Below are 57,671 nucleotides of genomic sequence, written 5' to 3' on the forward strand. Positions count from 1 at the left end.
TCTTGTCGTTGCCAGGGATGAAGGGGCTCCAGGGCTGGGCGCGCAGCGGGCCTTCGGTCTGCCAGACCACCGAGAACTGACCATCCTCCTGGATCTCGCCGATCATCACCGGCTTGTGCAGGTGGTGGTTGGTCGCGTCCATGGTCAGGGTGTAGCCGGACGGCGCGGCGAAGCTCTGGCCGGCCAGGGCTTCGCGGACCTTGTCCACATCCGTGGTGCCGGCCTTCTCCACGGCCTGGGCCCACATGTGGATGCCGACGTAGGTGGCCTCCATCGGGTCGTTGGTCACCGCGGTCTGGTAGTTGGGCAGGTTCCTGGCCTTGGCGTAGGCCTTCCACTGCTCGACGAACTTGCCGTTGACCGGGTTATCCACCGATTCGAAGTAGTTCCAGGCGGCCAGGTGACCCACCAGCGGCTTGGTGTCGATGCCGCGCAGTTCCTCCTCGCCCACCGAGAAGGCCACCACCGGTACGTCGGTGGCTTCCAGGCCCTGGTTGGCCAGTTCCTTGTAGAAGGGCACGTTGGAATCGCCGTTGACGGTGGAGATCACCGCGGTCTTGCCGCCGGCGGAGAACTTCTTGATGTTGGCGACTATGGTCTGGTAGTCGCTGTGGCCGAAGGGGGTGTAGACCTCTTCGATGTCCTTGTCGGCCACGCCCTTGCTGTGCAGGAAGCTGCGCAGGATCTTGTTGGTGGTGCGCGGGTAGACGTAGTCGGTGCCGAGCAGGAAGAAACGCTTGGCGCTGCCGCCGTCTTCGCTCATCAGGTATTCCACCGCCGGGATGGCCTGCTGGTTCGGCGCGGCGCCGGTGTAGAAGACGTTCGGGGAAAGCTCCTCGCCCTCGTACTGCACCGGGTAGAAGAGCAGGCCGTTGAGTTCCTCGAACACCGGCAGCACGGACTTGCGCGACACCGAGGTCCAGCAGCCGAAGACCACGTCCACCTTGTCCTTGGTCAGCAGCTGGCGGGCCTTTTCGGCGAACAGCGGCCAGTTCGAGGCGGGGTCCACCACCACCGGTTCCAGCTGCTTGCCGTTGACCCCGCCCTTGGCGTTGATCTCGTCGATGGTCATCAGCGCCATGTCCTTCAGCGAGGTCTCGGAGATCGCCATGGTGCCGGAGAGCGAATGCAGGATGCCGACCTTGATGGTCTCGGCGGCCTGGAGGGTCCAGGACATGCCCATGGCGGCGATGGATGCGGAAAGGGTGAAGGCCTTGATCAGGCTGCGACGTTGCATGGGGCGGTCTCCATTCTCACAAGTATTTGAAGTCACTGCGTTTATTGGTCTGTATTCCGGGCAGTTTTCAAAAGGTCTTCCTCGTCACCCTTGGACCGGCTGCGGCCTGGGCCGAGCGCTGTGCAACATGTGCAGGGTGATCTTGCGTACTTCAGCCTTGCTGACTTCGATGTGGCTCCTCAGCAGCAGCTGTGCCTCTTCGCAACGACGCGACAGGATCGCGCCGAGAATGCGTGCGTGTTCCTCGTAGGTGATCTCCACCCGTGGAACCTTGGTGAAATCCAGGCGGCGGATGATGCGGATCTTCTCGCTGACTTCGGCGTGCAGCCGGGCCATCTCGCGGTTGCCGGCGGCTACCAGCAACTGGCCGTGGAAGGCTTCGTCCAGCTGCGAGACGGCGCGGCCGTCCTGCAGGCGTTCGCCGGGCGGCACCAGCCAGATGCGCTGGAGCTGCGCCAGGGATTCCGGCAGCTCGCCGTCCGCCCGCGCGCAGAGGCGGCGGACCGCTTCCAGCTCGAGGAGGATGCGCACCTCGTAGAGCTCTTCGAAGTGGGTGAAATCGAACGGTCGCACCTGCCAGCCGCTGCGGAAATACACCTCCAGGTAGCCCTCGCGCTCCAGGCGATAGAGCGCCTGGCGCACCGGGGTGCGGCTGGCCGCCATGCGCGCGGCGATCTCGCCTTCGGAAAAGCGGTCGCCGGGCAGCAGGCGGAACTCGAAGATGTCGTCCTTGAGCTGGGCGTAGATGCGCTCGGCGAGGTTCTCCGGGCGTTCCTTGCCGCGCTTGTCCGGGTCCACCAGCTGCATCTCAGGCAGCCTCGCCGGTGTCGAGCAGCAGCAGGGCGTCGCCCGGCGTCACCGCCTTGCCCGGCTGGCAGCGCACGGCCTTGACCGTGCCGGCCACCGGCGCGGTGACCGCCAGCTCCATCTTCATCGCTTCCACCACCAGCAGCGGAGTGCCGGCCTCGACGCGCTGGCCGGGCTCCACCAGCACCTTCCACACGCTGCCGCAGACATCGGCGCTGACCAGGTGGCCGTCGAGTTCGCAATCGTCGTCCGGGGCGCTGGCCGGCGGCGCGGCCGCCGCCGGGTCGTCGTCGCGCCAGAGCTGCACTTCCGCGTCGAAGGCGGCCTTCTGCCGGGCCTGGAAGGCGGCGATGTCCTCGGCGTTGGCTGTGATGAAGCGGGTGTATTCGGCGAAGTCGAACTCGGTTTCCTCGATCCGCACCTGGGCACGGCCTTCGCGGAAGGCTTCGCGGAACTCGTCGAGCTCGGCCTCGCTGACCGGGTAGAAGCGCACCTGGTCGAAGAAGCGCAGCAGCCAGGGCTGGCCATTCTCGAACTGGGCGTTCTTCACGAACCTGTTCCAGATCGGCAGGGTGCGGCCCACCAGCTGGTAGCCGCCGGGGGAATCCATGCCGTAGATGCACATGTACATGCCGCCGATGCCCACCGTGCCTTCGGCGGTGTAGGTGCGCGCCGGGTTGTACTTGGAGCTGAGCAGGCGGTGGCGCGGGTCCAGCGGCACGGCGCAGGGCGCGTCGAGGTAGACGTCGCCGAGGCCGAGGACCAGGTAGCTGGCGTCGAACAGGATGTCCTTCACCTGGTCGCGGCTGGCCAGGCCGTTGATGCGCTGGAGGAAGTCGACGTTGTTCGGCAGCCAGGGCGCGTCCGCCCGCACCGTTTCGCGGTAGCGGGTGACGGCGCCGAGGGTGGCGCTGTCCTCGAAGGCCATGGGCAGGTGGATGATGCGCGTCGGCACCTTGAGCCCGGCCACGTCGCCGAGGCGCTGTTCCAGGCGCTGCAGGTGGCCGAGCAGGGTGTTCTGGTGCAGCACGCGGCTGTCGTAGCGCAGTTGCAGCGAGCGCACGCCCGGCGCCAGTTCCTCGAGGCCGCGCAGCGGCTTGGCCTTGAGCGCTTCCATCAACAGGTGCACGCGCAGGCGCAGGGCCAGGTCGAGGACGTTGTCGCCGTACTCCAGCAGGATGTAGGCGTCGCCGGCCTGGCGGTACACCACCCGTGGCCGCGCGCCGTCGGCGGGCAGCTCGGCGAGCACGGTGGCGGAGGAGGTGGCGGCGGGCTGCAGGCTGGGGGCCGGCAGGGTCACCGCGCTGATCGCCGCCAGCGCTTCGAGGCTGCCCAGCTGCGCCTGCTCCAGGCTCTGCGCCTGCTGGAAACCGATGGGGTGGAAGCGCAGCCTGTCGCCGGGTTTCACCTGGCCGATCTTCCACAGCTCGGCCTTGGCGATGGTCACCGGGCAGACGAAGCCGCCGAGGCTGGGGCCGTCCTTGGTGAGGATCACCGGGAAGTCGCCGGTGAAGTTGATCGAGCCGATGGCGTATTCGCAGTCGTGCACGTTGGACGGGTGCAGACCGGCTTCGCCGCCGTCGGCGCGGGTCCAGCTCGGCTTCGGCCCGGACAGGCGCACGCCGAGGCGGTTGGAGTTGTAGTGCACTTCCCACTCGGCGGCGAAGAATTCCTCGATGGCCTCTGGCGTGAAGAAGTCCGGTGCACCATGCGGGCCGTAGAGCACGCCGATGTTCCAGGTGGTGCCGTAGCTGGGGATCAGGCTCGGGTGCGCGGCCTGCGGCGGCGCCACCGGGGCCGGCGTGGTGCAGGCCGGCAGGTCCGGCTGGGAGATGGCCAGCATGTCGGCCGGGCGCAGGGTGCGGCCGGCGTGGCCGCCGAACTGGCCGAGGGCGAAGGTGGAGCGGCTGCCCAGGTAGAGCGGCACGTCGAGGCCGTTGCGCACCGCCAGGTAGGTGCGGCAGCCGCTGCGGGCGCGGCCGAGCCTGAGCACCTGGCCGGCCCTGACCGCCAGCGGCGCCCAGTAGGGCACGGCTTCGCCATCCAGCTCGGCCGGGCAGTCGGCGCCGGTGAGGGCGATCAGCGCAGCGCAATGGAAGCGCAGGGTCGGCCCCTGCAGGGTGAATTCCAGGCCGGCGGCGCTGGGGTGGTTGCCGACGATGCGGTTGGCCAGGCGGAAGGCGAAATCGTCCATGGGCCCGGACGGCGGCACGCCGATGTCCCAGTAGCCGAGGCGGCCGGGATAATCCTGCACGCTGGAATAGGTGCCGGGTTCCAGCACTTCGATGATGCTGGCCTTGAACGCGAAGTCGTCGAGCAGGCGGGTCCAGACCTCGCCGCTGGCGAAGCGCGGGTCGGCCACCACCTGGCGCAGGTAGTCGAGGTTGCTGGCGATGCCGTGCAGGCGGGTTTCGCCCAGGGCCTTGCGCAGCTTGGCGAGCGCCTCGGCGCGGTCGGCGCCGTGGACGATCAGCTTGGCGATCATCGGGTCGTAGAAGGCCGAGACTTCGCTGCCGGTGCCGACCCAGCCATCCACGCGCACGCCTTCGGGGAAGTGCACTTCGGTGAGCACGCCGGGGCTGGGCTGGAAGTTCTTCAGCGGGTCCTCGGCGTAGAGGCGCACCTCGATGGCGGCGCCTTGCGGGGCGCGTTGCAGCGCCGGCCAGTCCAGCGCGTCGCCGGCCGCCACGCGCAGCATGCATTCGATGAGGTCGAGGCCGGTGACCATCTCGGTGACCGGGTGCTCCACCTGCAGGCGGGTGTTCACTTCGAGGAAGTAGAGGTCGTCGCGGGCGGCGTCGTAGATGAATTCCACGGTGCCGGCGCTGCGGTAGCCCACCGAGGCGCCGAGCTGGACGGCGGCGGCGTGCAGGCGTTCGCGGGTGGCCTGGGGCAGGTTGGGCGCGGGGGTTTCCTCCACCACCTTCTGGTTGCGCCGCTGCAGCGAGCAGTCGCGCTCGCCGAGGGCGACCACGCGGCCCTGGCCGTCGCCGAAGATCTGCACCTCGACGTGGCGGGCCTGGTCGACGAAGCGTTCGAGGAACACGCCGGCATCGCTGAAGAACTGCTCGCCCATGCGCTTGACGCTTGCATAGGCGCTTTGCAGCGCCTCGGCGTCGGCGCAGCGGGTCAGGCCGATGCCGCCCCCGCCGGCGGTGGTCTTGAGCATCACCGGATAGCCGATGCCCTCGGCTGCCGCCAGGGCCTCGTCCAGGCTGTGCAGCAGGCCGGTGCCCGGCGCCATCGGCACCTGGGCCTCGGCCGCCAGTTCACGAGCGCGGTGCTTGAGGCCGAACTCGCGGATCTGCCGCGCGGTGGGGCCGACGAAGGCAATGCCGGCGGCCTCGCAGGCCTCGGCGAATTCGGCGCTTTCGGAGAGGAAGCCGTAGCCCGGGTAGATCGCCTGGGCGCCGCTTTCCCTGGCCGCGGCGAGGATCTTGTCGATGCGCAGGTAGCTGTCGGCCGGCTTGTCGCCGCCCAGGGCGATGGCGACATCGGCATCGCGCACGTGGGGCGCGTTGCGGTCGGCGTCGGAGTACACGGCGACGCTCTTCACCCCGAGGCGCTCGAGGGTGCGGATGGCGCGGACGGCGATCTCGCCACGGTTGGCGATCAGTACGGTGTGGAACATCTGTTGCGGCCTCCTGGCTGGTGCGACGGGCTGTCTGGCTGGCGCTGTTCTTGTCCCCTCTCCCCTCGGGGAGAGGGGAGCTATTTCTGCTGGCTGGCGATAAAGGCGCGCCAGCCGCCGAAGCCGGTGATGTCGCGGGCGCCGTCCAGGGCATAGGGCTCGCAGATGAAGCCCTTCACCCAGCGGCCGTCTTCCAGCTGCAGGTTGCCGATGCCCAGCGGCGGCGGGATTTCCGCGACGAACTCGCCGAAGCGCGCCAGGGGGATGTCCCACAGCTCGACGATCAGCGGCGCGCCGTCCTGGCTGCGGGCCAGGCCCGGCTTGGGCGGCACGCTGCCGGGCAGGGCGAACAGGCGGTAATCGCTGGCGGTGCGGGTTTGCTCCACCAGCACCGCGTCGCGGCTGGTGAGCTGGAAATTCAGCGGCATGCCGGTGAGGTGCGCGCCGACCACGGCGACGCGCACGCAGCCGGGGGCCTGGCTCGCCGGCGCCTGGGGCGGCAGCGGACGGCCGGTGGCGCCGAGGGGTAGCGCGAGGCTGGCCTGCCAGCGTTTGCCCAGGCTGGCCAGGGCGGCGTCGTGCCAGGCCGGGGCGAGCAGGGTGATGCCGGCGGGCAGGCCGTCGGCGCGGAATCCGGCGGGCAGAGCCAGGGCGCAGAGGTCGGAGAAATTGGTGAAGTTGGTGTAGGTGCCGAACTGGGCGTTGTAGCGCACCGGTTCCTCGGCCATCTCGGCGATGCGGCGGATGGTCGGTGAGGTGGGCACCAGCAGGGCGTCGAAGCCGGCCAGGGCTTGGTTGATGCGCCGCGCCAGCTCGGCGCGTAGGTACTCGGCGCGGTAGGCGTCGCAGGCGCTGTAGGCGAGGCCGTTGTCGAGGATGCCGCGCACCACCGGCTCCATGGCTTCCGGCTGCTCGCTGAAGATGGTCCCGGCGGCGACGGTGCGTTCGGCCACCCAGGGGCCCTGGTAGAGCTGCTCGGCCAGTTGGCGGAAGGGGCTGAAGTCGATGGGGGTGATCTCGGCGCCGAGGGCGCGGAACTGCGCCAGCGCCGCTTCGAAGACGGCCTGGGTCTGCGTGTCGCCGAAGAATTCCAGAGTATCTGGCACCGCCAGCTTCGGCTTGGCGCCTATGCCCACCGGCGCGCTGTGGGGGTTCTGCCGGGAGTAGGGATCGCGGGCGTCGAAGCCGCCGCCGATGCGCGCCACGGTTTCGGCGTCGGCCACGCTCAGGGCGAACACCGAGATGCAGTCGATGGTGCGGCAGGCCGGCACCAGGCCGCTGTTGGACAGCCAGCCCTTGGTGGGTTTCAGGCCGACGATGTTGTTGAACCCGGCCGGCACGCGGCCGGAGCCGGCGGTATCGGTGCCGAGGGCGAAGGGCACCAGGCCGCGCGCCACCACCGAGGCCGAACCGGAGCTGGAGCCGCCGCTGACATAGGCCGGGTCGAAGGCGTTGGCCACCGCGCCATAGGGGGAGCGGGTGCCCACCAGGCCGGTGGCGAACTGGTCGAGATTGGTCTTGCCGATGAGGATGGCGCCGGCGGCGCGCAGGCGGGCGACCACCGTGGCGTCCTCGCAGGCTTCGTAGGCGAAGGCCGGGCAAGCGGCGGTGGTGGCCCAGCCGGCGGCGTCGATGTTGTCCTTGATGGCGAAGGGCACGCCATAGAGCGGCAGGCGTTCCTTCTCGCCCCCGGCGGCGTCGAGCAGGGCCGCCAGTCCGGCGAGCTGGGCATCCAGCTGTTCGGCGCTGGCCAGGGCGATCCAGGCGTTGTCGTCCTCATCGAGGCGCTGGCGCAGGGCGTGCAGCAGGTCGGCGGGTTGCAGCTGGTCGCGGTAGGCCTGCTGCCAGTCGGCGAGGGTGAAGGCGAGAGGGGCGTCGGACATGCTCTGGAGTTCCATCTTGTATCCAAGTTGGAGTTCTCCAGAGCAAGGGCGGTGCCAGAACCGCGAAAGGCCCGTGGTTTCTGGGGCCTGGGCCTGTTGGTGGTGTTCTCCATGCACCTCGTTCCGCACCGTGGCGGGGCGAATGGGGTGGTGCCGGTCGCAGGTTGGTGCGTGTCCGTAGGGTGGATAGCGCTTTTCTATCCACCACGGCGGTGGCAATCCCACAGGTGGATTTCCACCCTGCGGCATGCCCGCGTCAGGGAACGAGGTAGTTCTTCACCCCGGTGAAGATGATCTGCGCGGCCAGGGCGCAGACGAACAGGCCCATCAGCCGGCTGACGATCTGCAGGCCCTGGTCGCCGAGGATGCGTTCGATGCGGTCGGACAGGTAGAGGATGGCGCCCACGGTGGCGCTGGCGATGGCGATGGCCAGCAGCGCGGTGAGCTTGTCGTCCCAGTGCACGTGGCCGGCGCCCATCACCAGCATGGCGCCGATGGTGCCGGGGCCGACGGTGAGCGGGATGGTCAGCGGCACTATGGTGACGTCCTGCTGCACGTTGTCCGCCTGCATCGCCGACTTGCCCTGGGCCATGCCGAGGGCGGAGATGAACAGCACGGTGCCGGCGCCGATGCGGAAGGCGTCGATGGTGATGCCGAAGACGTTGAAGATGGCCTGGCCGAAGAGGTAGAGCAGGGCGCTGGCCACCAGGGTGCCGAGGGCGACTTTCCAGGCGAGTTTCTTGCGCTCCTTCACCGTGTAGCCACGGGTCAGGCCGATGAAGCAGGAGAGCACGAAGAAGGGGCTATAGAGCACCAGCATCTTCAGGTACAGGCTGGAAAGGCTTTCGAGCATGGTGGGGGCGTCCGTTCGTCACTACCGGGGGCGATGCCTGCAAAGTGTAGAGGCTGCCCTGCCATTGGGCGCACAACTATAACCGCGCAGCCGGCCTCGGCTATACCTACCCCCACCGGGGCGTTTCGCCGCGCAGGGGGCCGTGCATGGCGCATATCAGTTTCACTACCAACCTGCAGCGTCATCTCGATGTCCCCGAACTGGATGTCGTGGCTGCCACCGTGGCCGAGGCGCTGAATGCGGCTTTCGTCGCCAACCCGCGCCTGCGCAGCTACCTGCTGGATGACCAGGGGCGCCTGCGTCGGCATGTGGCGATCTTCGTCGATGCCCAGCAGGTCAGCGACCGCCGCCGGCTCAGCGATCCGCTGGGACCGGCCAGTGACATCTTCGTCGTCCAGGCGTTGTCCGGCGGCTGAGCCTGCACAAGGAGAAGGACCATGAGTCGATGCATCCATGTGGCGACCCGCAAGGGCCTGCTGCGTTTCGAGCCCGAGGGCGATGGCTGGCGCCTGGCGCGCCAGGATTTTCTCGGCGAGCCGGTGAGCATGCTATTGGACGATCCGCGCGATGGGCGCCTCTACGCGGCGCTGCACCTCGGCCACTTCGGCCCCAAGCTGTGGCGCTCGGCCGATGAGGGGCAGAGCTGGGAGGAGATCGCCGCCCCGGCCTTCGCGCCGGTCGCCGAAGGCGAGGAGGGGCCCTCGGTGGAAATGATCTGGTGCCTGGAACCCGGTGGCCCGGACCAGCCGGGCACCCTGTGGGCCGGCACCATTCCCGGCGGGCTGTTCCGCTCCCGCGACCATGGCGGCTCCTGGGAATTGGTGGACAGCCTCTGGCAGCGTCCGGAGCGGGCCAACTGGTTCGGCGGCGGCTATGACCAGCCGGGCATCCATTCCATCTGCGTCGACCCGCGCGACAGCCGGCACCTGACCCTGGCGGTGTCCTGCGGCGGCGTCTGGCACAGCGAGGACGAAGGCGGGAGCTGGAATTACCGCACCCGTGGCATGCGCGCCGCCTACATGCCGCCCGAACGTGCCGAGGAACCGGATATCCAGGACCCGCACCGCATGGTGGCTTGCCCGGCCGACCCGGAGCGGCTCTGGGTGCAGCACCACAACGGTATCTTCGTCAGCGCCGACCGTGGGCTGAACTGGCGGGAGATCCCCCAGGCCGGCCCCTCGACCTTTGGCTTCGCCGTGGCGGTGCACCCGTCCGACCCGGACTGCGCCTGGTTCGTGCCGGCGGTGAAGGACGAATGCCGGGTGCCCGCCGACCAGCGCCTGCGAGTGACCCGCACCCGCAACGGCGGCAAGAGCTTCGCTGTCCTGGAACGGGGCCTTCCGCAACAACTGTGCTACGACCTGGTGTACCGCCATGGGCTGGATGTGGATGACAGCGGGCGGCGCCTGGCGATGGGCTCCACCACGGGGCATCTGTGGGTATCGGAGGATCAGGGGGACAGCTGGGGCCTGGTGGCGGGGCACCTGCCGCCGATCTTTGCGGTGAGGTGGGGGTAGGCGGCCGGCGGCCCATCTTCGCGCATGAATTCGCTACAGGAGAAGGCGGGTCTGGTCGAGCACGGATAGCCCCCTCTCCCTCTGGGAGAGGGCTGGGGTGAGGGATGCTGGCTACCGCTGGGAGTCGGTGGACAGAAGAGCGCTGTCCACCCTACGGGGCGCGCTGCGCAGCCCTTGGCGAATGAATTCGCCCCTACAGAGTCCCTTCAGCCTGCCGTTCAGCTATGCATCGCATGCCGTTCGCGCAGTTCCTTCTCGGCCACCCAGTATTCGATGAGCTCGCGCAGCTGCGAGAGTTCCACCGGCTTGGCCATGTGGCCGTCCATGCCGGCCTGGCGGGCGCGTTCCTTGTGCTCGCTGAGGATATGGGCGGTGAGCGCGACCACCGGGGTACGCGGGCGCTGCTCCAGGTTTTCCCAGTGGCGCAGCATCTCGGTGGCGGTGAAGCCGTCCAGCACCGGCATCTCGCAGTCCATCAGCACCAGGTCGTAGTGCTGGTTCTTCATCGCGCTCAGGGCTTCCTCGCCGTTGCTGGCGGTGTCCGGCTCGAGGTTGAGCTTGCTCAGCATGCCGCGGATGACCTTGGTGGAAATGCTGTTGTCCTCGGCCACCAGGATGCGGAAGTCGCTGGGGACGTGGAGCGGTTCGCTGACCTGGGAACCCGGCAGGGAGATGGCGCCGCCCGCCTTGCGCTGGTTCATCTCGTCGGCCAGGGTGGTCTTCAGGGTGTAGCCGGCCACCGGCTTGGCGAGGATGCGCTTGATGCCGGCGTTGCGCGCGATGATCTTGCTCGGCGCATTGCTGATGCCGGTGAGCATGATGATCAGGATGTCGTGGTTGAGGCTCGGGTCTTCCTTGATCTTGGCCGCCAGCTGCATGCCGGTCATGCCGGGCATGTCCTGGTCCAGCAGGACCACGTCGAAATACTCGCGCAGGTGCGCCTTGGTGCGCAGCAGGGCCAGGGCCTCCTTGCCGGAGGGCACGGCGCTGACCTGCAGGCCCCAGGCGCTGCACTGCTGCACCAGTACCTTGCGGCAGGTGTCGTTGTCGTCCACCACCAGCAGGCGCGCACCTTCCAGCGGGCTGTCGAGGTCGGCGGCGGCGCGTACCAGGTGCTGGCTGTCCAGCGGCAGGGTCAGCCAGAGGGTGCTGCCTTGCCCGGCGCCGCTCTGGATGCCGAACTCGCCGGCCATCAGCCGCACCAGTTGGCGGGCGATGACCAGGCCGAGGCGGCCACCGAGCTTGGAGGAGGCGAGGAAATCGCTGCTTTGCAACTCGGCATTGAGCAGGGCTTCGCGCTCGCCGGCTTCCAGGGGGCGGCCGCTGTCCTGCACGGCGATGCGCAGGCGGGGTTCGCTGGCGCTGTTGTCCAGGGCCACCACCAGCAGGATCTCGCCTTCGTCGGTCTGCTTGAAGGCGTTGTCCAGCAGGCTCAGGAGGATCTGCCGCAGGCGCGTGGGGTCGCCGCCGACCACCCGGGGTACCTGGGGCTGCATGAAGCTGATGAGTTCGACCCGCTGCTGCTCGGCCTTGGCGCGGAAGATGTCGAGGCAGTCGTCGATCAGGGCGTTGAGGTCGAACTGCACGTCGTCCAGCTCGATCTGCCCGGACTCCAGCTTGGAGATGTCGAGGATCTCGTTGATCAGGGTGAGCAGTTCGTTGCCGGAGCTGTGGATGGTCTGCACGTAGTCGCGTTGCTTGGCCGACAGCGGGGTGCCGAGCAGCAGCTCGGTCATGCCCAGCACGCCGTTCATCGGGGTGCGGATCTCGTGGCTGATCTTGGCGAGGAATTCGCCCTTGGCCTTGAGTTCGGCGGAGCTGGCGGCCAGGGCGCGGCTGGCGCTGAAGGCTTCGTACTGGATGCGCCGCTGGCGCTCGCTCAGGGCCATGCTGAGGAACACGCCGCTGATGGTGGATACCGCCAAGAGGACATAGGCCAGCCAGTCGGACTGCAGGTGCCAGTAGCCGAACAGGGCGGGCAGGGCGCTGAGGATGGCGACGCAGAACACTCCCAGGGCGAGGCTGAACAGGCGCGCCGGGCGGTAGCCCTGGCGCCAGTGGTAGAGGGCGACCCCGAACATGCTGGTGCTGGCGATGGCGGCCAGGACGTAGACCAGCTGATTGAACTGCAACTCGGTGACGATCAGCAGCAGGGCGGCGGTCAGGGCGATCATCACGATTTCGCCCAGCAGCAGGCCGGTCACGGGCGTGCTCGGGCGCACCTTGTGGAAGAAGCTGACGGTGAAGGCCAGGGCACAGAGCATGGCCAGCAGCATGGACAGGTTGGCGATCTGCGGTTGCGCGCTCTGCCAGTCGCCCAGCCAGGGCGAGCTGATACCCAGCAGGCTGACGCCGGTGGCCATCAGGCTGGTCTGCGCGGCGGCGAGCCAGAGGCTGACGGCGGCGCGGGAGTACGCGTAGCGCACCAGGTTGTAGTAGACCAGCATGCCCAGGCCGCCGAGTAGCAGCCCGTAGAGCAGGGGGCGGGTATCGTCGGCTGCCATCAGCGCCGAGGACTGCAGGGTCACGGTGGGGCGCAGGGCATGTTCCGAGGCCATGCGCAGGTAGATATCCAGGGGTTCCTGCTTGACCGGTAGCGGCAGGAGGAAATCGCGGCTGGGCAACGGCCGGTCGCTGAAGGGCAGGCGGCTGCCGGTGCGGGTGTGGGCCACCAGCTCATCGCCCTGGAGGACGTAGAGGTCGAGGTAGGCCAGGTAGGGGGCGAAAACGCGCAGCAGCTGTTCGTGCTGGCCGGGCGGGAGCCGGTAGTGCAGCCAGAGCGCGCTGCCGCCGCCGGAGGTGTAGAGCTGGTCGAGCTCGACCGGGGCGAACTGGGAAAGGGCTTCCTGGGTGCGGACTTCCTGCAGCTGCAGGTTCGCGCTTGGATCGAGCAGCATGCTCCATTGCCGCTCCTCGGTTGCCTGGGCGGGCAGCAGATACAGCAGGGCCAGCAGCAGGCTGGCGATCATTCCTGTGGCAATCCTGAGCCGGGGCACGGTCGAGGTCCCTTCGTGGGTGAGTGGCCGGATTATAGACAAGCCCCTCTGGCACGGAATATGACCGAGGCGGCCAGCATCTGGCTCACCGCCCCGATCGGCACTATTTACCCGATCTTTACTCTTCACCGCGTTCGCGGGCGATGGCGCGATAGCCGATGTCCTTGCGGTAGAAGCAGCCGTTCCAGCGGATCTTCTCCGCCAGGCGATAGGCCTGCTGCTGGGCGTCGGACACGCTGGCGCCGATGGCGGTGGCGCAGAGCACGCGGCCGCCGGAGGTGACGATCCGGCCGTCCTTCTGCGCGGTGCCGGCGTGGAACACCTTGCCGTCCAGGGCCGCTGCATCGTCCAGGCCTTCGATCAGGTCACCCTTGGCGTAGTCGCCCGGGTAGCCGCCGGCGGCCAGCACCACACCCACGGTGGGGCGGGGGTCCCAGGTGGCCTCGACCTTGTCCAGGGCCTTGGCCAGGGCGGCTTCCACCAGCAGGACCAGGGAGCTTTCCAGACGCACCATGATGGGCTGGGTTTCCGGGTCGCCGAAGCGGCAGTTGAATTCGATGACCTTGGGCGCGCCGCTCTTGTCGATCATCAGGCCGGCATAGAGGAAGCCGGTGTAGACGTTGCCTTCCTCGGCCATGCCGCGCACGGTCGGGTAGATGACTTCGTCCATCACCCGCTGGTGTACCTCGGGAGTGACCACCGGGGCCGGGGAGTAGGCGCCCATGCCGCCGGTGTTCGGGCCGGTGTCGCCGTCGCCGACGCGCTTGTGGTCCTGGCTGGTGGCCATGGGCAGCACGTTCTGGCCGTCGACCATGATGATGAAGCTGGCTTCCTCGCCGTCGAGGAACTCTTCGATCACCACGCGGGCGCCGGCGTCGCCGAAGGCGTTGCCGGAGAGCATGTCGCGCACGGCTTCCTCGGCTTCGGCGAGGGTCATGGCGACGATCACGCCCTTGCCCGCGGCCAGGCCGTCGGCCTTGATGACGATGGGGGCGCCTTTCTCACGCAGGTAGGCCAGGGCCGGCTCCACCTCGGTGAAGTTCTGGTAGGCGGCGGTGGGGATCTTGTGGCGGGCCAGGAAGTCCTTGGTGAAGGCCTTGGAACCTTCCAGCTGGGCGGCGCCGGCGGTGGGGCCGAAGATGGCGAGGCCACGCTGGCGGAACAGGTCGACCACGCCCTTCACCAGCGGCGCTTCCGGGCCGACGATGGTCAGCTGGACGTTCTTTTCGGCGAAATCGGCCAGTTGTTCCAGGGCCAGCACGTCGATGGCGACGTTCTCGCACTTGGCCTCGGTCGCGGTGCCGGCGTTGCCCGGGGCGACGAAGACCTTCGCCACGCGCGGGTCCTGGGCCACTTTCCAGGCCAGGGCGTGCTCGCGACCGCCGCTGCCGATGATCAGTACATTCATTCTCGATGCTCTCTCGTCTGAAGAGCTGGAAGCTGGAAGCCGGAAGCTGGAAGCGCGCGGGCTTCAGGCTTCCAGCTTCGGGCTTCAAGCTTTAGTGGCGGAAGTGGCGCATACCGGTGAACACCATCGCGATGCCCGCTTCGTCGGCGGCGGCGATGACTTCGTTGTCACGCATGGAGCCGCCCGGCTGGATCACCGCGGTGATGCCGGCGGCCGCGGCGTTGTCGATGCCGTCGCGGAAGGGGAAGAAGGCATCGGAGGCCATCACGGCACCCTTGACTTCCAGGCCGGCGTGCTCGGCCTTGATGGCGGCGATGCGGGCGGAGTTGACGCGGCTCATCTGGCCGGCGCCGACGCCGACGGTCTGGCGGTTCCTGGCGTAGACGATGGCGTTGGACTTGACGAACTTGGCCACCTTCCAGGCGAAGATCAGGTCGTGGATCTCCTGCTCGGTGGGCGCGCGCTTGGTCACCACCTTGAGGTCGGCGGCGGTGATCATGCCGATATCGCGGCTCTGCACCAGCAGGCCGCCGTTGACGCGCTTGAAGTCCCAGCCCGGGGCGCGCTCGGCGGCCCATTCGCCGCATTCCAGCAGGCGCACGTTGGCCTTGGCGGCTACCACGGCACGGGCTTCGGCGGAGACTTTCGGGGCGATGATGACTTCGACGAACTGGCGCTCGACGATGGCCTTGGCGGTTTCGGCATCCAGTTCGCGGTTGAAGGCGATGATGCCGCCGAAGGCGGATTCGCTGTCGGTGGCGTAGGCCAGGTCATAGGCCTTGCGGATGCCGCCTTCGTCTTCCGGTACCACGGAAACGCCGCAGGGGTTGGCGTGCTTGACGATCACGCAGGCCGGCTTGACGAAACTCTTCACGCACTCCAGCGCGGCGTCGGTGTCGGCCACGTTGTTGAAGGAGAGCTCCTTGCCCTGCAGCTGCACGGCGGTGGAAACGCTGGCCTCGGCCGGCTTGGCTTCGACGTAGAAGGCCGCGCTCTGGTGCGGGTTCTCGCCGTAGCGCATCTCCTGGGCCTTGATGAACTGGCTGTTGAAGGTACGCGGGAAGGCGCCGCGGCTCTCGGTGGACAGGGTGTCGCGCGCCTGGTCGATGGTGCCCAGGTAGTTGGCGATCATGCCGTCGTAGGCGGAGGTGTGCTCGAACGCCTTGAGGGCCAGGTCGAAACGCTGGGCATAGGTCAGGCCGCCGGCCTTGAGGCCTTCGAGGACGCCGGCGTAGTCGCTGGCGTTGACCACGATGGCGACGTCCTTGTGGTTCTTCGCGGCGCTGCGGACCATGGTCGGGCCGCCGATGTCGATGTTCTCGATGGCGGTGGGCAGGTCGCAGTCAGGCTTGGCGACGGTGGCCTCGAAGGGGTAGAGGTTGACCGCCACCAGGTCGATCGGCTTGATGCCGTGCTGTTCCATCACCGCGCCGTCCTGGTCGCGACGGCCGAGGATGCCGCCGTGGATCTTCGGGTGCAGGGTCTTCACGCGGCCGTCCATCATTTCCGGGAAGCCGGTGTAGTCGGCGACTTCCACGGCAGCGATGCCGTTGTCCTTGAGCAGCTTGTAGGTGCCGCCGGTGGAGAGGATCTCCACGCCGAGGGCAGCCAGTTCACGGGCGAACTCGACGATGCCAGTCTTGTCGGAAACGCTGATCAGGGCGCGGCGAACGGGAAGGCGGAGGGTCTGGTCGGTCATTTCGGAACCATTCGAGTGGGAAGGAGAAAAGCGATTAGCTATTGGCTGGAAGCTGGAAGCTAGAAGCTGGAAGCTGGAAGTCGGGAGCGGTGCCGGGGCGTCCGGCTTCCAGCTTCCAGCTTTTTTAAAGAAGGTCGTATTGCTTGAGCTTCTTGCGCAGCGTGCCCCGGTTGAGGCCGAGCATTTCGGAAGCCTTGGTCTGGTTACCCTTGACGTAGTTCATCACGGATTCCAGCAGTGGCGCTTCCACTTCGGAAAGCACCAGGTTGTACACGTCCGTGACGGCGGCGCCCTCGAGATGGGCGAAGTAGTTGTGCAGTGCCTTCTCGACACTGCCACGCAGGGTCTGGCCCTCTGCGGTGGGTGCCGTCAGGTGCTGTTTAAGGTTGGCGTTGTCGCTCACGGGTGTTGCCCCATCAAAAAAATTCTCGGTCATCGTCGTCATGCGGCCTTATCCCCTTCGTTGTGACGCTCGGCGAAGAACTCCCGAACGTTGGCGCACTGCGCGTCCGTGGACTCCAAACGATTGAACATGGCGCGAAACTCCCTGGCGCCGGGCAGGGTCGCCAGATACCAGCCGACATGCTTGCGGGCGATGCGAACGCCCATCTCGTCGCCATAGAAGGCGTGCAGTGCGGCAAGGTGCTCCAGCAGGATCCGTTCCACCTCGATCAAGCATGGCGCCGGCAGAAGTTCACCGGTCGCCAGGTAATGCACGATCTCGCGGAAGATCCAGGGTCTCCCCTGGGCCGCTCGACCGATCAGCAGGGCGTCGGCGCCGGTGGCGTCGAGGACCTGTCTGGCTTTCTGTGGCGAATCGATATCGCCGTTGGCGAACACCGGAATGGACACCGCCTGCTTGATCGCAGCGATGGTGTCGTACTCGGCTTCGCCGGTGTACAGGTCGGCGCGGGTCCGGCCGTGGACGGCCAGGGCCTGGATACCGGCCTGTTCGGCGATCTTCGCCACCGTTATTCCGTTCCTGTTCGATCGGTCCCAACCGGTGCGGATCTTCAGGGTGACGGGTACATCGACGGCCTTGACCACGGCATCGAGGATCTCGGCCACCAGGGCCTCGTCCTTCATCAGCGCCGAGCCGGCGGCCTTGTTGCAGACCTTTTTCGCCGGGCAACCCATGTTGATGTCGATGATCTGGGCACCGAGTTCCACATTGGCCCTGGCCGCTTCCGCCAGCATCTCCGGATCGCCACCGGCTATCTGCACGGAGCGGGGTTCCGGGTCCCCTTCGTGGAGCAGGCGCAGTCGCGACTTGCGGCTGTTCCACAGGCGCACGTCGCTGGTGACCATCTCCGAGACCACCATGCCGGCACCAAGGCGCCGGCAAAGCAGGCGAAACGGCCGGTCGGTCACACCCGCCATGGGGGCGAGTATCACCTGATTGGGCAAGGCATAAGGGCCGATGCTGACCGACGACATAGGTCTTCCCTGTTGTAGGGCCTGCTCAGTGGGGAGTTCGAAAAAGGGTGGGCATGATACCCGCTCTCGGTGACCGGATAAAGGCTGTTTTGAACAAATTCTGAACAGCGGCGCCCTTATCACCGTGAGTTAGAGATAGCCTGGAGGCGCCGGATTCCGGCGCTTTCGGCCTATTCGGGGGAGTGGAAGCTGAGGCTGTAGTTCACCGCCTTGGTCCCCGGGTCAAGGATGTCCAGGCTGATGTGGATAGGGGTTTGCGGGGGCATTTCCGCCTGTCCGGCCAGTTCCCCGGAGAGGTACTCGCCCGGCTTGAAGCGACGGCTGGCCAGCAGTTGGCCATTGATGTCGGCGAAGCGCAGTTCCAGCAGCGGGAAGGGCTGGGCGAAGGCGGCGCGGTTGTAGAGGATGGCGTCCACCACCAGGGCGCCGGAGAACTCGGGGTGGCTGCGTACCACCAGGTTGCTGCTCTTGATCAGGTCGATATCCACCTTGGAGGGCAGCTGGCAGCCGATTTCCGGACAGATCTGCTGGAACCAGGGGCGGTACTGGTCCTGCCGGGCCAATTCGTCGAAGTGATACCAGACGTACTGGGTGGCCAGGGCCAGGGCAGCCGCCAGGGTCAGCAGGAGCCAGCCGATCCGGCGGCCCCAGGGGCGCCTGGTTTCCTGCCAGTCCAGCTGCAGTGGTTCGTCGTTGAGGTTGAGCAGGCCTTCTTCGCGCAGGCCGGGCTCGTTGCGCCGCGGCTGATGGCGCGGCGCGGCGGAGACCGCGGGTTCGTCGCGATCGTCGTCGATCTCGTCGCCCAGGTCTTCGGGTTCGTCGTCGCGGGCGGAACCGAGGCTGAAGTCCGGTCCCGGCTCGTCTTCGACCAGGTCCATGGACAGGCTGGGCTCGGTACGCGGGGCCGGGCGGGGCGGCTCGGCCGGGGTGCGGCTGATCGGCTCGGCGACGGGGGCGGCGCGCAGCTCGAGTTCGGTTTCCGGCTCGATCCGCGGTTCGAGATCCGGTTCGAGTTCCGGCTCGAAGTCCGGTTCCGCTGCGGTCTTGGGTTCCTCGGCCTCCAGCAGGGCCTCGGCCCACTCTTCGTCCTGCTGGGCGGGCGGTTGTTCCTCGGTGCGCACCGGCGCCTCCGGACCGAGCAGGTCGCGGGACAGGCGGCGCTCTTCCTGTTCCAGCTTGGCGAGCTCTTCGTCCAGATCGAGGCTGTCGAGGTCGAGGTCGTCGTGGATCCAGCGGCCGTCGCTGGCCGGGGGCGCGGCAGGCGGCGCGGGCTGTGATGCCGTGGGCTGCTTGAGCACGGTGGCGACGCTGGGAACCGGTACTGGCGCCGGCCTGGGCGCGGCGGCGGGCGCTGGGGACGCCTTGGGTTTCTCGGTCGCGCGGGTCGGCGCCTGGCCCTGGGTCGCCAGCAGCTGTTGCGCCGCGTTGAACACGTGCAGACAGGCTCCGCAGCGCACGGCGCCATGGGCCACCGCCAACTGGGCGCGGCTGACGCGGAAACTGGTCTGGCAATGCGGGCACTGAGTGACGTAGCTGTCGGTCATGCGGCGATCCGGTGGAAACTTATGGCTATTTTACTCGATCCATGGGTTTTTCAGCGTATCAGCGGCGCACGCCGCTGATGCGCACCCAGCCGTCCTGTTCCGCCGTCGGGTCGAGGTCGAAGGCGTCAGCATAGGCTGCGCGCACCTCCTCGGCCTGCTCGGCGAGGATGCCGGACAGCGCAAGGCGCCCGCCCGGCGCCACCAGGCTGGTGATCTGCGGGGCCAGGGACACCAGCGGGCCGGCGAGAATGTTGGCCACTACCACCGCGGCGGGCCGCTGCGGCAGGTCGGCGGGCAGGTAGACCGGGAAGCGCGCCGGGTCGATGCCGTTGCGCGAAGCGTTGTCGCGGGAGGCTTCCAGGGCCTGCGGGTCGATGTCGGTGCCCACCGCCTGGCGTGCGCCCAGCAGCAGGGCGGCGATGGCGAGGATGCCCGAGCCGCAGCCGAAGTCCAGCACGTCGCAACCGGCCAGGTCCTGGCTGTCCAGCCATTCCAGGCAGAGCGCGGTGGTCGGGTGGGTACCGGTGCCGAAGGCCAGGCCCGGGTCGAGCAGCAGGTTCACCGCGTCCGGCTCGGGAGCGGCGTGCCAGCTCGGCACTATCCACAGGCGGCGGCCGAAACGCATGGGCTGGAAGTTGTCCATCCAGCTGCGTTCCCAATCCTGGTCCTCGATGCGCTCGATCTGGTGCACCGGCAGCGCACCACCGGTGAGCAGCTCCAGGTGCGCCACCAGGCTGGCTTCGTCGGTATCGGCCTCGAACAGGGCGAGCAGGTGGGTGTGGGACCAGAGCGGGGTGGTGCCGAGGTCCGGTTCGAAGATCGGCTGGTCTTCGGCGTCCATGAAGGTCACGGAGACGGCGCCAACTTCCAGCAGGGCGTCTTCGTAGGTTTCCGCCTGTTCCGGAGTGATGGCGAGACGAACTTGTAACCAGGGCATAACGAACCTCGTGAAAACGGCTGAAGGCTGGAGGCTGGACGAAAGGCGGCAAGATTATCCGCTTTCCGTCCGGCCTTCAGCCTTCAGCGCTTTTTTCGTCTTTTCAGACGGTCAGTGCTTGTCCATGCCGAGTTTCTTTTCCAGGTAGTGGATGTTGATCCCACCCTTGCAGAAACCCTTGTCGCGCGTGAGGTCGCGGTGCAGCGGGATGTTGGTCTTGATCCCGTCGACGACGATCTCGTCCAGCGCATTGCGCATGCGCGCCATGGCTTCGTCACGCGAGTTGCCGTAGGTGATCAGCTTGCCGATCAGCGAGTCGTAGTTCGGCGGAACCGCGTAGCCGCTGTACAGGTGCGAATCGACGCGAACACCGTTGCCGCCCGGGGCGTGGAAGTAGGTCACCTTGCCCGGGCAGGGCATGAAGTTGTCCGGGTCTTCGGCGTTGATCCGGCATTCCAGCGCATGGCCACGGATGACCACGTCTTCCTGCTTGATCGACAGCTTGTTGCCGGCGGCGATGCTGAGCATCTCCTTGACGATGTCGACACCGGTGACCATTTCGGTGACCGGGTGCTCCACCTGCACGCGAGTGTTCATCTCGATGAAGTAGAAGCGGCCGTTCTCGTAGAGGAACTCGAAGGTGCCGGCGCCGCGGTAGCCGATCTCGATGCAGGCCTGGACACAGCGGTCCAGCACCTCGGCGCGGGCCTTCTCGTCGATGTCCGGAGCAGGGGCTTCTTCCAGTACCTTCTGGTGGCGGCGCTGCAGGGAGCAGTCGCGGTCGCCCAGGTGGATGGCGTTGCCCTGGCCGTCGGAGAGGACCTGGACTTCGACATGGCGCGGGTTGGTGAGGAACTTCTCCAGGTAGACCATGGAGTTGCCGAAGGCCGCACCGGCTTCGGTACGGGTCAGATTGGCCGACTTGATCAGCTCTTCTTCCTCGTAGACCACGCGCATGCCGCGACCACCGCCGCCGCCGGCGGCCTTGATGATCACCGGGTAGCCCACTTCGCGGGCGATGGCCAGGGCGGTTTCCTCGTCTTCCGGCAGCGGGCCGTCGGAGCCCGGGACCGTCGGCACCCCGGAGCGCTTCATGGCGTCCTTGGCCGATACCTTGTCGCCCATCAGGCGAATGGTGTCGGCTTTCGGGCCGATGAAGGCGAAGCCGGAGTTCTCCACCTGCTCGGCGAAGTCGGCGTTTTCGGCGAGGAAGCCGTAACCCGGGTGGATCGCGGTGGCGCCGGTGACTTCGGCGGCGCTGATGATCGCCGGGATGTTCAGGTAGGAGTGGGCTGCCGAAGCCGGGCCGATGCATACGGTCTCGTCGGCCAGGGACAGATGCATCAGCTCACGGTCGGCCGTGGAATGCACCGCCACCGTCTTGATGCCCAGTTCCTTGCAGGCGCGCAGGATGCGCAGGGCGATCTCGCCACGGTTGGCGATCAGGACTTTTTCCAACATCGCAGGCTCTCCGCGGTTCAGACGATGGTGAACAGCGGCTGGTCGTACTCAACCGGCTGACCGTTTTCCACCAGGATGGACTCGATCACGCCGCTAGCTTCGGCTTCGATGTGGTTCATCATCTTCATGGCTTCGACGATGCACAGGATGTCGCCTTTCTTCACGCTCTGGCCGACTTCGACGAAGGAGGCGGCAGTCGGGGACGGCGAACGGTAGAAGGTGCCGACCATCGGCGAGCGCACCACATTGCCGTTCAGCTTCGGCGCCGCCGGGGCAGCAGCTTCGGCGGCGGCCGGAGCGACAGCGGCGATCGGCGCTGCGATCGGTGCCGGGGCGGCGGCATAGATCGGCTGGGCGGCCATGGCCTTGTTGCTGTGGCGGCTGATGCGCACGGACTCTTCGCCCTCGCGGATCTCCAGTTCGTCGATACCGGATTCTTCCAGCAGTTCGATCAGTTTCTTGACTTTACGGATATCCATTAATCATCAACTCCCAGGGGGTGAGGTCAGGGGCGTTCAAGGTGTTCTAGCGCCGCGTCCAGGGCCAGGCGGTAGCCGGTGGCGCCCAGACCGCAGATCACTCCCACGGCAACGTCGGAAAAGTAGGAGTGATGGCGGAAAGGTTCTCGTTTGTGCACGTTGGACAGGTGCACTTCGATGAATGGGATGCTCACAGCGAGCATCGCGTCACGTAGGGCGACACTTGTATGCGTGAAAGCAGCAGGATTGATGATGATGAAGTCCACTCCCTCGCTGCGGGCGGCGTGGATTCGATCGATCAATTCGTACTCGGCGTTGCTCTGCAGGACCATCAGGTGATGGCCAGCCTCGCGGGCGCGGCGCTCCAGGTCCTGGTTGATTTCGGCCAGGGTAGTGGCGCCGTACTTGTCGGGTTCGCGGGTGCCCAGCAGGTTGAGGTTGGGGCCATGCAGGACGAGCAGGGTGGCCATGCTGTTTGTTCCTTGTTAGAGGGCAGGCGGCACTATGCCGGATAGCTGAAATGGCTGTCCAGTTGTCAACAATAGTCGACATGATGCCCGGTGTTTACGGCAAATATATGACGTTACACGCATCAGCGCGATGCGTTTGCCTGTTGCAGACGAACGGCGAAGGCCTTGGCATCGACTTCACCTACGACACGCAGGGCGGCCAACTCGTCACCCTTGCCATCGAAGAACAGTATGGCTGGCGGTCCGAACAGCTTGTAGCGGTCGAGCAGCGCCCGTTGTTCGGCGTTGCTTTCGGTCATGTCGAAGCGGATCAGGCGGTAGCTGCCCAGCTGCGAGGTCACCTCCGTGGCGGTGAGGACTTCACGCTCGATGACCTTGCAACTAATGCACCAGTCGGCGTACCAGTCCAGCAGTAGCGGCTGGCCAGCGGCCTTGGCTTCGGCGAGGACGCCGGTGAGCTCCGTGGGGGTCTTGATGGTTTGCCACTCTCCGGCGGCCGGCACGGCGGCCGGTGCACCAACCAGGTGCGCGCGGCCCAGCGGGTGCAGCGGATCGGATTCGCCCTTGAGGGCGCCGGCCCAGGCCGCCACGGCATAGACCAGCAGGACCAGGCCGCCAAGCTGCGCCAGCCGCGCGCGGGGTGCCTTGGGGGTGAATTCCAGGGCGCCGAGGAAGAGTGCCACGCCGCCGGCCAGCAGGCCCCATAGGCCCAGCGCCAGCGGGCCGGGCAGGACCCGTTCGAGCATCCAGACGGCCACCGCCAGCAGCAGCACGCCAAAGGCGTTGCGCACGGCGACCATCCATTGGCCGGCCTTGGGCAGCAGGGCGCCACCACCGGTGGCGAAGAGCACCAGGGGCGCGCCCATGCCCAGTCCCAGGGCGAAGAGTTTCAGGCCGCCGCCAAGGGCGTCGCCGCTTGCACTGATATAGAGCAGGGCGCCGGCGAGCGGCGCCGAGACGCAGGGCGACACCAGCAGGCTGGAGAGCACACCGAGCAGCGCCGCGCTCCAGATCGAGCCGCCTTTGGTGCTGCCCGCCAGGGTGTCCAGCGGAGCGCTGATGAAGCGTGGCAGGCGCAGCTCGTAGAGGCCGAACATGGCCAGGGCGAAGAGGGTGAAGAAGCCGGCGAAAGGCACCAGCACCCAGGGCGACTGCAGCCGCGCCTGGAGGTTGAGTTCGGCGCCGAACACGCCCATCAGTGCGCCCAGCAGGGCGAAGCAGGCCGCCATCGGCAGCACGTAGGCCAGCGACAGCACCAGGCCGCGGCCGCCCCCTGCCTGGCCGCGCAACACCACGCCGGAGAGGATCGGCAGCATCGGCAGTACGCAGGGGGTGAAGGTCAGGCCCAGGCCGGCGAGGAAGAACAGCGCCAGCTCGTGCCAGCTCCAGGCCTTGCCGGCGGCAGCGCTTCCGGTCTGGCCGCCGTCGCCGGAGGCCGGGCCGTCGGCCAGTTTCAGTACCTCGGTTTCCGGCGGATAGCACAGGCCCTTGTCGGCGCAGCCCTGGTAGGTGACCCGCAATTCGCTGGGCGCCGTGCGTGCCGGGTCCACGGGCAGGTCGACGTCCAGCACGCCGTAGTACACCTCGACGTCACCGAAATACTGGTCGTTCTTGTGCTTGCCCGGCGGCAGCACCGCTTGCCCCAGGCCGCTGTCGGCGGGCTCGGCGCGGAACTGGAAGCGGTGGCGATAGAGGTAATAGCCCTCGGCATTGGTGAAGCGCAGCTTCACCGAGGTGGGGGTGCTCTCCACCAGGCTGAGGCGGAAGGCTTCGCGCACCGGCAGGAAATCGCCGCTGTTGTTCAGGGGAGCGCCCAGGGTCGGGTTCGGACGGTTGTCCAGCAACCCTGCGGCGGCGGGCAGGGCGACCAGCAGCAGGATCAGGCTAAGCAGGCGGCGCATAGGGGGCTCTTGATCAGAAATTGCTCGCATCATAGCGAACCTCGGGCCTTTCCTGCAGGTTCCCGGCTGTAAGCGGTTTTGTCTTCGGAATGGGAGGCGGGCTGACGCCCGCCGTAACCTTGTGCAGGGGAGCTGGGCGCGACAATAGGTCGCGCCTCACACGCGGAAGGCCTTGACCGTCGTATGCAGTTGCCCGCCCAGTTCGAGCAGGCGCTCGCCTTGGTTGCGGCTGGCGCTGATGCGCGCCAGGTTGTCGCCGCCCAATTGGTGGATCTGTTCGCTGTGGTCGCGGATCTCGCTCACGGCGCTGCTCTGCTGGGCGGTGGCGTCGGCGATGCGCTCGGCCATGCTGGCGATGGTGCGAATGGCGCTGACCACTTCCACCAGCGCGCCGTCGGCCGCAGAGGCCTGCTCGGCGCTGGCTTCGGCATGCTCGACCTGGATGCGCATGGCGTCCACCGATTGCCGGGCCGCCTGCTGCAGGCGGGCGATCAGCTGCTGGATCTCGCTGGTGGCGCCTGTGGTGCGCAGGGCCAGGGAGCGCACTTCTTCGGCCACCACGGCGAAGCCCCGGCCCATCTCGCCAGCGCGGGCGGCTTCGATGGCGGCATTGAGGGCCAGCAGGTTGGTCTGCTCGGCGATGCCGCGGATCACCGTCAGTACCTTGTCGATGGTTTCCGTCTCTTCGGCCAGGCGTTCCACCGCCTGGGCGTTGTTCTGCACTTCGCCCACCAGTTGATGCAGCCCGGCCAGGCTCTGGTCGATCACGCTCTGGCCCTGTTCCACGGCGCGTCCTGCATCACGGCTGGCATCCGCGGCCAGGCTGGCGTCGCCGGCCACCTGCTGGATGGTGCTTTCCAGTTCGCCCAGGGCGTCGCGGATCTGCGCGGTACCGCCGGCCTGGTGCTCGGCGCCGGCATGCAGGCCGTTGTTCAGGTCGGCCAGGGCGCTGCTGCTGCCGGCCACCTGCTCGGCGTGCTGGCGGATGGTGCCCACCAGCTCGCCCAGGTAATCCCGCAGGCGATTGAGGGAATCCTCGATGCGGCGCAGGTCCGTCGTGGCGGAGCCGAGGGCGATGGGGCGGCTGAAATCGCCCGCGGCCCAGGCGCCCAGCGCATCGACCAGGCGGCCGAGCACCTGGGTCAGGCGGCGCTGGATGCGGTCGATGGACAGGGCGATGAGCAGGATCAGGCCGATCATCAGGCCCTGGATCAGGCGTACCTCCGCCTGGATGCGGCCATGCTCGGCGCGCACTGCCGGTTCCAGGGCGGCCAGGGCGGCTTGCAGGGCGTCCACTCGCCGGGCGGTGGCCTCGCTCAGGCCGGCGCGGCGCTGGATCAGCTCGCGGGTACGCGCCAGTTCACCGGGGTAGCGCTTGAGCAGGCCGGCGAGCTCGCGCTTGAGGGCGATGCCGCGATCCTCGGCCTGGCCGGATTCGCTGCTGCTTTCCAGGCCCATCATGGCGGCGAAGTCGTCGGCGGCCGAGCCGCTGCTGTCGGCCACACCGAGCAGGGGCAGCTGTTCCAGCCGGGCGCTGTCGCGGCCGAGGGCTTCCAGTTCGCGCTGGGCGTCGGCGGCCAGTTCGTCGCGGCCGCTGGCCACCAGCTTGGCGCGCGCCTGGCTGAGACGGTTGAGGTGCTGGGCCGCGGCGAACAACGGCGCGCGATAGTCGCCGGCGGCCGGGGCGCTGGCCGAGGCGGCGTACTGGTCGAGCTGGTCCAGGGCCGCGGCGATCTCCCGCTCGGCCTGGATCAGCAGGCCCTGGGGATCGCCCGCCAGCTTGCCCGCCGCCAGCAGTTCGCCGCGGGTGAATTCCCGCAGTTCATTGAAGCTGGGCAGCAGTTCCCGGGTGAATTCGGCGGGCAACTGGCCGAGGCGGCGCTCCAGGCTGTCGATGCCCTGGCTGGCCGCGCTATGGCGCAGGGCGTCACCGCTGCCCAGGTAGGCCTGGACGTTGTCCACCACTTCGCCGCGGAAGCGCTGGGCCAATTCCAGGTACTGCTCCATCAACTGGTAGGGCTGCTCCAGCGCGCGTTGCGACCACCAGAGGGTGGCCCCCAGCGCGAGGCACACGGTGACCAGCAGCAGGGTAATCAGGTTGGTGAGCAGTTTCAGGCGCATCCGGTCCTCGCAGACTTCCGATAGCCCGCCCGCGCTCGCCTGTGCGACCCTGGACCGGCTCTGAGAGATGGCCAGATGATATTGCTGTTTGGTGACAGTCCCGTGACGGCGGCGGTTCAGTCCTGCTGCGGTTCCACCCGGTTGCGTCCGCCGTGCTTGGCGCGATAGAGCGCTTCGTCGGCCTGTTTGGACAGCTGGTTGATGTCGAGGCCGTCCTGCAGCTGGGCGATGCCGCAACTGAAGGTGCAGGACAGGTCGTGGGGCTGCGCCGGATAGCGGATTTCGGCGAAGCGCTGGCGGATCTCCTCCAGTACGCGCCGGGCGGCGGCCAGGTCGGTGTCGGGCAGTACCACGGCGAACTCCTCGCCGCCGTAACGCCCGATATGGTCGGTCTTGCGCAGGCGTTGCTTGAGGAACAGGGCCAGGCTCTTGATCACGCGGTCGCCCATGGGGTGGCCGTAGGTGTCGTTGACCTTCTTGAAGTGATCGATGTCGAGCATGGCGAAGCACAGCGGCTTGCCATCCCGGCGCGCGCGGGAACTGGCGTCTTCCAGCAGCTGCAAGGTGTGGGTGTGGTTGAACAGGCCGGTCAGGCTGTCGCGCACCATGCGTGCTTTCAGGCTGCGGGCGCGATTGGCGCGGGTGCGCACCGTGGCGATCAGGTGCCGTGGCTTGATCGGCTTGGTAAGGAAGTCATCGCCGCCCTCGCTCATGGCATCCAGCTGCTTGTTCAGGTCGTCCTCGGCCGACAGGTAGATGATCGGCACGCTGACGTAGCGCTCGTGCTGGCGGATCACCTTGGCCAGCTCGGTGCCCTGGCACTCGGGCATGTACATGTCGAGGATGATCAGGTCGGGCTGGAAGTCGGCCAGGGCGAGCAGGGTCTGCACCGGCTCGGTGATCGCCCGGGTGACGATGCCGGCGGAGTTGAGGATCAGTTCGGTATGGGTGGCCTGGGCGCGGGAGTCGTCGACTATCAGCACCTTGAAGGGATCGTAGTGGGCGGTTCGGGTCAGGGTTTCCAGCTTCTCCAGCAGGCTGGAGGCGTCCAGGGCCCCGGTGAAGAACTCCTGGCCCCCGGCGCGCACGGCGGCCAGGCGGGTCGGCGCATCGGTTTCCTCGTGGCTGAAAAAGATGATCGGCAGCTTCAGCTCCAGCCCCTGCTGGGCTTCATGGGCCAGGTCCAGGCCCATTCCGGGGCCGGCGAAGTCCACTTCCAGCACTATGGCCGCCGGATGCCGCTCGGCCATGGCCGCGCGGAAGGCGCTGGCGCTGCCGAAGAGCTGTGCGTTGAGGCCGAAGAATTCCAGCTGCTGGATCAGGCGCAGGGCGCGCTCCTCGCTCTGCAGCGCCAGGTACACCGGCTTGCGCAGGGGCGGCAGGAAGGTCTGCTCGAACTGGTCGCCATGGCGCAGGCCGGTGCGCGACAGGCGTTGCATCAGCAGGCTGAGCTCGGTGATCAGGTCGCTGGATAGCCGTCCGCGGTTCGCTTCCACCGCGCGCAGGCAGTTGCCGATGGCCACCGCCAGGCGGCTGTGCTCGGTCTGCTCGAAGCGGTCGGCGTAGCGCTGCAGGTCGAGGCTGGCCTCGGCCAGCTCGGCCATGCGGGCCGCACTCCATTCACTGCGTTGCAGGCGCTGCCAGATTTCCAGCACCTGTCGCGCCTGGTTGATCACCCGCTGGGCGAAGTGGTGTTTGAGTCGGTCGCGGCTGGGATCTTCGTGCTCGGTCATGGCCCGGCTTCTTTGGGAGGGGCGCCTGGAGGCGACCCGGATGGTGGCTTCATGCTATCACCTTGTCGCAGGCACGCCAGTACCATCTGCCGCGGTATCGCCCCGTGTCCCGGATAGATTCCGTCAATTTGCGACCAGGAGGATTGCAGGACCGGCGCCCCGGACGATGGTTTGGCTCGCGGCCACTGCGCTGCGCCCGCGCTTCCCTTATAGTGCTGGACCTGGCCAGGACCCCCTCGGCGGATTCTGGCCGAACCTTTCCCGTGCTGATCGAGAGTTGAAGGACACTGCCATGCTGGACTGGAAGAAACGGATGGGCGACGCGCGTGAGCGCGTGGATGATTCGGTTGACGACGTGCGCAGCTATCTGGGCGGTATCTGGCTGAGCCGGGCCCTCGGCAGCCTGCTGGTGATCTACCTGCTCGCCTGCATGGTGGTGGGTTGGTACTGGAGCCGCGAACCCGATCTCTTCCCCGTGCAGCAGGACGCCCAGGCCGCCGCGGACCGTGCCGGTCGGCAGATGGTCAGCGGCTATACCACGGTGGAAACCCTCAAGGGCGTGGCCCAGACCCTGCTGGACAAGAGCGGCGGCTACCTCTCCAACGACCTGGCACCGCCGGGCCTCTGGCTGGACAACATGCCCGCCTGGGAATACGGCGTGCTGGTCCAGGTGCGCGACCTGTCCCGTGCCCTGCGCAAGGACTTCGCCCGCTCCCAGTCCCAGTCCACCGAGGATCCGGACCTGGCCCGTGCCGAGCCGCGTTTCAACTTCGACAACAAGAGCTGGGCGCTGCCCGCCTCCGAGGCCGAGTACCAGGAGGGCATCCGTTCCCTGGATCGCTACCTCGCCCGCCTGGCCGATCCCAACCAGCCCAATGCGCAGTTCTATACCCGCGCCGACAACCTGAACAACTGGCTGGGCGACGTCGCCACCCGCCTCGGTTCCCTGTCCCAGCGCCTGTCCGCCAGCGTCGGCCGGGTACGCCTGAACACCGATATCAGCCCCGAGGCCGCGGCGGCCTCCGGCCAGGTGCCGGCGGTGAGCGAGGAAATCGTCGAGACCCCCTGGCTGCAGATCGACAACGTCTTCTACGAAGCCCGTGGCCAGGCCTGGGCGCTGTCGCACATCCTGCGCGCCATCGAAGTCGACTTCGCCGACGTGCTGGCGAAGAAGAACGCCACCATCAGCGTGCGTCAGATCATCCGCGAGCTGGAAGCCGCCCAGGAGCCCCTGTGGAGCCCCATGGTGCTGAACGGTAGCGGCTACGGCGTGCTGGCCAACCACTCGCTGGTGATGGCCAACTACATCTCCCGCGCCAACGCCGCGGTGATCGACCTGCGCCAGCTGCTGGAGCAGGGCTGATGGCCATGGATGAACGCGAGGCGGCCCATCGCGCCGCCTCCGATGCCGAGCGGGTGGCCTGGGTCGACGAGCAGGACCGCCCCCTCGGCGGCCTGCCGCGCGCCGAACTGCGCGAGCGCGGGCTGATTTCCCGGGGCACCTTCATCCTCCTGTTCAACTCCGCCGGCCAGCTCTGCGTGCACCGCCGCACCCTGAGCAAGGCGCTCTACCCGGGCTACTGGGACGTGGCCGCCGGCGGCATGGTGCAGGAAGGCGAGGACTACGCCCCCTCCGCCGCCCGCGAGCTGGAAGAGGAACTGGGCATCGCCGGGGTTGTCCTGCGCGAGCATGGCCGCTTCTTTTTCGACGAGCCGGGCAATCGCCTCTGGGGCGCGGTGTTCTCCGCCGTCTCCGACGACCCGCTGAAGCTGCAGCCGGAAGAAGTGCTGGAAGCGCGCTTCATGACGGTGGACGAAGCCCTGGCCCTGAGTCCCTGCTGCCCGGACTCCCTCAAGGCGCTGAAGCTGTACCAGGCCTCTCTGTAGGAGAGGCTCTTGGTGGGGGCGATTGCAATCGCCAAGGGCTGCGTAGCAGACCCCTGACCCCGGACGGCAGTCCTTCGGTCTGCTTGGCGAATGAATTCGCCCCTACATGAAAAGCAACTGGCCGGACTCGCCAAACCCGCGCCAGGCGCGGGTTTGTGCGATATCCCGGACCCTTTCGTGCGGGATGCCGAACGAGGTCGCCAATCTGTCGATCAATGGCGCATTTTCGTACTTAGCATTCGCCGCGAATGCTGCTAAATTTCGCCGCCTTTCAACCCTGGCCTCCCGGCCAGGCAGCGCTGCCCCTGCCAGAGTGGGGCTTCGCGGTCGGCCCCCGCCGACCAGTCGCTATCCTGACCCCTACGAGGAAAGCCGGTGGTCAAGAAAGCTTCGTCCTTTGCCGCCCTCGGCGGCCTGGTGTACTCCACCGACAGCGGCCGGCATTGCCCGGAATGCCGCCAGCCCATCGATGCCTGCATCTGCAAGCAAGCCACAGTGCCTGCTGGCGACGGCATTGCCCGCGTGCGCCGTGAAACCAAGGGCCGTGGCGGCAAGACCGTCACCACCGTCAGCGGCGTGCCGCTGGCCGAAGACGCCCTGAAGGAGCTGGCCAGTGCGCTCAAGCGTCGCTGTGGAACCGGTGGAGCCCTGAAGGACGGCGTGATCGAGATCCAGGGCGACCACGTGGACCTGCTGCTTGAAGAGCTCGCCAAGCGCGGCTTCAAGGCCAAGAAATCCGGCGGTTGAGCCACGGCTTTCTAAACTGACCGTCACAGCGGCGGTCAACACTCCAACGTCACACGACCGAATTAACCTGACCAGGCCCGCCCGGCACGATCCGGCGGGTGTGGCCCTTTTCATCCCACAGGGGGAAACCGATGTCTGCACGACGCACGCGCAAGGACGATGGCACCAGCTGGACCGTGGCCGACAGCCGCAGTGTCTACGGCATTCGCCACTGGGGCGCCGGCTATTTCGCCATCAACGAGGCCGGCCGCGTCGAAGTGCGGCCGAGAGGGGCCGGCAGCGCGCCGGTGGACTTCTTCCATCTCGTCGGCGACCTGCGCGAGGCGGGCCTGTCGCTGCCGCTGCTGGTACGTTTCCCGGACATCCTGCAGGACCGCGTTCGCCAGCTGACCGGAGCCTTCGACGCCAATATCGAGCGCCTGGAGTACCAGAGCCGCTACACCGCCCTGTACCCGATCAAGGTCAACCAGCAGGAAGCGGTGGTGGAAAACATCATCGCCACGCAGAACGTCTCCATCGGCCTGGAAGCCGGTTCCAAGCCCGAGCTGCTCGCCGTGCTGGCCCTGGCGCCGAAGGGCGGCACCATCGTCTGCAACGGCTACAAGGACCGCGAATTCATCCGCCTGGCGCTGATGGGGCAGAAGCTCGGCCACAACGTCTTCATCGTCATCGAGAAGGAAGCCGAGGTGGAGTACGTCATCGACGTCGCCGCCGAGCTGAAGGTCGCGCCCCAGGTGGGCCTGCGCGTGCGCCTGTCGTCCCTGGCCTCGTCCAAGTGGGCCGATACCGGTGGCGAGAAGTCCAAGTTCGGCCTTTCCGCCGCGCAGATCCTCTCGGTGGTCGAGCGCTTCCGCAAGGCCGGCCTGGACCAGGGCGTACGCCTGCTGCACTTCCACATGGGCTCGCAGATCGCCAACCTGGCCGACTACCAGCACGGCTTCAAGGAAGCCATCCGCTACTACGCCGAGTTGCGCAACCTCGGCCTGCCGGTGGACCACATCGACGTCGGCGGCGGCCTCGGCGTGGACTACGACGGCACCCACTCGCGCAATGCCAGCTCCATCAACTACGACATGGACGACTATGCCGGCGTGGTGGTGGGCATGCTCAAGGAGTTCTGCGACGCCCAGGGCCTGCCGCACCCGCACATCTTCTCCGAGAGCGGCCGTGCCATGACCGCGCACCACGCCGTGCTGGTGATGCAGGTGACCGACGTCGAGCGGCACAACGACGAAGTGCCGAAGATCGAGGATATGGAGGCACTGCCCGAGGCCGTACGCTGGCTCGCCGAGCTCCTGGCGCCGACCGACGCCGAGATGGTCACCGAGACCTACTGGCGCGCGACCCACTACATGAGCGACGCCGCCACCCAGTATGCCGAGGGCAAGCTGACCCTGGCCGAGAAGGCCCTGGCCGAGCAGACCTACTTCGCCATCTGCCGCCGCCTGCACAACCAGCTCAAGGCGCGTCAGCGCTCCCATCGCCAGGTGCTCGACGAGTTGAACGACAAGCTGGCGGAGAAGTACATCTGCAACTTCTCGGTGTTCCAGAGCCTGCCGGACACCTGGGCGATCGGCCAGGTGCTGCCGATCCTGCCGCTGCACCGCCTGGACGAGGAACCCCTGCGCCGCGCCGTGCTGCAGGACCTGACCTGCGATTCCGACGGCAAGATCAAGCAGTACATCGACGAGCAGAGCATCGAGACCAGCATGCCGGTGCACGAAGTGCGCATTGGCGAGGAATACCTCCTGGGTGTGTTCCTGGTGGGCGCCTACCAGGAAATCCTCGGCGACATGCACAACCTGTTCGGCGACACCGACTCGGTGAACGTCTACCAGCATGACGACGGCAGCGTGTACCACGCCGGCATCGAGACCCACGACACCATCGAAGACATGCTGCGCTACGTGCACCTGTCCCCCGAGGAGCTGATGGCGCTCTACCGCGACAAGGTGGCCAGCGCCAAGCTGAGCCCGCGCGAACGTACCCAGTACATCGATGCGTTGCGGCTGGGGCTGACCCGCTCCTCGTATCTCTCCTCCTGATCAGTCAGATCGAAGAAGCCCGGCTCCGCGCCGGGCTTTTTCATTCGAGCGTGCGAAGCCGTAGGGTGGACCACGCTTTATCGGTCCACCGTCGGTGGTCTGGCTGGACGCCGAATGGTGGAAATGAAAAGCGATTTCCACCCTACGACTGTGGGAGCGAATTCATTCGCGAAATGCTTCGCCGGCGGCTCGGCACCAACCTACGAATGACCCGACCAACCCCCTGGCAAAATTTCCCGTCCGGCGCTTTCATGTCCGCCAGCCTTTCTCAATCTGTCGGGAGCTCCACCATGCCGCGCGTCCTCTTGCTCGAATGCAGCCCCAACGACTTGGCCTCGCCCGGTGGCCAACTGGCCCGGGAGATGGCCCGGCGCATCCACCCCAAGGCCGAAGTAATCGTGCGCAACCTGGTGCGCGAGCCATTGCCGCCCCTCTGTGCCGGCTACGCCGAGGCGGTGGTGGGCAAGTCGGATTGCGCCGAGGAGCACTTCGCCCTTTCCGAGCAACTGATCGGCGAACTGGAGGCCAGCCACTACCTGCTGATCTCCACCCCCATGCACAACTACATGGTGCCGGCGGCGCTGAAGCTCTGGCTGGACTACGTGGTGCGCATCCACCGCACCTTCGAGATCCACGACGGCCGGCGCGACGGCCTGCTGGAGGACCGGCCGACCTTCGTGGTGCTGAGTTCCGGGGGGCATTACCTGGGGGCCAAGGCCAAGCAGATGGACTTCCTCTCGCCCTACCTGCGCCACGTGCTGGGCATCATCGGCCTGCACCATGTGGAATTCATCCACCTGCAGGGCCTGGCCGCCGGCGACGACGCCGTGGCGGCCGCCCTGGCGCAGGCCCGGGAGCGCCTGTCCTTCAACCCGGTATTCGCCCCCGAGCCCTTCCCCGACGTAGTTCTGTAGGGGCGAATTCATTCGCCAAGCAGGACGCAGTCCTGCCCGGGCTCGCTGTTGGGCTCAGCTCCCGATCACCCCATACCCCCGCGCCATCAGCACCGCGAACAGCGGCAGCAGCAGCGCCAGCAACAGTTCCAGGCGGATCACCATGATCACCGCCCTGGCCTTGCCGGGGCTGATCTGCGGTACCTGGCCGGCCTGCAGGGCGTTGCGCCAGTTGAGGAAGACGAAGGTGGGGAAGCCGGAGAGCAGGGCGATCAGCACGAACAGGCCCATCTTGGCGTGGAACATCGAGTTGGCGAGGTAGTAGTCCAGGCCCTTGCCATACCAGATCACCCGCGCCAGGCCCGTGGCCAGCACCGCCCCGGCGGCGATGCCGTAGGCGATGTCGATGCGCACCAGGCTGCGGGCGCGCTCCAGGTCCAGCGGCAATTTGAACAGGCGGTGCTCCAGGGTGAGCAGGGCGAAGAGCACGAAGATCGAGAGGAAATGCAGGTAGGCGGCGACGGCTTGTCCCATGGAAACTCCTTCAGGTCATCAGGTTTTCATTGTCGTTATCGTGCGGCGAACCAGGCGTCGCGACGCTGCAGGCGCCACGCCAGGCAGCCCAGGCTGAGCCCGCGTATCGCCATGAAGGCGAGGAAGGCCAGCCAGAGCCCGTGGTTGCCGAGAAACTGTAGCCCCCATCCCAAGGGCAGGCTAAGGATCACCGCCACCAGCATGGCGTCGCGCATCTCGCGGGCGCGGGTGGCGCCGATGAACAGCCCGTCCAGCAGGTAGCTCCAGACCGCCACCAGGGGCAGCGCCGCCAGGTAGGGCAGGTAGATGTGGGCCACCCTGCGCACCTCGGCGATGTCGCTCTGCAGGTCGACGAACAGTCGGCCGCCGACCAGGAAGAACAGCGCGAAGGCCAGGCTGGCGATCAGCGACCAGGCGCCGGCCACCAGCAGCGAACGGCGCAGGCCGTCGCGGTCCCGCGCGCCGATGGCGTGGCCGCACAGGGCTTCCACCGCGTGGGCCAGGCCATCCAGGGCGTAGGCGGTCACCAAGAGGCCATTGAGCAGCAGGGCGTTGGCCGCCACCGTGGCGTCGCCCAGGCGCGTGCCCTGCACCGTGAGCAGGAAGAACACCAGCTGCAGCGCCAGGGAGCGGATGAAAATGTCGCGGTTCACCATCAGCAGCGGGCGCCAACTGCTCCAGCGGGACAGCGCGCGGGCCTCGATCCGCCCCGGATGGCGGCGCAGGGCGCCGCGGGTCAGCGCCAGGCCGAGCAGCGCGCCGCACCATTCCGCCGTGACCGCCGCCCTGGCGGCGCCGGCCACGCCCCAGTCCAGCCCCAGTACGAACCAGAGCGCCAGGGCGATGTTGATCAGGTTGGTGGCCAGCAGTATCGCCAGCGGCGCGCGGGCGTTCTGGGTGCCGAGGAACCAGCCCACCAGCGCGTAGTTGGCCAGTGCCGCCGGCAGCCCCAGCAGGCGCAGGTGGAAGAATTCGCGGGTCAGTTGGTCCAGCTCCGCCGAGGGCGCCATCAGCCCCAGGGCGAAGCCGCTGAAGGGCAGCGCCAGCAGGCCCAGCAGCAACGCCAGCCCCAGGGCCAGTCCCAGGCCCTGCAGCAGCACCTGGCGCAGCGCGCCGCCATCGCCGCGCCCGGCGGCCTGGGCGGCGAAGCCGGTGGTGCCCATGCGCAGGAAGCCGAGCACGCCGATCATCAGCGTATAGAGGGTGCTGCCCACCGCCACCGCGCCGAGCTGGTGGGCGTGGGGCAGATGGCCGACCACCGCGCTGTCCACCAGCGCCACCATGGGCACGGAGAGGTTCGAGAGGATCATGGGCGCGGCCAGGGCCCAGACCTTGCTGTGGGTCGGGGCATGCCGCCAGGCGTCGAGGAACGGGCTCATCGGGGGCTCCAGTCAGGCGGCGCAGTATAGCGGGGCGGACGCCTCTGTCTGTCGAGCGGTAATTCCGGGTAGGGAAGTTGTCTGGTTGCTGAACGAAATATCTGAAATGCCGGAAATGGCCGTTTCGCCGGTTGACCCTCCAGGCTGGCGCACCTATAAAACGCCGGCCCTGCGCGCAGGGCGCCTCTGTTCCCCGATCAAGCGAGCCATGGACAGTAACCCCAGTAGATGCCGATCCGCCTTCCATTCGAGGGTCGGGTCGATGAATGCAACCCAAGCACGACGGAGCCCGCAACGGGCCGGTCGGTCGAGCGGCTTCCCGGGCTGATCCCGTGCCTCTCGCCTGTGACCGGCGCGCCGGGTACAGGTGATTCATGAACGCAAGACCTTCGATTTCTCCCGGCGTATCCGCCTTCCTGGCGCGGATGCGTGTCCGTACCCAACCCGCCCGCTGCGACCCGATTGCCACGCCGGACGACATCCTCGTCTGGCGCGTCAGCCCGGCCAGCGGCCGCCTGGAAAGCCGCTGGCTGGTCAAGGTGCGGATCGGCTGACCCCCGCTGCGCCGCCTTCGCCGGACACGTTCCGGTCCCGTGTCCCAACCCAAGGAGCCTGCCATGGACGAGCCACCAAGTCGGCCCACTGCGCGTCGCCCCGGCCGCGCGCAGTGGGCCTCCTGCCGAATTCCGCATCTTTCCCTTGACCGATCGCGAGCACCGCGACCCGGCACGCCGCTGCCCGTCACCTGACCGGTAGCCGACTCGTGTCGCTGTCGCGCAGCTCGCGACAGGAGACACGAAGTCATGAGCGTAGCGACCCAGCAAGATACCCGGCTCGATGCCGAGCGCCGCAACGACAGGCTGTCCATGCGCGCCGCCCGCGAGGCGCAGAACAGCCTGGAAACCACCCTCTCCAACGTGCGCAGCCGCACCGACGGCCTCGACCAGGCCGAAGCCCTGGCCCGCCTGCACCAGGACGGCCCCAACGAGGTGGCCCACGACCGCCCGCCCCATGCCCTGCTGCAACTGCTGCAGGCCTTCAACAACCCCTTCATCTACGTGCTGATGACGCTCGCCGCGATCAGCTTCTTCACCGACTTCTGGCTGCCGCTGCGCAGCGGCGAGGACACCGAGCTCACCGGCGTGACTATCGTCCTCGCCATGGTCCTGGCCAGCGGCCTGATGCGCTTCTGGCAGGAATACCGCTCGGCCAAGGCCGCCGAGGCGCTCAAGGCCATGGTGCGCACCACCGCCAGCGTGCTGCGCCGCGAGACCCACGGGATGCGCGCAGAACTGCGCGAGGTCCCCATGGCCGAGCTGGTGGTGGGCGACATCGTGCGCCTTTCCGCCGGCGACATGATTCCCGCCGACATCCGCCTGATCGAGTCCCGCGACCTGTTCATCAGCCAGGCCGTGCTCACCGGCGAGGCCTTGCCGGTGGAGAAGTACGACACCCTCGGCGCGGTGCAGGAGAAGTCCGCCAGCCGCCTGGCCGCCGACCAGCACGACCTGCTGGAGCTGCCGAACATCTGCTTCATGGGCACCAACGTGGTCAGCGGCAGCGCCACCGCCGTGGTCGTCGCCACCGGTTCGCGCACCTACTTCGGCTCCCTGGCGCGCTCCATCGTCGGTTCCCGCGCGCAGACCGCCTTCGACCGTGGGGTGAACAGCGTCAGCTGGCTGCTGATCCGCTTCATGCTGGTGATGGTGCCGATCGTGCTGCTGATCAACGGTTTCACCAAGGGCGACTGGGCCGAGGCCTTCATGTTCGCCCTGGCGGTGGCCGTGGGCCTGACCCCGGAAATGCTGCCGATGATCGTCAGCGCCAACCTGGCCAAGGGCGCGGTGGCGATGTCGCGGCGCAAGGTGGTGGTCAAGCGCCTCAACGCCATCCAGAACTTCGGCGCCATGGACGTGCTCTGCACCGACAAGACCGGCACCCTGACCCAGGACCGGATCATCCTCGAACAACATGTCGACAGCGCCGGCCGGCCCTGCGCACAGGTGCTGCAGCTGGCCTGGCTGAACAGCTTCCACCAGTCCGGGATGAAGAACCTGATGGACCGCGCGGTGGTGCGCTTCGCCGAGGAGAACCCGGACTTCAGCCCGCCGAACGCCTGGCGCAAGGTCGATGAGCTGCCGTTCGACTTCGTGCGCCGGCGCCTCTCGGTGATCCTCGAGGACAGCGGCGGCGACCACCTGCTGGTATGCAAGGGCGCCGTGGAAGAGATGCTCGACAGCGCCGCGCGGATTCGCCAGGACGGCGTCGAGGCGCCCCTCGACGAGGCGCGCCGCCAGGACCTGCTGGCGCTGGCCGAGCGCTACAACCGCGATGGCTTCCGCGTGCTGCTGGTCGCCACCCGCCGCCTGGCGCGCGCCGAGGCCAGGCCGCAGTACTGTGCCGAGGACGAGCGCGAACTGGTCATCGAAGGCCTGCTGACCTTCCTCGACCCGCCGAAGGAAACCGCCGGCCCGGCCATCGCCGCGCTGCGCGAGAACGGCGTGGCGGTGAAGGTGCTGACCGGCGACAACCCCATCGTCAGCGCGAAGATCTGCCGCGAAGTGGGCCTGGAAGTGGGCGAGCCGCTGCTCGGCCGCGACATCGACCGGCTGGACGACGCCAGCCTGCGCTGCCTGGTGGAGGAACGCAGCGTCTTCGCCAAGCTCACCCCATTGCAGAAGTCGCGGGTGCTCAAGGCCCTGCAGGCCAACGGCCACACCGTCGGCTTCCTCGGCGACGGCATCAACGATGCGCCGGCCCTGCGCGATGCCGACGTCGGCATCTCGGTGGACAGCGGCACCGACATCGCCAAGGAATCGGCCGACATCATCCTCCTGGAAAAGAGCCTGATGGTGCTGGAGGAGGGCGTCATCAAGGGCCGCGAGACCTTCGGCAACATCATGAAGTACCTGAACATGACCGCCAGCTCCAACTTCGGCAACGTGTTCTCGGTGCTGGTGGCCAGCGCCTTCATTCCCTTCCTGCCGATGCTGGCGATCCACCTGCTGATCCAGAACCTGATGTACGACATCTCCCAGCTGTCGCTGCCCTGGGACCGCATGGACAAGGAGTTCCTCGCCAAACCGCGCAAGTGGGACGCCAGGAACATCGGCCGCTTCATGCTCTGGATCGGGCCGACCTCGTCGATCTTCGACATCACCACCTACGCGCTGATGTGGTTCGTGTTCGCCGCCAACAGCCCGGAAATACAGGCGCTGTTCCAGTCCGGCTGGTTCATCGAGGGCCTGCTCTCGCAGACCCTGGTGGTGCACATGCTGCGCACCCGCAAGGTGCCCTTCATCCAGAGCAGCGCCGCCTTGCCGGTGATGCTGATGACCGGCCTGGTGATGGCGCTGGGCATCTACCTGCCGTTCTCGCCGCTGGGTGCCATGGTCGGCCTGGTGCCGCTGCCCTGGGAGTACTTCCCCTGGCTGGTGGCGACGCTGCTCTGCTACTGCCTCACCGCACAGACCATGAAGACCCTCTACATCCGCCGCTTCGGCCAGTGGTTCTGACCCTGGCCTTCCCCGGGCGTGGCCGTGCCACGCCCTTCCCCTTCCGCGAGGAGCGATGCCATGCAGGGAACCACGTTACTGATCAACCTGGCCGGCGCCGTGGCCCTGCTGCTGTGGGGTGCCCACATGATCTCCAGCGGCGTGCTGCGCGGCTTCGGTACCGCCCTGCGCAACTGGCTCGGCCGCCACCTGGGCAACCGCTGGCTGGCCCTGCTGGCCGGGGTCGGCATCACCGGCCTGCTGCAGAGCGCCACCGCCACCAGCATGATGGCCGCCTCCTTCACCGCCAGCGGCACCCTCGGCCTGGCGCCGGCGCTGGCGGTGATGCTCGGCGCCAACGTCGGCACCACCCTGGTGGTGCAACTGCTCAGCTTCGACACCTCGCTGCTGGCGCCGCTGGCCCTGCTGGTGGGGTTGGTGCTGTTCCGCCTGCGCGACGACCCCCGCCTGGAAAGCGTCGGCCAGTGCCTGATCGGCCTTGGCCTGATGCTCCTGGCGCTGGGGCTGCTCGGCCAGTCGCTGGAGCGGATCGAGGGCTCGGCGGTGTTCGGCGCCGTGATCGGTGGCCTGCAAGGCGATCCGCTGATCGCCCTGCTGCTGGCCGCACTGCTGACCTGGGCCTGCCACTCCAGCGTCGCCGTGGTGCTGCTGGTGGCGTCGCTGGCCGGTACCGGGCTGGTTTCGCTGCCCACCGCCCTGGCGCTGGTGCTGGGCGCCAACCTCGGCGGCGCGTTGCCGGCCCTGGGTGTGGCGGGCAGCCGCGCCGCACGGCGCCTGCCCCTGGGCAACCTGCTGGTGCGCCTGCTCGGCTGCCTGCTGGCGCTACCCGCCCTGGCGCCCCTGGCCGGCTTCGCCGCGCCCTTCGGCGGCGGCGCCGTGGTGTACTTCCACATCGCCTTCAACCTGGCCTTGGCGTTGCTGCTGATCGGCTTCACCGGCCCCCTCGCCGACCTGCTGATGCGCCTGCTGCCGGACGAGCCGGCGCCCGAAGACCCGGGCATGCCGCAGTACCTGGACGAAGCCGGCCTGGAAGTGGCCAACGTCGGCCTGGCCAACGCCACCCGCGAGGCCCTGCGCCTGGCCGACATGGCGATGCTGATGCTGCGCCGCACCACCGGCCTGATCGAAACGCCCGACCGCAGCGCCATCAGCGAGCTGCGCGCCCAGGACCAGGCGCTCGACCAGTTGAGCGCGGCGATCCGCGCCTACCTCGCCGACATCGGCCAGGACGGCATGAGCGACGGCGATGCCGACCGCGCCCAGGAGATCCTCCTCTTCGCCATCAACATCGAGCACGTCGGCGACCTGGTGGCCAACAGCCTGCTGCCGCTGGTGATGCGCCGCGCCTTCTCCGAATTCGAGCTGAGCCGGGTGCTGCCGTTGCAGGCGGCGATCGAGGAAAGCCTGCACCTGGCGATCAGCGTGTTCCTCCGCGAGGACCTGGCGGCGGCCGAGCGGCTGGTGGCGCGCAAGGAACTGCTGCGGCGCCTGGAGGCCAGCGCCAGCCGCGAGCACTTCCGCCGCCTGCGCGACAACCGTGGCGCCTGGGTGGAGTCGGGCGACCTGTTCCACCGCATGCTGCGCGACTACCGGCGCATCCACTACCACGTCACCGCGCTGGCCTACCCGATGCTGGAGCGCAGCGGCGTCGTCCAGCGCCGCCCGGCGGCCTCGATCCGCGCCGATGAGTCGCGGCAATCGCTGGAAAGCCGCTGAGCCAGGGTTGGCGGCGTCGCAGGGGGCGCCCGCCGACCTCGTCAGCCCCCTGGCGCTCGACTATATTCTGCGCCTGCCCATTTCCCCTCCCCTGGGAGCCCCCATGCCGAAGAAAGGATTGCTTCTGGCACTGGTGCTGAGCCTGCTCGGCGCCTGTGATTCCTCCACCCCCGAGCAGCCGGCGAGCAAGTCGCCGCCTGCCGCGGCCCAGCCGGCGTCAAGGCCGGCCGCGGACACCGCCGCCCTGGCCAGGCGCTATGCCGGCCGCGAGCTGAAGGTGATCGACGTCTCGGAAGTGCAGCTCGACGGCGCCAGCGCCCTGTCGGTGACCTTCTCCGTGCCGCTCGATCCGGAGCAGAAGTTCGCCGAGCGCCTGCACCTGGTGGATACCACGAGCGGCAAGGTGGACGGCGCCTGGGAGCTCTCCGACAACCTGATGGAGCTGCGCCTGCGCCACCTGGAGCCCAGGCGCAAGCTGGTGCTGACCATCGACCCCGGCCTGCGCGCGGTGAATGACGCGCGGCTCGCCGAGGAGCACCTCACCCGCCTGGAAACCCGCGACCTGCAGGCCACCGTCGGCTTCGCCAGCCGCGGCTCGCTGCTGCCCACCCGGCTGGCCGAAGGCCTGCCGGTGATCGCGCTGAACGTCGACAAGGTGGATGTGGATTTCTTCCGCGTGAAGGCCGAGGCCTTGCCGGGCTTCCTCGCCCGCTGGGGCAAGCGTGGCACCCTGGACCTCTGGGAATCCCGCGAGCTGCTGAAGATGGCCGACCTGGTCTACACCGGCCGCTTCGACTTGAAGCCCGCGCGCAACACCCGCGAGACCCTGCTGCTGCCAATCGCCGGCCTGGAGCCGATGAAACAGCCGGGCGTCTACCTGGCGGTGATGAAGGAGGCCGGCAGCTACGCCTACTCCAATCCGGCGACCCTGTTCACCCTGAGCGACATCGGCCTCTCCGCCCACCGCTACAGCAACCGCCTGGACGTCTTCACCCAGGCCCTGGAAGGCGGCGCCGCGCAAGCCGACATCGCCCTGGAGCTGCTGGACGGCGAAGGCCGTGTGCTGGCCCAGGGCAAGACCGACGCCAAGGGCCACGCCGAACTGCCGCTGGCGCCCAAGTCGGAAGTGCTGATCGCCCGCAAGGACGGGCAGACCAGCCTGCTGCGCCTCTCCGCGCCGGCCCTGGACCTGGCCGAGTTCGACATCGCCGGCCCGGCCAGCCATGCATTGCAGTTCTTCGTCTTTGGCCCGCGCGACCTCTATCGGCCCGGCGAGACCGTGCTGCTCAACGCCCTGCTGCGTGACGCCGACGGCCGCGCGGTGGCCGGCCAGCCGGTGACCGTGGAAGTGCGCCGGCCGGACGAGCAGGTCAGCCGTCGCTTCGTCTGGGAAGCCGGGGAGGGCGGTTTCTACCAGTACCGGCTGCAACTGGCCGCCGAGGCGCCCACCGGGCGCTGGCAACTGCTCTTCGACCTGGGCGACGGCAAGCCGCAGCTCTACGAATTCCTCGTGGAAGACTTCCTCCCCGAGCGCATGGCCCTGGAACTCAAGGGCAGCGAGCAGCCCTTCGTGCCCAGCGAGAACGCGCGCTTCCAGGTGGCAGGCCGCTACCTCTACGGCGCGCCGGCCTCCGGCAACCGCCTAACCGGCCAGCTCTACGTGCGCCCGCTGCGCGAGGCGGTGAAGGCGCTGCCCGGCTACCAGTTCGGCTCGGTGACCGAGGACGAGCTCAAGCAGGACATCGAACTGGACGAAACCCAGCTCGACGCCGACGGCAAGGCCGAGCTGAACATCGAAACCCGCTGGCGTGATGCCAAGTCGCCGCTGCAGCTGATCCTCCAGGCCAGCCTGCAGGAATCCGGCGGCCGCCCCATCACCCGCCGCCTGGTGCAGCCGGTGTGGCCGGCCGAGCGCCTGCCGGGCCTGCGCGCGCTGTTCGAGGGCGAGGAGACCGACGCCGATAGCCTGGCCGAATTCGAGCTGCTGGTGGCCGACCCCGCCGGCAACAAGCTGGCCGCCGAGAATCTGAAGGTGCGCCTGGTGCGCGAGCGCCGCGACTACTACTGGAACTTCTCCGAGAACGACGGCTGGACCTACCACTTCAACGAGAAGTACCTGAACCTCGCCGAGGAACAGGTGCAGGTGGCCGCCGGCGGCACCGCCAAGGTCGGCTTCCCGGTGGAGTGGGGGCCCTACCGGGTGGAAGTGGAAGACCCGCAGACCGGCATCACCAGCAGCCTGCGCTTCTGGGCCGGCTACCGTTGGCAGGACAATGCCGAAGGCGGCGCGGTGCGCCCGGACCAGGTCAAGCTCGCCCTGGACAAGCCGGCCTACGCCGAAGGCGACACCGCCCAGGTTACCGTCACCCCGCCCAGCGCCGGCAGCGGCTACCTGCTGGTGGAGTCCTCCGAAGGCCCGCTCTGGTGGCAGCCCATCGAGGTGCCGGCCGAAGGCAAGCGCTTCGATATCCCGCTGGCCAAGGACTGGGCGCGCCACGACCTCTATGTCAGCGCCCTGGTGATCCGCCCCGGCGAGCGCAAGGCCAGCGTCACGCCCAAGCGCGCCGTGGGCCTGCTGCACCTGCCGCTGGAACGGGCGCCACGCAAGCTGGCGTTGAGCCTCGGCGCGCCGGAGAAGATGCGGCCCAAGCAGCCGCTGAAGGTCCAGGTGCAGGCGAAGAACGCCGACGGCAGCGTGCCGAAGTCGGTGAATGTGCTGGTGGCCGCGGTGGACGTGGGCATCCTCAATATCACCAGCTACGCGACGCCCGACCCCTTCGCCAGCCTGTTCGGCCGCAAGGCCTACGGCGCCGACCAGCTCGACGTCTACGGCCAGTTGATCGAGGCCGGCCAGGGCCGCCTGGCCACCCTGGCCTTCGGCGGTGACGCCGCCCTGGCCGGCGGCGGCAAGCGCCCGCAGACCAGCGTCACCATAGTCGCCCTGCAGGCCGCGCCGGTGACCCTGGACGCGCAGGGCCAGGGCGAAGTCAGCCTCGACATCCCCGACTTCAACGGCGAGTTGCGCCTGATGGCCCAGGCCTGGACCGACGAGCGCTACGGCATGGCCGAGGCGAAGACGGTGGTGGCCGCGCCCCTGGTGGCGGAGCTGGCCGCCCCGCGCTTCCTCGCCGGCGGTGACCAGACCACCCTGGCGCTGGACCTGACCAACCTCTCCGGCAAGCCGCAACGCCTGGACATCAACCTGGAAAGCGCCGGACAACTGGACCTTGCCCAGAGCGGCGGCGGCCAGACCGCGCCGGTGCAGCTCGCCGACGGCCAGCGCACCACCCTGCGTATCCCCGTGCGCGCGGTGGGTGGCTATGGCCAGGGCAGCGTCAAGGTGACGGTGAACGGCCTGGAACTGCCGGGCGAGAACCTGCCGCCCTTCAGCCGCGAATGGACCCTGGGCGTGCGCCCGGCCTATCCGGCGCAGCTGCGGCAGTTCCGCGCGGTGCTCAAGGGCGAGGCCTGGACCCTGCCGGCCGGCACCCTCGACGCCTACGAGCCGGATGGCCGCGAGGCCCTGCTGCAACTCTCCAGCCGTCCGCCGCTGAATCTCGGCGAACAGATCCGCGCCCTCAAGGCCTATCCATACGGTTGCGCCGAGCAGACCACCAGCGGCCTCTACCCGTCGCTCTACGCCGACGCCGCCTCGCTCAAGCGTCTCGGCCTGGAAGGCGAGCCGGACGAGGCGCGCCGCAAGTCGATCGAGCTGGGCATCGAGCGCCTGCTGGGCATGCAGCGCCACAATGGCAGCTTCGGCCTCTGGAGTGCCGACAGCGAGGAGGAGTACTGGCTGACCGCCTATGTCACCGACTTTCTCCTGCGCGCCCGCGACCAGGGCTTCGCCGTGCCGCCGGAAGCCCTGAAGAAGGCCAGCGAGCGCCTGCTGCGCTACCTGCAGGAACGCAGCCTGATCGAAGTCAGCTACAGCCAGAACGCCGACCATACGCGCTTCGCCGTGCAGGCCTACGCCGGCTACGTCCTGGCGCGCAGCCAGCAGGCGCCGCTGGGCGCCCTGCGCAGCCTCTGGGAACGCCGCGCCGACGCCCGCTCCGGCCTGCCGCTGGTGCAACTGGCGGTGGCCTTCAAGCTGATGGGCGACGCCCCGCGCGCCGACCAGGCGCTGGAACTGGGCCTGCGCATCCAGCGGCAAAGCCGCGACTGGCTGGCCGACTACGGCAGCCCGCTGCGCGACCAGGCGCTGATCCTCGCCCTGCTGGAAGAGCACGACCTGGCCAGCGGCGCCCGCGAGCAGCGGCTGTTCGACCTGGCCGACCTGGTGGCCGGCGAGCGCTGGCTCTCCACCCAGGAGCGCAACGCCCTCTACCTGGCGGGCCGCGGCCTGCTGGGCAAACCCGAGCCGAACTGGAGTGCGCGACTCAGCGCCGGCGGCGAGCAGCGCGAGCTGAGCAACCAGCAGCCGGGCCTGAAGCTGGACGGCGCGCTGCTGGCCGAGCCGCTGACGATCACTTCTGCTGGCAGCGAGCCGCTCTACCAGCAACTGAGCCTGTCCGGCTACCCGCTGGCGGCACCGGCCGCCGGTGGCGAGAACCTCTCCATCCGTCGCGAATTCCTCGGCGTGGATGGCCAGCGCCTCGACCTCAACAGTCTGGACAGCGGCGAACTGGTGCTGGTGCACCTGGCCATCGAGGCCAGGGAGCGGGTGCCTGACGCCCTGGTGGTGGACCTGCTGCCCGCCGGCCTGGAACTGGAAAACCAGAACCTCGCCCAGAGCGCCGCCAGCCTGGACGACGCCGGCAGCGCGGTGAAGGAGTGGCAGAAGTCCATGCAGAATGCCGCCATCAAGCACCAGGAATTCCGCGACGACCGCTATGTGGCTGCCCTGAACGTGAACGAATACGACACCACGCACTTGCTCTACCTGGCCCGCGCCGTCACCCCCGGTACCTACCGCGTGCCGCCACCCACGGTGGAATCCATGTACCGGCCGAACTGGCAGGCCCTGGGCGAGGCGCCGGAGAAGCTGGTGGTGAGGGGGAAGTAGGGGCCCTCACCTCGGTCTTCCATCCGGAGCCCTTCCTTGTTCGCCATCCCCCGCCACCTCCGCCGCCCCTGGCTCGCCATCCCGCTCGCGCTGATGGCGCTGCTCTGGACGGCCGATCGCCTGTTCCCATTGCCATTGCCCGGCGACGACCTGGCGCGGGTGGTGCTGGCCGAGGATGGCACGCCGCTCTGGCGTTTCGCCGATGCCGAGGGCGTCTGGCGTTACCCGGTCAGCCGGGAGGAGGTTTCGCCCTATTACCTGGAAGCCCTGCTCACTTACGAGGACCGCTGGTTCTACCGGCACCCCGGGGTCAACCCCCTGGCCCTGGCGCGCGCCGCCTGGCTGAACCTGAACGGCGGGCGCGTGGTGTCCGGCGGCAGCACCCTGTCGATGCAGGTGGCGCGGCTGCTCGATCCGCATCCGCGTACCTTCGCCGGCAAGCTGCGCCAGCTCTGGCGCACCGCGCAGCTGGAATGGCACCTGTCCAAGGACGAGATCCTCGGCCTCTACCTCAACCGCGCGCCCTTCGGCGGCACCCTGCAGGGCGTGGCGGCGGCCAGCTGGGCCTACCTCGGCAAGCCGCCTGCGCAGCTGACCCGCGCCGAGGCCGCATTGCTGGCGGTGCTGCCCCAGGCCCCCAGCCGGCTGCGGCCGGACCGCCACCCGGAGCAGGCCCAGGCGGCGCGCGACAAGGTGTTGCGGCGCCTGGCGCAATTCCAGGTCTGGCCCGAGAGCGCGGTGCAGGAAGCCCTGGAAGAACCGGTGCTGCTCGCCCCGCGCCAGGAACCCAGCCTGGCGCCGCTGCTGGCGCGGCGGCTGAACACGCCCGACAGCCCGCCGCTGATCCGCACCACCCTCGACGCCGCCCTCCAGCGCCGCCTGGAAGACCTGTTGCTGGGCTGGCGCGCGCGGCTGCCGGAGCGCACCTCGGCGGCGATCCTGGTAGTGGAGCACCCGAGCATGGCGGTGCGGGCTTACCTAGGCTCCATCGACATCGCCGACGAGAAACGCTTCGGCCATGTGGATATGGTCCAGTCCCTGCGCTCGCCGGGCTCCACCCTCAAACCCTTCCTCTACGGCATGGCCCTGGACGCCGGGCTGATCCATTCCGAGTCCCTGCTGCAGGACGTGCCCCGGCGCTACGGCGACTACCGTCCCGGCAACTTCGCCGCCGGCTTCAGTGGCCCGGTATCGGCCAGTGAAGCCCTGGGGATGTCCCTCAACCTGCCGGCGGTACAGCTGCTGGAGGCTTACGGCCCGAAGCGCTTCGCCGGTGAACTGCGCAATGTCGGCCTGCCGCTGGTGCTGCCGGCCGCCAGCGAGCCGAACCTGGCGCTGATCCTTGGCGGCGCCGGCAGCAAGCTGGAGGAACTGGTCAGTGGCTACAGCGCCTTCGCCCGCCAGGGCCGCGTCGCCCGCCTGCGCCTGCAACCCCAGGACGCGTTGCACGAACGCAGGCTGTTGTCGCCCGGGGCGGCCTGGATCATCCGCCGCATCCTCGCCGGCCAGGCGCGTCCGGACCGCGACCCGCGCGCGCGCCTGGCCCAGCGCCCGGTACTGGCCTGGAAGACCGGTACCAGCTACGGCTTCCGCGATGCCTGGGCCATCGGCGTAGGGCCGCGTCACCTGATCGGCGTATGGATCGGCCGCCCGGACGGGACGCCGGTGCCCGGACAGTTCGGCCTCGCCTCGGCGGCGCCCTTGCTGTTGCAGGTCCACGACCTGCTGGTGAACCGCGATAGCCAGCGCGGTATTCCCCAGCCCGTGGACCCGCAGCCGCAGGAGGTGGGTGTCGCCGCCATCTGCTGGCCCCTCGGCCAGCCCATGGTCAAGGGCGACCCCAACTGTCGCCGCCAGCGGTTCGCCTGGACCCTGGAAGGCACCACGCCGCCGACGCTGCTGGCCGCTGACCAGCCCCTCGGCCTGGGGTTGCGCCAGTCGCTCTGGGTGGATGCAAAAGGGCGCCAGGTGGCGGCGGGATGTTCCGGCGCCCGGGCCCGCGAACTGGTGCTCTGGCCGGCGCCCCTGGAACCCTGGTTGCCACGGCGCGAGCGGCGCGTGGCGCGGCTGCCGGCGGTGGACGCGGGCTGCCCGCCGCAATTGCCGCCCCCGGCTGCGCCATTGTCCATTGTCGGGGTGCGCGAGGGTGACCAGCTGCGTCGCCCTTCGGGTAGCGCCGGTCCCCTGCGCGTCAAGCTCTCCGCCCTGGGCGGCAGTGGCCGGCGCTGGTGGTTCCTCGACGGCGTGCCGCTCACCGCCACCGCTGCGGAGGAGAGCTTCAGCCAGGAGTTCAGGCGCGGCGGTCGCCATCAATTGAGCGTGCTGGACGAGGCCGGGCAGACCGCTCGTCTGGAGTTCGCCGTTACGGACTGACCCGCGGTTCAAGTTTTTGGAGCCGTGCGCCGATACGTATTGTTGGCAAAGAGCGGAAAAACTGTAGAGATATCTGTATACAATCCAGCGCCCTCGTCTCGCCTCCAACAAGTACTCCAAGGAGACAACTCCATGCGCCTCTGGCAACGCAGCATTCAGTGGCAGCTGATCTTCAGCATGGGCGCGGCCCTGCTCGCCGGTATCCTGATCGTCATCGGCATCTACTCGGTGCTGATGAACCGCCTCACCGAACGTTTCCTGCTGGATGAAGCCCTGCCAGCGCGCGTGGAGGCCATCGGCAACGCCCTGGAGCGCACCCTGGCGGCGCCCATCACCGCCAATGCCGGCATCGCCGAGAACGCCCTGGTGCAGGACTGGCTGGCCGAGGGCGAAGACCCTGCCCGTGCGGAGGCCTTCGCCCATTACCTGGAAGGGGTGCGCGCCCAGCAGAACGCCACCACTACCTCCATTGCCGTGCTGGACAGCGGCCACTACTACACGGGCCAGGGGCTGGCTCGCACCATCTCCCGTAGCCAGCCGGAGAACCAGTGGTTCTACAGGCTGGTGGACAGCGAGCGGAACCGGGTGCTGGAGATCGACATCGACAAGGGCACCCGCCTGCCGACCCTGTTCATCAACCAGCGCATCAGCCGCAACGGCCGCACCCTCGGTGTCTCCGGCCTGGGCTACAGCCTGCAGTCCATGTCCGGGATGATCCGCGACTTCCGCTTCGGCGAGCGCGGCCGCGTGTTCCTGATGGACCGCGAGGGCAATATCAAGGTCCACCCCGACGCCGCCCTCAACGGCAGCGCGCGCCTGGGCGAGGTCTTCGGCGCTGGCGCGGCAGCCGAGCTGCTGGCCGCCGGCGGCAGGGCCATCCGCTTCAGCCGCGACGGCGAGAGTTACCTCGCCCTGGCCCGGCCCCTGGATAGCCTCGGCTGGCAGCTGGTGAGCGAAGTGCCGGAGGCGGAAATCTACGCCGAGGCGCGCAAGGCCATGTGGACCAGCAGCCTCGCCGGTTTCGGCGTGCTCGCCCTCTGCCTGCTGCTGGTGGTGCTGCTGGCGCGCGGGCTGGTGCGGCCGGTCCGCCAGGTCACCGCGGCGCTGGTGGAAATCGGTGGTGGCGGCGGTGACCTGACCCGGCGCCTGGATGAATCCCGCGCCGATGAACTGGGCGACCTGGCCCGGGGCTTCAACCGCTTCCTGGAGAGCCAGCGCAGCCTGATCGGCGAAGTGCTGGACACCAGCGAGCACCTGCACAAGGTGGTCGGCCAGGTGGCGCGAGTGGTGGACAACACCGCCGGCCGTGCCGGCCAGCAGCAGGAAATGACCGATATGGTGGCCACCGCGGTACACGAGATGGGGCTCACGGTGCAGGAGATCGCCCGCAACGCCGGCGCCGCCGCCCAGGCTTCGCAGCACGCCCGCGACGAATCCCTGCAGGCGCGCCAGGTGGTCGGGGAGTCGGTGGGGCATATCGAGAAGATGTCCAGCGAGATCGGTGTCGCCGCCTCGGCGGTGAGCGAACTGGCCAGCCAGGTGGCGTCCATCGACCAGGTACTGGCGGTGATCCGCGGCATTTCCGAGCAGACCAACCTGCTGGCGCTGAACGCCGCCATCGAGGCCGCCCGTGCCGGCGAGATGGGCCGTGGCTTCGCGGTGGTGGCGGATGAAGTCCGCACCCTGGCCAGCCGCACCCAGGCTTCCACCGACGAGATCCAGCAGATGATCCAGCGCCTCAAGCACGGCGCCGAGACGGCGGTGCAGTCCATGCAGGCCGGTCAGGCCGCCACCGGCACGGGCGTCGAAGCCAGCCAGCGCACCGGCACCTCCCTGGGCGCCATCACCGACCAGGTGGAACGCATCAGCGACATGAACCACCAGGTGGCTGCGGCCACCGAGGAACAGTCCTCGGTGACCGAGGAAATCAACCGCAATGTGCAGGGCATCGCCGACCTGGCCCATGCCACCGCCAGCGAAGTCCGTGATTGCCGCGAGGAATGCCGGACCCTCAGCCGCCTGGCTGGCGACCTGGCGCAACAGGTGGGCAGGTTCAGGTTGTGAGCCGGCTGGGGCGGGCGCGGGTCACGTCGCTTCTCGTCGCTCAGCCCCGACGAATGAGCCAGATACCGCCGATGATCAATGCCAGCCCGGCCAGCTTGCCCAGGCTGACGGGCGCTTCGCGGAAACCCGCCCAGCCGAAGTGATCCAGCATCAGCGCCATGCTCAGCTGGCCGGCGAGCACCAGCGTCATGAACAGCAATGCGCCGATGCGCGGCGCGGCGAAGGCAGCGGTGGCGATGAACACCGCGCCCAGGAGGCCGCCGCCCCACTGCCACCAGCTCAGGCCCTTGAGCGCGTCCAGGGTCGGCAGCTCGCGCTGCACCAGCACGACCGCCAGCAGGGCGACGGTACCGACCGCGAAGGACACCAGGGCCGCGCACATCACGCTGGAAATCTGCTTGGCCAGCTGGCCGTTGATGCCGGCCTGCAGGGGCAGGAAGGCGCCGGCGACGAAGGGCAGGGCGAGCAGCCACCAGGCCTTGGGCATGGCGATCTCCGGAAATCGAGGGGCGCACAGTATGCCCCAGGCTCTTCGGTGGCGGAATCCGCTCGCGGGCCCGGCCCCGGTCGATTGGCTGAAAGCCCCGGCCGTAGCGGGCTGCAGCGCGACTTATAGAAACGGTTAATACCAAGTCGAAGATTGTCGTGGCCTGTCGCCTGGACTGTCATGGAAGCCAGAAGCGCGGGGCTGAGGGGCCCTTGCCGATAGCCGTGACGAGGTGGGGATACCTATGAAAAACAGCGACTGGATCAACCTGGGCAGTGCCCTGACCCTGGCAGTGATGTTCTCCCTGGCCGGGTGCAGCAGCGGTGGCGGCGGCTCGAAGAGCTTCGTCGACAGCGCGAGCGGCGATACCCCCGCGGATGCCACCGCCGGCACCGGTACTGATGGCAGCACCGATGGGGCCGGTGGCGGTACCGGGGCTGGCACCGATGCCGGGGCGGGAGCCGGTACCGGCGGCACCGGAAGCTCGGGTGGCGTAGCGGATGGCAGTAGCGGCGGCACAGGGGGGGCGACAGGCGGCTCTGGTGCCGGTACGGGTGGCAGCGCCGATGGAAGCGGCGGTGACGGTACGGGCGGGGGCGTGGTGGATGGTGGCACCGGCGGTGCGGGTGGCGGCACTGGCGGGAATACCGGCGGTGGTACAGGCGGTGGTGTGGTGGACGGCGGCACGGACGGTGGCTCCGGCGGTGGTACGGGGGGCGGTACGGGAGGCGGTGGTTCGGATGGTGGTGCGACGGCGCCGGGCCTGGTCACCGGCGAGTTGCTGCAGGACGCCGGCTCGGTGGTCTCCGGTGCCGGCAACACGCTGGAGCAGGTCGGCCAGGCGGTGGGGGAGGTTTCCATCGGTGGCAACCAGGACCTCACTGGCGGCGCCGGTGGCCTGATCGGCTCGGTGGGCAGTGCTGCCGACAGCCTTGGCGATGGCATCAAGGACGGCGTCGGTCAGCTGGGTACCGATACCAATGCCCTTGGCGTGACCCTTGGCAGCCTGGGCACAGCGGTCAATGACCTGGGCGGTGGCGTTTCTGTACTGGGCGAGGGCGTGAAGGACCTTTCCGGCTCGTCCCAGGTCGGGGAGATTCCGCTGGCCGGCGGCGTGGTCGGCCACGCCGGCAACCTGGTGGATGGCGTCGGCGAGGCCGTCTCCATGCTCGGCAACACCCTGAACACCGCCGCCACCAGCGGCCCCCTCGGCGAGGTCACCGATGCGGTCGGCGACAAACTGGTGCCCGTGGTCAGCCTGGCGGAAAGCGTCACCGGCCAGGTTGGCAGCAGCACGGGCCTCGATGAGCCGGTGGGCAAGCTGCTGGATACCGTCGGCCAGGTCCTGGGCGCCACCGGAGACAAGGTGGCCGACGGCGTGGACAACCCCCTGGGCCAGGCCGTGGGTGACACCCTGGCCAAGACCGGCGATGCCTTGTCCACCAGTGGCGGACTGCTCGACCAGCAGGACGGCGGCTCCAGCCCGCAGGCCAGCCTGGGCGTCGTGGTGGGCGAGCTGGCCGATACCACCGGCCAGCTGGGCCAGCAGACGGGTCTGGGCGCGCCTGTGGACAACTTGTTGGAGAGCGCCGGCGGCGTGGTCGCCGCGGCAGGTAGCGGGCTGGAAGCCGGCAGCGGCAATGGCCTGGTCAGCAGCGTGGGCGCCACCACGGTCGAAGCCGGGCAGACGGTGGCCTCCCTCGGCACTCTGGTGGGTGGAGACGGCGTGACCAACAACCAGGTCGGGGCCCCCGTGGCCGCGGTAACCAACGAAGTGGGTGCCGCCCTGACTCCGGCAGCGCAGGATCTCGGCAATGCGACCCAGGGCCTGGTGGGTGCCACCAGCCTGGGCGACCCGGCTGCCAACCTCGTCCAGCAGGTCGGTGGTGCGGTGAGTGAACTCGGCCAACAGGTGGACAGCTCTGCCAGCAGCCCGGTCCTTGGCCAGGTCGGCCAGACGGTCGATGGCGCCGGCCAGGTGGTGGAACAGGTCGGTACCCTGCTCGAAGGTGGTAGCACCTCCGGCACCGGCGGAGCCCTGGGTGGCATTGGCGTCAGCCTGGAAGGCAATGCGTCCGGTGGCCTCGGCAGCGGCCTGCTCGGCGGCCAGCGCTGACCATCGCTCGGCCGGGCTTCCCCTCGGAGCCCGGCCCCTCTGTGCCGGTGCCAGCGCCGGCCATTCCCGGAACCTGACCAGGGAGCGACCCATGCGCGCTTCAGCAGTACTGTTCGCGTTCGGCTGCGTGGTGCTCGGCCAGGCCCAGGCGCAACAGAACCCGATCTACCTCAACAGCAACGAAATCGAACGCCAGTTGCCAGCCCCCAACCTGCCCGCCGATGCCTACCGGCCCAGGATTCCGGCCCTCGACCTGCCCAAGCCGGGCAGGCCGGAACCCCTGCTGATGAGCACCAGGGTGCGGGTGCGCGAGGTGAAGGTGGAGGGCGGCAGCGTCTACCCCTTCGCCGAGGTGAAGGCGATCTACCAGCCTTTCGTCGGCCGCGACGTCAGCCTGACCGAACTGATCGAGGCCACCCGCGGCCTTACCCGGCGCTACCAGCAGGACGGCTACCTGCTGTCGTTCGCCTTCCTGCCGGTGCAGGGTTTCGAGCAGGGGCGGGTGCGGGTGGTACTGGTGGAAGGCTATGTGAAGGACTACCAGGTCCAGGGCGACATCGGCCCGGTGCGCGCCCATCTGGAGCAACTGGTGGGTCGGCTCAGGGCCGAGCGGCCGCTGACCCGCAAGACCTTCGAGCGCTATACCGGCCTGATGGCGCGAATTCCCGGCGTCACCCTCAGCGCCCGGGTACCGCCGCCGGCCACCACCGATGGCGCCAGTCGCTTGCTGGTCCAGGCCTCACGCAAGCCCTGGACCAGCAGCATCAATTTCAGCGAAGACAACCGCGGCAGCGCCCAGGCCGTGCTGGGCCTGTCCAGCAATGCCCAGGCCGCCCTGGCCGAGCAGATCAGCGCCAGCGTCCTGGCGCCACCCGGCAAGGACCAGGAGCGGTACTACCGGCTCGACTACAACCAGTACCTGGGCAGCGACGGCACCCGCCTGAACCTGTACGGCTCCCACTACCGCAGCGAGCCGGAGGACAATCTGCGCCTGTCCAACGGCCTGGAGCTGGAGCGACACCTGCGTAACGACCGGCTGTCCATCGGCCTCGGCCATCCTTTCATCGCGGCGCAGAAACAATGGCTCAACCTCGCGGCCCGGCTCTACGGCGTGAACGATCGGGTTCGTTATGAGGTGGTGGGGTTCCCCCTCAGCGTGCAAACCGATACCGACCTGCGTGCCCTGGCCCTGGAAGGCGACTGGCGCCGCTCCGACGAGCGCCGCCTGCGCATCCTCAGCGCAGGGCTGTACCGTGGCCTGGATGTGCTCGACGCGAGTACCGACAACCGACTCTTCGACCTGGAGTTCACCCGCCTGCGCCTGTCCGGCGTGCAGAGCGACCAGATCGGCGAGCGCTGGCAGGGCGTGCTCTCGGCCGCACTCTACTGGAGCGGGGACAACCTGCCGGACGCCGAGCAGGTGGTCTTTGGCGGACAGAACTTCGGCCGCGGCTACCCCAGCGACCAGGCGTCCGGCGACAAGGGCTGGGGCGTGGCCTACGAACTGAACTACAGCTATCGCCGCGAAGGCCGCTGGCTGCGCCTGCTGCAACCCTATGTGGTAGTGGACAGTGCACGCACCTGGTTCAACGAACAGCCCCTCGCGGATTCGCAACTCTCGTCCCTGGCCACCGGCCTGCGCCTGGGGGATGCGCGTTACTACAACGTCGCCATCGAACTGGCCAGGCCCATGTCCGACGAAGCCCTGGACAGCCATGACCGCAGCCCGCGGCTGACCCTGAGCTTCAGTTACCAACTCTGATGTTTCGCAGGGCGGCGCGGCGACTTGGTAGCCCGGATGAAATCCGGGAAATGTCCACCATCGCTCCCGGATTTCATCCGGGCTGCGGCCCGCCGAAAACTTCGTGAAGAACCAAAAGAAAGGCCGCCCATCCGGGCGGCCCCTGTATCGCGAACCTGATGCTTCAGTTGCTCACCAGCTTCAATTGCGGCTGGGGGAACTGCGCCTTGATCACTTCGACCAGGCGTTCCAGGTAGATGGGTTTGCGGAAGAAGTCGATCACCTGCAGGCGCAGTACGTCGATCACATCGTCCATGTCGGCGTGGCCGGAGGTGACTATCACCGGCAGGTGCTGTTTGTTGGTGTGGGCGCGCAGCCGCTGGATCAGGCGCATGCCGCTTTCCTCCGGCATGCGCAGGTCGGTCACCACCAGGGCGATATTGGGATGGAGGAGCAAGAGGTCGATCGCGCTCCTGACCGATGTGGCGGTGTGGCAGTAGAAGCCTTCACCCTCGAGCATCTCTGCCAGTTCCAGCAGGATGTCTTCTTCGTCATCGACCAGGAGCAATTGCTGTCGCAGCATGGGAGATGAGCTCATACGAGGCCTCCTGGCAGCGGGCATTGCTGATTGTTTCGTGCGGGCGGCAGTAACTTTCTGAAGTTGCACTCCAGGAAGTTGACCGAACTATCAGAGATTGGTGTTGATGGTCGTGAATATCGCTTCGACCTTCGCTCCAATATCGCTACTGAAAGTAACGATTACCGCTGCGACCATTGCGGCAACTATCGCGTATTCGATACCGGACGCACCCTCTTCTTCCTTCGAGAACTTCTTGATCTTCTTCAGCAGAGACATCAGGGCCATGGCGTTGAGCTCCTTGCCTGGTAGGTGTTGTGCAAACGCAAGCAGAGAGTTGCCGACAGCCAGTTGCGTCGCAACTGTAACAAAGCATTAATCCTAAAGTTATAGGTGGTCACTGCTGTAGCTCGTCATCCGCAAGGCACTATTTCTCCCTTGAAAAATGTGGGCGTTGCAGTAGATGTAGATATCGAAAGAGTGCGCATGGAAGTGTTCTTCAGGCGCCTGAATAATTTTCCTTGCGCCGGGAAAAGTTCTGCTAAACAGAACTTGCAGGGCGAGTACAGGAAAAACAAAAAAGGTGGCTGTTGGCAGGCCGCAGGTGAAGATGCCCCCACACGCAGGGGCTTGTAGTTCTCACGGTAGGGGGAGAGCCCGATGAGTAGCCGGATGACCATGGCTTTGGCCGCGGTGTTGTTGTTGGGTGCCTTGCTGGCCGGATATTGGGGGATAGTGCTAAGCCGTTCGCCGCAGGCCGGCCAGGTGGTATCACCCACCCTTCCCGAGAATGTTTCCCGCCTTTCCGACGATGCCGCCGACCGCATGCGCAGTCCGGTGGTGGTGGCGGCGCGCCCGCTCAGCCCCTTCGTCGCGGTGACCGCCGAAGACCTGCGCATCGAAGAACTGCACATCGTCCCGCCGGGCAGCTTCAGCAAGCCGGAAGAGGTGATCGGCCGCCGCCCCTGGAGCCCGGTGCCAGCCGGCACCTGGCTGGGGCCGGCGACCTTCGAGGCCGGCGGACCGCTGGCACGGATGATCCGCGCTGACGAGCGCGCCGTGGCCGTGGCGGTGGATGACGTGGTCGGCGGCGGTGGCCACCTGCGGCCGGGGGATTACGTCGATGTGTTGCTGTTCCTGCGCGGCGAAGCCGGTTCCAGCCAGCAGAGCGCCCAGGTGGCGGTGCCGGCGCTGCGCCTCTTGAGCTACGGGGAAAACCTGGGGCCGGATGCCGAGGGCCGCGCCAGCCAGCCCGCGAAGGATGGCGAGAAGGTGCAGCAGCGTGCGCCCAGCACCGCCGTGCTGGCAGTGCCGGAGCGCTTGGTGACCCGCCTGATGCTGGCCAGCCAGGCCGGATCCCTGCGGCTGGCAGTGCGCAGTGCCGACGAGCGCCTGCTGGAACGCCACCAGATCGGCGAACTGGCCGTGTCGCCCCTGGACTCCAGCCAACGCAACCTGATTCCGCTCGAGCAACTGAGCGCGACGCAGGCACCCAGCCGCCCCGTGGCGCCGCCGTCCAAGGCGGTATCCAGCACCCGCGGACCGGGCGTGGCCATCTACCGTGGTGCCGAGCTGACCCGGCAAATTCCCTGACCCGCAAGGAATGCAGCCCATGAATCGCTGGATCGCAACGATGATCTTCCCCTTGCTGGGATGTGCGCCCCTGGCCGCTTCGGCGGCGTCGGGTTGCGAGGCGCTGGGCCCGGTGCCCGGCGTGGTGGAGGTGGGGCAGGGCCGCCAGGACCTCTTGAGCTACCCCTTGGCCATTACCCGGGTCGCCGTGGGGGACGCGGAAGTGGCGGACGTCCAGCTCACCGACAAGCAATCCCTGCTGATCACCGGCAAGCAGGCCGGCGCCACCAGCCTGATGGTCTGGACCGGCTGCAGCCGCGAGCCGCGTCGCAGCCTGCTGTATATCGAAGGAATGGCCAGCGCGGCGTTGGCCGAACCCCTGGCCGAGCCTCCGGCCGCGGACAGGGTGCCCAGCCAGGTGCAGACCGACATCCGCTTCGTCGAGGTCAGCCGCGGCAAGCTCAAGCAGGCCAGCACTTCGCTGGTGCGGCAGGGTTCCAACCTTTTCGTGCTCGGCGCGCCAGGGAGCCTCAACAACATTACGGTAACCCCCGATGGTGTGATCGATGGCACGTTCGGCAACGCCAACGGCGGCTTCAACATCATCTGGGGCGGTGGCAGCAGCAAGGTGCTGGGCTTCATCAATGCGCTGGAAAACAGCGGCTTCGCCTATACCCTGGCCAAACCCAGCCTGGTGGCCTTGAGTGGGCAGAGCGCGAGCTTCCTGGCCGGTGGCGAGTTTCCCGTGCCGGTGCCCAATGGAGAGGGCGACGAGATCACCATCGAGTACAAGGAGTTCGGCGTGCGCCTGACCCTCACGCCCACCGTGGTCGGGCGCCAGCGCATCTCCCTGAAGGTGGCGCCGGAGGTCAGCGAGCTGGACTTCAGCTCCGGGGTCAGCAT

The 57,671-nt window shown here is 68.0% G+C and carries 40 protein-coding genes and 1 pseudogene (1 of these 41 only partly in view); 18 read left to right on the forward strand and 23 right to left on the reverse strand.

From position 1 onward, the window contains the following. The 5 genes from urtA to ACFPU0_RS15410 form a co-directional block, all read right to left on the reverse strand. On the reverse strand, positions 1–1,237 hold a 1,237-nt coding region (urtA, locus tag ACFPU0_RS15390), incomplete at its 3' end, for an urea ABC transporter substrate-binding protein (RefSeq protein WP_377693968.1). A gap of 84 nt (positions 1,238–1,321) precedes the next feature. Continuing rightward, on the reverse strand, positions 1,322–2,044 hold the full coding sequence (locus tag ACFPU0_RS15395; RefSeq protein ID WP_377693969.1) for a GntR family transcriptional regulator: 723 nt from the start codon (positions 2,042–2,044) through the stop codon (positions 1,322–1,324). Position 2,045: 1 nt separating this feature from the next. Then, positions 2,046–5,675: an urea carboxylase gene (gene uca / locus ACFPU0_RS15400; protein WP_377693970.1), complete on the reverse strand. Its 3,630-nt coding sequence runs from the start codon at positions 5,673–5,675 to the stop codon at positions 2,046–2,048. Positions 5,676–5,755: 80 nt separating this feature from the next. Further along, positions 5,756–7,558: an allophanate hydrolase gene (gene atzF / locus ACFPU0_RS15405; protein WP_377693971.1), complete on the reverse strand. Its 1,803-nt coding sequence runs from the start codon at positions 7,556–7,558 to the stop codon at positions 5,756–5,758. 256 nt (positions 7,559–7,814) lie between these two features. Continuing rightward, complete coding sequence (locus ACFPU0_RS15410; RefSeq protein WP_377693972.1) at positions 7,815–8,411, reverse strand: MarC family protein; 597 nt, start codon at positions 8,409–8,411, stop codon at positions 7,815–7,817. Between the two features lie 146 nt (positions 8,412–8,557). Here ACFPU0_RS15410 and ACFPU0_RS15415 point away from each other — a divergent pair, with 146 nt between their 5' ends. Together ACFPU0_RS15415 and ACFPU0_RS15420 are read left to right on the forward strand one after the other, a co-directional pair. Continuing rightward, positions 8,558–8,827: a MoaD/ThiS family protein gene (locus ACFPU0_RS15415; RefSeq protein WP_377693973.1), complete on the forward strand. Its 270-nt coding sequence runs from the start codon at positions 8,558–8,560 to the stop codon at positions 8,825–8,827. A 21-nt stretch (positions 8,828–8,848) separates the two neighbouring features. Continuing rightward, complete coding sequence (locus ACFPU0_RS15420; protein ID WP_377693974.1) at positions 8,849–9,928, forward strand: WD40/YVTN/BNR-like repeat-containing protein; 1,080 nt, start codon at positions 8,849–8,851, stop codon at positions 9,926–9,928. Between the two features lie 218 nt (positions 9,929–10,146). On the opposite strand, the gene ACFPU0_RS15425 is transcribed toward ACFPU0_RS15420, so the two are convergent. The 13 genes from ACFPU0_RS15425 to ACFPU0_RS15485 form a co-directional block, all read right to left on the reverse strand. Then, positions 10,147–12,897, reverse strand: a complete 2,751-nt coding sequence (locus tag ACFPU0_RS15425) for a response regulator (protein ID WP_377693975.1) — start codon at positions 12,895–12,897, stop codon at positions 10,147–10,149. Between the two features lie 145 nt (positions 12,898–13,042). After that, positions 13,043–14,332 carry a phosphoribosylamine--glycine ligase gene (purD, locus tag ACFPU0_RS15430; protein ID WP_377693977.1) on the reverse strand — a complete coding sequence of 430 codons (1,290 nt, stop codon included), beginning with the start codon at positions 14,330–14,332 and terminating at the stop codon, positions 13,043–13,045. A gap of 91 nt (positions 14,333–14,423) precedes the next feature. Further along, the gene (gene purH, locus ACFPU0_RS15435; RefSeq protein ID WP_377693978.1) at positions 14,424–16,031 is read right to left on the reverse strand and encodes a bifunctional phosphoribosylaminoimidazolecarboxamide formyltransferase/IMP cyclohydrolase; all 1,608 of its coding nucleotides are present in this window, start codon (positions 16,029–16,031) and stop codon (positions 14,424–14,426) included. 124 nt (positions 16,032–16,155) lie between these two features. Next, a complete protein-coding gene (gene fis / locus ACFPU0_RS15440; protein WP_028630726.1) occupies positions 16,156–16,476 on the reverse strand; it encodes a DNA-binding transcriptional regulator Fis in 321 nt (106 codons plus the stop codon). After that, a complete protein-coding gene (dusB, locus tag ACFPU0_RS15445; RefSeq protein ID WP_377693979.1) occupies positions 16,473–17,468 on the reverse strand; it encodes a tRNA dihydrouridine synthase DusB in 996 nt (331 codons plus the stop codon). Before dusB ends, fis begins: the two co-directional genes overlap by 4 nt. 170 nt (positions 17,469–17,638) lie before the next feature. Continuing rightward, positions 17,639–19,012 carry a DUF3426 domain-containing protein gene (locus ACFPU0_RS15450; RefSeq protein WP_377693980.1) on the reverse strand — a complete coding sequence of 458 codons (1,374 nt, stop codon included), beginning with the start codon at positions 19,010–19,012 and terminating at the stop codon, positions 17,639–17,641. Between the two features lie 58 nt (positions 19,013–19,070). After that, positions 19,071–19,949 (reverse strand): 50S ribosomal protein L11 methyltransferase, encoded by an 879-nt coding sequence (prmA, locus tag ACFPU0_RS15455; protein ID WP_377693982.1) that lies wholly within the window; start codon positions 19,947–19,949, stop codon positions 19,071–19,073. Between the two features lie 111 nt (positions 19,950–20,060). Next, entirely contained in the window at positions 20,061–21,410 is a 1,350-nt protein-coding gene (accC, locus tag ACFPU0_RS15460) for an acetyl-CoA carboxylase biotin carboxylase subunit (RefSeq protein ID WP_377693983.1), read from the reverse strand. Between the two features lie 17 nt (positions 21,411–21,427). Beyond that, positions 21,428–21,889: an acetyl-CoA carboxylase biotin carboxyl carrier protein gene (accB, locus tag ACFPU0_RS15465; RefSeq protein ID WP_377693984.1), complete on the reverse strand. Its 462-nt coding sequence runs from the start codon at positions 21,887–21,889 to the stop codon at positions 21,428–21,430. A 26-nt stretch (positions 21,890–21,915) separates the two neighbouring features. Next, on the reverse strand, positions 21,916–22,359 hold the full coding sequence (aroQ, locus tag ACFPU0_RS15470; protein WP_377693985.1) for a type II 3-dehydroquinate dehydratase: 444 nt from the start codon (positions 22,357–22,359) through the stop codon (positions 21,916–21,918). Between the two features lie 122 nt (positions 22,360–22,481). Next, entirely contained in the window at positions 22,482–24,260 is a 1,779-nt protein-coding gene (locus ACFPU0_RS15475) for a protein-disulfide reductase DsbD (RefSeq protein ID WP_377693986.1), read from the reverse strand. A 156-nt stretch (positions 24,261–24,416) separates the two neighbouring features. Then, positions 24,417–26,381: a methyl-accepting chemotaxis protein gene (locus tag ACFPU0_RS15480; protein ID WP_377693987.1), complete on the reverse strand. Its 1,965-nt coding sequence runs from the start codon at positions 26,379–26,381 to the stop codon at positions 24,417–24,419. Positions 26,382–26,497: 116 nt separating this feature from the next. Further along, complete coding sequence (locus ACFPU0_RS15485) at positions 26,498–28,114, reverse strand: diguanylate cyclase (protein ID WP_377693989.1); 1,617 nt, start codon at positions 28,112–28,114, stop codon at positions 26,498–26,500. Between the two features lie 292 nt (positions 28,115–28,406). Here ACFPU0_RS15485 and ACFPU0_RS15490 point away from each other — a divergent pair, with 292 nt between their 5' ends. The 5 genes from ACFPU0_RS15490 to ACFPU0_RS15510 all read left to right on the forward strand — a co-directional run bounded on the left by ACFPU0_RS15490 (position 28,407) and on the right by ACFPU0_RS15510 (position 33,707). Next, complete coding sequence (locus ACFPU0_RS15490; protein ID WP_377693991.1) at positions 28,407–29,477, forward strand: DUF2333 family protein; 1,071 nt, start codon at positions 28,407–28,409, stop codon at positions 29,475–29,477. Continuing rightward, positions 29,477–30,001, forward strand: coding sequence for an NUDIX hydrolase (locus tag ACFPU0_RS15495; protein WP_377693992.1), 525 nt, complete (start codon positions 29,477–29,479; stop codon positions 29,999–30,001). Before ACFPU0_RS15490 ends, ACFPU0_RS15495 begins: the two co-directional genes overlap by 1 nt. Before the next feature lie 375 nt (positions 30,002–30,376). After that, positions 30,377–30,748 (forward strand): translation initiation factor Sui1, encoded by a 372-nt coding sequence (locus ACFPU0_RS15500; protein ID WP_377693994.1) that lies wholly within the window; start codon positions 30,377–30,379, stop codon positions 30,746–30,748. Between the two features lie 131 nt (positions 30,749–30,879). Beyond that, on the forward strand, positions 30,880–32,793 hold the full coding sequence (gene speA / locus ACFPU0_RS15505) for an arginine decarboxylase (protein WP_377693996.1): 1,914 nt from the start codon (positions 30,880–30,882) through the stop codon (positions 32,791–32,793). 290 nt (positions 32,794–33,083) lie between these two features. Then, on the forward strand, positions 33,084–33,707 hold the full coding sequence (locus ACFPU0_RS15510) for an FMN-dependent NADH-azoreductase (RefSeq protein WP_377693998.1): 624 nt from the start codon (positions 33,084–33,086) through the stop codon (positions 33,705–33,707). Positions 33,708–33,761: 54 nt separating this feature from the next. Here ACFPU0_RS15510 and ACFPU0_RS15515 read toward each other — a convergent pair whose 3' ends face one another. Both ACFPU0_RS15515 and ACFPU0_RS15520 read right to left on the reverse strand, forming a co-directional pair. Beyond that, a complete protein-coding gene (locus ACFPU0_RS15515) occupies positions 33,762–34,220 on the reverse strand; it encodes a DUF2214 family protein (protein ID WP_377694000.1) in 459 nt (152 codons plus the stop codon). Between the two features lie 35 nt (positions 34,221–34,255). Further along, positions 34,256–35,599 (reverse strand): MATE family efflux transporter, encoded by a 1,344-nt coding sequence (locus ACFPU0_RS15520; RefSeq protein WP_377694002.1) that lies wholly within the window; start codon positions 35,597–35,599, stop codon positions 34,256–34,258. A 374-nt stretch (positions 35,600–35,973) separates the two neighbouring features. Here ACFPU0_RS15520 and ACFPU0_RS15525 point away from each other — a divergent pair, with 374 nt between their 5' ends. The 7 genes and pseudogenes from ACFPU0_RS15525 (at position 35,974) to ACFPU0_RS15555 (ending at position 50,275) form a co-directional block, all read left to right on the forward strand. Next, positions 35,974–36,153 (forward strand): hypothetical protein, encoded by a 180-nt coding sequence (locus tag ACFPU0_RS15525; RefSeq protein ID WP_377694004.1) that lies wholly within the window; start codon positions 35,974–35,976, stop codon positions 36,151–36,153. A 249-nt stretch (positions 36,154–36,402) separates the two neighbouring features. Beyond that, the gene (mgtA, locus tag ACFPU0_RS15530) at positions 36,403–39,114 is read left to right on the forward strand and encodes a magnesium-translocating P-type ATPase (RefSeq protein WP_377694006.1); all 2,712 of its coding nucleotides are present in this window, start codon (positions 36,403–36,405) and stop codon (positions 39,112–39,114) included. A gap of 60 nt (positions 39,115–39,174) precedes the next feature. Then, positions 39,175–40,830 (forward strand): Na/Pi cotransporter family protein, encoded by a 1,656-nt coding sequence (locus tag ACFPU0_RS15535; RefSeq protein WP_377694008.1) that lies wholly within the window; start codon positions 39,175–39,177, stop codon positions 40,828–40,830. Positions 40,831–40,933: 103 nt separating this feature from the next. Beyond that, entirely contained in the window at positions 40,934–45,838 is a 4,905-nt protein-coding gene (locus ACFPU0_RS15540; RefSeq protein ID WP_377694010.1) for an alpha-2-macroglobulin family protein, read from the forward strand. A gap of 45 nt (positions 45,839–45,883) precedes the next feature. Beyond that, positions 45,884–48,211, forward strand: coding sequence for a peptidoglycan glycosyltransferase PbpC (gene pbpC, locus ACFPU0_RS15545; protein WP_377694318.1), 2,328 nt, complete (start codon positions 45,884–45,886; stop codon positions 48,209–48,211). Positions 48,212–48,445: 234 nt separating this feature from the next. Continuing rightward, positions 48,446–49,411, forward strand: a pseudogene (locus ACFPU0_RS15550) (cache domain-containing protein); the annotation flags it as partial. 135 nt (positions 49,412–49,546) lie between these two features. Then, on the forward strand, positions 49,547–50,275 hold the full coding sequence (locus ACFPU0_RS15555) for a methyl-accepting chemotaxis protein (protein WP_377694319.1): 729 nt from the start codon (positions 49,547–49,549) through the stop codon (positions 50,273–50,275). 40 nt (positions 50,276–50,315) lie between these two features. Here ACFPU0_RS15555 and ACFPU0_RS15560 read toward each other — a convergent pair whose 3' ends face one another. Further along, positions 50,316–50,762, reverse strand: coding sequence for a DMT family transporter (locus ACFPU0_RS15560; protein ID WP_377694012.1), 447 nt, complete (start codon positions 50,760–50,762; stop codon positions 50,316–50,318). A gap of 244 nt (positions 50,763–51,006) precedes the next feature. Here ACFPU0_RS15560 and ACFPU0_RS15565 point away from each other — a divergent pair, with 244 nt between their 5' ends. Both ACFPU0_RS15565 and ACFPU0_RS15570 read left to right on the forward strand, forming a co-directional pair. After that, complete coding sequence (locus tag ACFPU0_RS15565) at positions 51,007–52,878, forward strand: collagen-like triple helix repeat-containing protein (RefSeq protein WP_377694013.1); 1,872 nt, start codon at positions 51,007–51,009, stop codon at positions 52,876–52,878. Positions 52,879–52,969: 91 nt separating this feature from the next. Next, the gene (locus ACFPU0_RS15570) at positions 52,970–54,640 is read left to right on the forward strand and encodes a ShlB/FhaC/HecB family hemolysin secretion/activation protein (RefSeq protein WP_377694015.1); all 1,671 of its coding nucleotides are present in this window, start codon (positions 52,970–52,972) and stop codon (positions 54,638–54,640) included. Positions 54,641–54,803: 163 nt separating this feature from the next. Here the strand turns inward: ACFPU0_RS15570 and ACFPU0_RS15575 are convergent, their stop codons facing one another. Together ACFPU0_RS15575 and ACFPU0_RS15580 are read right to left on the reverse strand one after the other, a co-directional pair. Next, the gene (locus ACFPU0_RS15575) at positions 54,804–55,217 is read right to left on the reverse strand and encodes a response regulator (protein WP_377694017.1); all 414 of its coding nucleotides are present in this window, start codon (positions 55,215–55,217) and stop codon (positions 54,804–54,806) included. A gap of 90 nt (positions 55,218–55,307) precedes the next feature. Continuing rightward, a complete protein-coding gene (locus ACFPU0_RS15580) occupies positions 55,308–55,484 on the reverse strand; it encodes a Flp family type IVb pilin (protein WP_377694019.1) in 177 nt (58 codons plus the stop codon). 384 nt (positions 55,485–55,868) lie between these two features. Between ACFPU0_RS15580 and cpaB the strand changes: the two genes are divergently transcribed. Beyond that, complete coding sequence (gene cpaB / locus ACFPU0_RS15585; RefSeq protein ID WP_377694020.1) at positions 55,869–56,789, forward strand: Flp pilus assembly protein CpaB; 921 nt, start codon at positions 55,869–55,871, stop codon at positions 56,787–56,789. Positions 56,790–56,808: 19 nt separating this feature from the next. Next, positions 56,809–57,671, forward strand: partial view of a type II and III secretion system protein family protein gene (locus ACFPU0_RS15590; RefSeq protein WP_377694022.1) — the 5' portion only. It continues 361 nt past the right edge of the window; 863 of the gene's 1,224 nt are visible here — the first part of the coding sequence; the start codon lies at positions 56,809–56,811; the stop codon falls past the right edge of the window.

The sequence above is a fragment of the Pseudomonas sp. GCM10022186 genome, from assembly GCF_042656385.1.
Taxonomy (GTDB): Bacteria; Pseudomonadota; Gammaproteobacteria; order Pseudomonadales; family Pseudomonadaceae; genus Metapseudomonas.

Excerpts from the sequence above, each read along its gene's own strand:
- ACFPU0_RS15395 (WP_377693969.1), bottom strand. The coding sequence starts at position 2,044 with ATGCAGCTGGTGGACCCGGACAAGCGCGGCAAGGAACGCCCGGAGAAC.
- uca (WP_377693970.1), bottom strand. The coding sequence starts at position 5,675 with ATGTTCCACACCGTACTGATCGCCAACCGTGGCGAGATCGCCGTCCGC.
- atzF (WP_377693971.1), bottom strand. The coding sequence starts at position 7,558 with ATGTCCGACGCCCCTCTCGCCTTCACCCTCGCCGACTGGCAGCAGGCC.
- ACFPU0_RS15410 (WP_377693972.1), bottom strand. The coding sequence starts at position 8,411 with ATGCTCGAAAGCCTTTCCAGCCTGTACCTGAAGATGCTGGTGCTCTAT.
- ACFPU0_RS15415 (WP_377693973.1), top strand. The coding sequence starts at position 8,558 with ATGGCGCATATCAGTTTCACTACCAACCTGCAGCGTCATCTCGATGTC.
- ACFPU0_RS15420 (WP_377693974.1), top strand. The coding sequence starts at position 8,849 with ATGAGTCGATGCATCCATGTGGCGACCCGCAAGGGCCTGCTGCGTTTC.
- ACFPU0_RS15425 (WP_377693975.1), bottom strand. The coding sequence starts at position 12,897 with ATGATCGCCAGCCTGCTGCTGGCCCTGCTGTATCTGCTGCCCGCCCAG.
- purD (WP_377693977.1), bottom strand. The coding sequence starts at position 14,332 with ATGAATGTACTGATCATCGGCAGCGGCGGTCGCGAGCACGCCCTGGCC.
- purH (WP_377693978.1), bottom strand. The coding sequence starts at position 16,031 with ATGACCGACCAGACCCTCCGCCTTCCCGTTCGCCGCGCCCTGATCAGC.
- fis (WP_028630726.1), bottom strand. The coding sequence starts at position 16,476 with ATGACGACGATGACCGAGAATTTTTTTGATGGGGCAACACCCGTGAGC.
- dusB (WP_377693979.1), bottom strand. The coding sequence starts at position 17,468 with ATGTCGTCGGTCAGCATCGGCCCTTATGCCTTGCCCAATCAGGTGATA.
- ACFPU0_RS15450 (WP_377693980.1), bottom strand. The coding sequence starts at position 19,012 with ATGACCGACAGCTACGTCACTCAGTGCCCGCATTGCCAGACCAGTTTC.
- prmA (WP_377693982.1), bottom strand. The coding sequence starts at position 19,949 with ATGCCCTGGTTACAAGTTCGTCTCGCCATCACTCCGGAACAGGCGGAA.
- accC (WP_377693983.1), bottom strand. The coding sequence starts at position 21,410 with ATGTTGGAAAAAGTCCTGATCGCCAACCGTGGCGAGATCGCCCTGCGC.
- accB (WP_377693984.1), bottom strand. The coding sequence starts at position 21,889 with ATGGATATCCGTAAAGTCAAGAAACTGATCGAACTGCTGGAAGAATCC.
- aroQ (WP_377693985.1), bottom strand. The coding sequence starts at position 22,359 with ATGGCCACCCTGCTCGTCCTGCATGGCCCCAACCTCAACCTGCTGGGC.
- ACFPU0_RS15475 (WP_377693986.1), bottom strand. The coding sequence starts at position 24,260 with ATGCGCCGCCTGCTTAGCCTGATCCTGCTGCTGGTCGCCCTGCCCGCC.
- ACFPU0_RS15480 (WP_377693987.1), bottom strand. The coding sequence starts at position 26,381 with ATGCGCCTGAAACTGCTCACCAACCTGATTACCCTGCTGCTGGTCACC.
- ACFPU0_RS15485 (WP_377693989.1), bottom strand. The coding sequence starts at position 28,114 with ATGACCGAGCACGAAGATCCCAGCCGCGACCGACTCAAACACCACTTC.
- ACFPU0_RS15490 (WP_377693991.1), top strand. The coding sequence starts at position 28,407 with ATGCTGGACTGGAAGAAACGGATGGGCGACGCGCGTGAGCGCGTGGAT.
- ACFPU0_RS15495 (WP_377693992.1), top strand. The coding sequence starts at position 29,477 with ATGGCCATGGATGAACGCGAGGCGGCCCATCGCGCCGCCTCCGATGCC.
- speA (WP_377693996.1), top strand. The coding sequence starts at position 30,880 with ATGTCTGCACGACGCACGCGCAAGGACGATGGCACCAGCTGGACCGTG.
- ACFPU0_RS15510 (WP_377693998.1), top strand. The coding sequence starts at position 33,084 with ATGCCGCGCGTCCTCTTGCTCGAATGCAGCCCCAACGACTTGGCCTCG.
- ACFPU0_RS15515 (WP_377694000.1), bottom strand. The coding sequence starts at position 34,220 with ATGGGACAAGCCGTCGCCGCCTACCTGCATTTCCTCTCGATCTTCGTG.
- ACFPU0_RS15520 (WP_377694002.1), bottom strand. The coding sequence starts at position 35,599 with ATGAGCCCGTTCCTCGACGCCTGGCGGCATGCCCCGACCCACAGCAAG.
- ACFPU0_RS15525 (WP_377694004.1), top strand. The coding sequence starts at position 35,974 with ATGAACGCAAGACCTTCGATTTCTCCCGGCGTATCCGCCTTCCTGGCG.
- mgtA (WP_377694006.1), top strand. The coding sequence starts at position 36,403 with ATGAGCGTAGCGACCCAGCAAGATACCCGGCTCGATGCCGAGCGCCGC.
- ACFPU0_RS15535 (WP_377694008.1), top strand. The coding sequence starts at position 39,175 with ATGCAGGGAACCACGTTACTGATCAACCTGGCCGGCGCCGTGGCCCTG.
- ACFPU0_RS15540 (WP_377694010.1), top strand. The coding sequence starts at position 40,934 with ATGCCGAAGAAAGGATTGCTTCTGGCACTGGTGCTGAGCCTGCTCGGC.
- ACFPU0_RS15555 (WP_377694319.1), top strand. The coding sequence starts at position 49,547 with ATGGTGGCCACCGCGGTACACGAGATGGGGCTCACGGTGCAGGAGATC.
- ACFPU0_RS15560 (WP_377694012.1), bottom strand. The coding sequence starts at position 50,762 with ATGCCCAAGGCCTGGTGGCTGCTCGCCCTGCCCTTCGTCGCCGGCGCC.
- ACFPU0_RS15565 (WP_377694013.1), top strand. The coding sequence starts at position 51,007 with ATGAAAAACAGCGACTGGATCAACCTGGGCAGTGCCCTGACCCTGGCA.
- ACFPU0_RS15570 (WP_377694015.1), top strand. The coding sequence starts at position 52,970 with ATGCGCGCTTCAGCAGTACTGTTCGCGTTCGGCTGCGTGGTGCTCGGC.
- ACFPU0_RS15575 (WP_377694017.1), bottom strand. The coding sequence starts at position 55,217 with ATGAGCTCATCTCCCATGCTGCGACAGCAATTGCTCCTGGTCGATGAC.
- ACFPU0_RS15580 (WP_377694019.1), bottom strand. The coding sequence starts at position 55,484 with ATGGCCCTGATGTCTCTGCTGAAGAAGATCAAGAAGTTCTCGAAGGAA.
- cpaB (WP_377694020.1), top strand. The coding sequence starts at position 55,869 with ATGACCATGGCTTTGGCCGCGGTGTTGTTGTTGGGTGCCTTGCTGGCC.